We start from the raw sequence: 44,011 nt of genomic DNA on the forward strand, positions 1-44,011 counted from the left end.
GGTTATTATAATAGGTTTCTATACATTTCAACTTCTAAACTTCTTCGTCTTTGGTATTTTTTCTCCACTTAAAAATTTCTCTGCTCCCACATTTTTACCATTGCTCGGACATCCTTCTTTTGGTTTATTAAACACACTACAGCTTGTAATGAAAGACACGGTTGTAACAAGAATCGCTGCTTTAATAAGGTTTTTCATATCGTGTTTTTTATCAAACATATAAACGAATTAATAGCAAAAAAAGATTGCTCAATATCTATAAATTTTCTGGCGGCTGTTCTTGAAACCATGCCGAGTACTTGATATAATTGTTGGCAATACGGTCAATCTCTCCTTTTATCAAGTCTTCACTAATATCTTTTACATTTTTTGCAGGTACTCCGGCAAAAATGCTGCCAGCCTGTACTATGGTTCCTTCAAGCACCACGGCTCCTGCGGCAATAATGGAATTGCTGTGAACAATTGCATTATCCATAACAATTGCTCCCATTCCTATTAAAACATTATCGTGAATCACACAGCCGTGAACCATAGCGTTGTGACCAATAGAGACATTATTTCCAATGATTGTAGGATGTTTTTTATAGGTACAATGAATAATAGCTCCGTCTTGAATATTTACTTTGTTCCCGATGGTAATAAAATGAACGTCACCTCTAACCACACTATTAAACCATACGCTACAGGAATGACCAAAGCTAACATCGCCTACTATAGTGGCATTTTCTGCTACATAACAATCGTCGGGAATATATGGTGTTTTTCCGTTGACAGATTTTATTAACATTGTAAAAATATTAAAATTAGGGAAATTGCAGGACTAATTAATGGCGGGACAATTACACTCATATTTTTCGGGTTTGCAAAATAAATCCATTCCAAAAGTAATCTGATGGAAACCACCTGTGTCAAAATTCACATCACCAGAGAGATTAGAATAAGTATAAGCAAACAAGAAACTCTTATAATTAACCCCTATAACAGGAGTTAAATAAGTTAATTTCTGTGAGGACACACCATTACCACTAAGATACTCAGCGCCATCAAAACTGGTGCGATACGATAATGCAGCCCAAAGTCTACCAAAATCGACACTTTTATAAGCTTTCAAATTAATGTCAATTGATTTTTCTTTGGTTTGATCTACTAATTGAAACATCAATGAAGGTTCCAATAAAATTTTCTCTTTATCGCCAAAAACAAATCCGGCACTCAATAGATATCTTCTTAAATTAGAACTTTCAAATTCAGTATAAATTTTTCTCTTGGATTCAATCACATTCTGAATCGTTCCGTGAACATAAAAATCAAGATAGTTATAAGAAGCACCAATGTCAAGATTAAAATAAGAGGCGTCTTGTACAATAACACCGTTAATAATTGGATCAAAATCACCTGATTGTAAAAACTCAGTTTCGTCTAATTGGCTTTGAAAAAAATCGGCGCTCATACCAAAAGACAGTTGATTCAAACTGATTTCATCACGAGAAAACATTAAATGGTGTGCATAGGTCAATTTTGCTCCTTTTTGAGAATGATACCCGTTTTTGTCATTAAAAAGTATAATTCCCAAACCTGATTTTTCACCTACTCTTCCATTATAGCTCAACGTCTGAAGCGCTGGAGCATCTGTCTGATCAAACCATTGTTTTCTTGCAGTAAGTCGTATTTTATCACAATTGGCAGCTCCAGCCATCGAGGGATGAAGCAAATAATAATTGTCCGATAAATAGTCGGAATACACCGGAATTCCTTGTTGAGAAAAAATGTTTTGAACTATGAAAAATAGAACTATTAAAATCTTATATTTATGATACATCAAAAAGCTATTGTTTTTAGATATTGTGGTAAAGGTATAACTATTTTAAAATAAAGAAATACAATTTAACTTAAAACGTCCTTAAAGTTAATTTATTCTACAAAAAATCAAATATAGTTAATACTAGAAAATATCTTTATTATTTTTGTACAAAATTAAAAAAATTATGTCTAAAATTGTTACCAAAGAAACACAAAATCCAAGTATATTAAAATTTGAATTCGAAGATTTTATAACTCAAAACGAAAGTTTCGAGTTTAAAAATATCGACGAAACCAAGAATTCTCCACTAGCACAGCAATTATTTTACTTGCCCTTTGTAAAAACTGTATATATATCTGGGAATTTTATCGCCATCGAAAAATTCAGCATTGTAGAATGGGAAGATGTAAAAGATGCCGTTGCAGAACAAATCGAAACATTTGTGACCAATGGCGGAATAATTATTACTCCATCTGAAAATAAAACGCAAAAACAACCGATAACCGTTTATGGCGAAACCACTCCAAATCCTGCTGCGTTGAAATTTGTGGTAAGTAGAATGCTGACAAAAAGCCCTGTGGAATTTAAAAATATCGATGAAACAGCTGCTTCGCCATTGGCAAAAGAATTATTCAAATTTTCGTATGTGAAAGAAATTTTTATCGATGAAAATTATATTTCTGTAACCAAATATGAAGTCGCTAATTGGGGTGAAATCACATTAGAACTTAGGACTTTTATCAAACAATATATCGAAAACGGAGGAACTGTTCTTGACGAAAGTGTCATTTTAGCCAAAGCTGAACAAGAAAAAACAAAAACTCTAGAGTTTGATCATTTGGATGTTACTTCACAACAAATCATCAATATCTTGGAGGAATATGTAAAACCAGCCGTACAAGCCGATGGTGGAAATATTGCTTTTGAATCTTATGATGAAAGTGATAAAACAGTAAAAGTTATCCTTCAAGGAGCTTGTAGCGGTTGTCCTTCATCAACATTTACGCTAAAAAGTGGTATCGAAAATATGCTGAAAAGCATGCTTAACGATGACAACATAAAGGTTGAAGCAATAAACGCTTGATTAGAGTGTTCAGTTTTCAGTGATCAGTAATCAGTCATTGCTTTTAAAAACTCTGAACATTAAATCCGAACATTGAAAACTGATCAGTGTTTACAATTAATAAAAAAAGAAAAGCGATTCTCAAAAATGGAAAATCGATCTTTTTTTTGACTCAACTGAATACTAAAAAACTGAACACTGAACACTGAAAATAGATGAATTTACTTTCTCAAGAAAGCAGTCCGTATTTGTTGCAACACGCCAATAATCCTGTGCATTGGAAAGCGTGGAATGCCTATTCATTGGCTGAAGCCAAAGAAAAAAATAGCCTCATTATTATCAGTATTGGATATTCGGCTTGCCATTGGTGTCACGTGATGGAACACGAAAGTTTTGAAGATCAGGAAGTCGCTGATGTTATGAATAAGAGTTTTATCAACATCAAAGTCGATCGCGAAGAACGACCTGATGTCGATGCCGTTTATATGAAAGCTGTTCAGTTAATGACCCGTCGTGGTGGTTGGCCGTTAAATGTGGTTACACTTTCCGACGGAAGACCCATTTGGGGTGGAACCTATTTCAGAAAACAAGATTGGATGGAAACTCTGGGTCAGTTGCAAGAAGTGTATCGTTCTAGTCCTGAAAAAGTGCTAGATTACGCCGAAAAATTGCATCAAGGAATCCAATCAATGAGTTTTATTGACAATAAAAAAGCGGAAACTACTCTAAATCAAGAGGATTTAATTCCTTTAGTCGAAAAATGGAAACGCGATTTTGATTGGGATTTTGGTGGAATGTCCAGAGCTCCAAAGTTTATGATGCCCAATAATTATCATTTTTTGTTGCGTTTTGCTTTCCAAAAAAACGATATGAAATTATTTGATTTTGTGAATCTGACCTTGACCAAAATGGCTTATGGAGGGATTTTTGACACGGTCGATGGCGGATTTTCGCGTTATTCCGTTGATAATAAATGGCACGTTCCTCATTTCGAAAAAATGCTTTACGACAACGGTCAGTTAATTTCCTTATATAGCGATGCCTATAAGTTGACCAAAAATACATTATATAAAGAAGTCATTGAAAAAACACTTTCTTTTATCGAAAGAGAGTTAATGAATTCCGAAGGCGGTTTTTATTGCGCTCTTGATGCTGATAGTTTAAACGCTGAAAATCATCTTGAAGAAGGCGCTTTTTATGTTTGGAAAATTCCAGAATTGAAGACGATAATTGGAGAAGATTTTGATTTGTTCAGTCAAGTATTCAACATCAACACCTTTGGATTGTGGGAAGACGGAAATTATGTCTTGATTCAAAATCAAAGTCTGGAAGGAATAGCACAACGCAATACTATCGAAGTTTCAACACTCGAAGGCAAGAAGAAAATTTGGGAACAAAAACTTTATATCGAAAGAGAAAAACGTTCTAAACCAAGATTGGATGACAAATGTCTAACCTCTTGGAATGCGATTATGCTCAAAGGTTTTGTTGACGCTTACAAAGCTTTGGAAAATGAAAATTATCTCGTTTTAGCCCTTAAAAACGCTGATTTTATCATTAAAAACCTATGGTCGGGTGAAGGGAATTTATTCCATAATTATAAAAATGAGGAAAGTAGCATCAACGGCTATTTGGAAGATTATTGCTTTGTAATTTCTGCCTTTATAAGTTTGTATGAAGTGACTTTTGACGAAAAATGGCTTCACTTCGCCAAACAATTGACAGACTACAGTTTGGAACATTTTTATGACAAAAAATCAGGATTTTTTGCTTTCACTTCCAATCTGGACGAAGCTTTAATCACATCGCATTTTGAAACTGAGGACAATGTGATTCCAGCATCGAATTCGGTGATGGGGAAAAACTTGTTTCAATTGAGTATTTATTTTGAAAACTCCAATTACGAAAAGGTAAGTATTCGAATGCTGCAAAATATAATTCCAATTATTGAATATCCTTCTGCCTATTCCAACTGGATGGATTTGGCTATGAATAATTCAGAACAAAACAAAGAATTGGCGATTTGCGGCGATTCAGCAGTAGAGGATTGCCAAAAAATAAACAGTTTCTACTTTCCAAATGTGGTTTTGGCTGGCACGAAAAAAGTTTCCAATCTTCCTTTTTTGAAAAATCGTTTTACTGAAAATGTAACCCTATTTTATCTTTGCCAAAACAAGACTTGTTCAAGTCCGAGCACTGATTTTAAAGAAATTCTTTCTAATTTAATTTAGAAATCAAAAAATAAATAATTCTTATATTTGCAAATAAACCAATACCTTCTCTTTTTGAGAAGGTTTCTATTCCAAAAAATGACTGTCAGCACACAAAACTTTACCAATTACGTCGAGACTTTTATCAAAATTTTAATTGATTATTCTCCAAAATTGATTTCGGCTTTCGTAATTCTATTCGTTGGGCTTTATGCGATTCGAGTAATCAACAGGCTTATTAGAAAAATTATGGTGAAAAGAGAATTAGATCCCACATTAACGAAGTTTCTTGCCGATATTCTGCTTTGGGTTTTAAGGGTTTTATTGTTTGTTACTTTCATCTCGAAGTTAGGAATCGAAACCTCTTCCTTTGTTGCCGTTCTAGGCGCAATGGGACTTGCCGTTGGTTTATCACTGCAAGGTTCACTTTCTAATTTTGCTGGCGGAATGTTGATTATTGTTTTCAAGCCATTCAAAGTGGGCGATACCATTGAAGCACAAGGTAGCATAGGAACGGTTAGTGAAATTCAAATATTCGTAACTAAATTAATCAATGCCAACAATCAAACTATTTTTATTCCGAATGGTTCCTTGTCCAACGGTATAATTACCAACTATTCGATGCAAGGTTTCAGAAAGGCCGATTTGACCATTTCGATTTCTTATGACACTGACATCAAAAAAGCCAAAGACATCATTACTAAAGTATTAAACAATAACCCAAAAGTGCTAAAAACTCCAGCGGCAGAAGTTTCTGTAAAAAATTTGACAGATAGTTCTATACAACTGGCCGTTAGACCTTGGGCAAATAACGAGGACTTTTGGGGCGTTTACTCCGATACTTTGGAAAACTGTAAACTAGCTTTTGACGCAGCTGGTATTGTGATTCAACCTTTTGTTAAAGAGGCTTCTGCAAAAAATGATTAAATTACTACGAAAAAAAAGGTTTGTCAGCTTTAAAAAAAGTTGAAAAACCACCGGTCTCATAATCTCTTTATCCATTTATCGGGATTTATAGAGGTATGAAAAACGCCTAAAATCCATAATGTGTTTTCTTCTTTTAGAAAACGAAAATGAATTGTAAACGGAAATGTTTTTACTACCGCTATTTGAACATCTTGATACCTAACTTGAATTTTTTCAGGGTTTTCAGCGATGTAATTTATTTTTTCTTTCACCTCTTTCAAAAATCGAAGCCCTAACCCTTTTTGAGCTTGATTGTACCAATTTACAGATTCCAAAACATCTTCTTTGACAAAAATAGCGTACTTAATTTTAGCTCGCATCTTCTACTTCTGTCCAAAATTGCTCTTCATCTAATAACAACTCAGGATTTTGTTTAATGGCTGCTACTCGCTCTAAAACAATATCTTTTTGCCATTGCGGAATCTCATCTTCGACCTCTGAAGGTAAAATAATTACTTCAACACGAGTGGCGGTAAAACCCTCGGGAAGCACAACACTAAAAGAATTGTTTTTTACTTCAATAAATTGTCGGATAGCATTCATAACAAAGGATTTAAATTGAATTGTTAAAAACAAAGATAAACAATTATTTCTTCGAAACCGTCATCAAAAAATCCTTCAAATAATACGGTTCAAAATAAGCGACATCTACAAAGTCGTTTTTTTGGTATTTTTCGAAACTAAGGAAACTCATTTCTTTTGCCGATGGATATTTGATTCCTTCCAAGAAAATAAAGTTTTCCTTAATTAAAACCGGTTTACATTTCTCGGCACAATCACCCACAAAATAAAGTGTTTCTTCTAAATCTTCAAATGATTTTTCGGTAATGATCTCGGCTTGAACAGCTCTTTTCTTTTCGAAATTTGGAGTGAAAATAGCACTGTAGACTTCCATTCTTCTAGCATCAAGCATTGGAATTATCAATCCGCTAGAAACCTTGGCTTGCAAAGCCAAAACCTGCGAAGTATCAATTGCAATTAGCGAAATCCCCAAAGCATAACACAATCCTTTTGCCGCAGAAACACCTATGCGCAATCCTGTATAAGAACCTGGACCTTGACTGACAGCGATTGCAGATAAATCTTTGAAAGTTATGCCAGCTTCTTGGATAATTTCTTCAATAAAAACGTGCAAACGTTCAGCGTGGGAATAGCCTTCTTCGGCAAATTCTTTGCATAGGATTGTTTTTCCGTCTTTTGCCAAAGCAACAGAGCAATTTTTGGTAGCGGTTTCGATGTTGAGAATGTAAGGCAAAAGGTTTGTTGTTTATTGTTTGTTGTTTATTGTTTTTTTCGAAACTTTAAACCTTAAAACTGGATTTACTGAACACTAAAAACTGATTACCTGTCTGCCGACAGGCAGGCTGAACACTATTTCTTCTCTTCCGCTTTATCTGTAGTCACTTTATCACCCGAATTCAAATCTTTTGAAACTGTCGAATATGGTCCAGTGATAACCACATCTCCTTTTTTTAGTCCAGTAAGCACTTCAATATTCGTATCGTCTTGAATTCCAGTTTTAATGATTCGGATTTTGGCCTTATCTCCCACTTTTACAAAAACACACTCCAATTTTTTATCGCTTTTTGGAGCTGCTTTTTTCTCATCTTCGTCTTCTACTTTAAAACCTTTTACAGCTGTAGTATCTGATTTTACTACTACTGAACTAATTGGCACAGACAAAACATTGGCTCTTGTTTTAGTAATAATATCAACAGTTGCGGTCATTCCAGGTCTGAAAGGCGAATAAGTTGCTGGTTTTCCTTCTAATAAATCTTGATACGATTCTTTTAGAATTCTAATTTTTACTTTAAAATTAGTCACTTGATCCGCTGTCAAAGTAGAACTTGCCGAATTAGAAATACTTGTTACAATCCCTTTAAATTGTTTTTTCAAATAAGCATCAACCTCAACGTTAGCCTCGTTACCCACTTTTATTTTTACGATGTCATTTTCATTCACATCGACTTCCACTTCCATATTATTCAAGTTGGCTACACGAAGAATTTCGGTTCCAGCCATTTGTTGGGTTCCCAATACTCTTTCACCCAATTCCACATTAAGGACAGAAATTGTTCCATCGGCTGGCGCATAAATAGTGGTTCTTCCTAGATTATCTTTGGCTTCATTTACTGTTGCCGAAGCACTTTGTACATTGAAATAAGCCGATTGTTTACTAGCTTTGGCCACTTCAAAAGAGGCAACTGTTTTATCCCAATCCGATTTGGAAATAATTCCTTTGTCGAACAAGGTTTTGTTTCTATCGTAATTCGCTTTGGCTTCTTTGAACGAAGCATCGGCTTGGCTCAAATTTGCTTTGGTTCCAGATAAATTAGACAAAGTACGATTGTATCCTGAAGTGTATAAATCAGGATTTATTTTTACTAATAAATCGCCTTTTTTGACCACTTGTCCTTCAATAACATTCAAAGCTATAATTTCGCCTGAAACTTCTGAGGAAATTTTCACTTCAATTTCGGGTTGGATTTTCCCAGTTGCAGAAACGGTTTCAACAATAGTAGTGGTCTTAATATTGGCAATTTCTACCGATTTCCCTTTGTCTTTATTTCCAATAACTTCTGTTTTCGAAAGTACTATTAATACAGCAATTATGGCAACTGCTACTCCTATTAATAAATAAATGGTTTTTTTTGACATGATGAATTAATTTTTTATGATTGGAATTCCAAAATAGAATTCTAGTATTTTAATTTTAAAAATATAATCGTATTTGGTTCTCAAAACTTCGGATTGAGCATTAGAAAGCAGTGTTTGCGACTGATTGAAATCGAAAGAATTCATCATTCCTACTGCATATCTTTCTTTGGCATACTTAAACGCTTCTTCTCTTGCCTCCGCAGCTGTAATTGCTGATTCATAAGCATTCAGACCTCCTTTGGCATCTGTAAAAGCTGTATAAACATTTCTTTGCAAAGTTAATTCTTCTTGTTCAACGGCAATTTTAGATTTCTCTAAATTTACTTTGGAACGTTCTACGTTATTTTTTACTGACCAACCGTTAAAGATGGGGATGGATAATTGTGCGCCAAAGGATTGACCCTTGTTGTCACTAAACTGATTAAAAAATGAAGGAGCTGACTGAGTGCCGATTATTTGTCCCTTGTCATTAAACAATGGCACATCTGCGTAAGAAACACGGCTGTTAAAATTATAAAAACCTTGTAATGTAGGCTGAAAAGCACCTTTAGCAATGGCTACATTTTTTTCTGAAATTTCTAAATTGGTTTTTGCGAGTTTCAATTCGGTTCTTAATTCTTTTGCTTTATCATAAATTGAATTTGGAGTTTGAGACAAGATTTTATTTTCGTCTTTAGCTGAGGTATCATCGGTTACGTCAAAATCATAAAACTCTTTGAGTTGTAATAATTGTGCTAAACTCAATTTTGAAATCAACAAAGCATTTTCGGCAGCCACTACATTTTGATTATTTGCAGCTACTGTTGCTTTTATGTCTAACAAATCGCCTCTTGGCACAGAACCTGCTTTTACTAATTCTTCCGAGCGAAGTAATTGTTTTTCGTTGTTGGCTTTTTGTTCTTGTTGCACTTTCAAATTTTCTTTGCTGAAAAGAACTTGTAAAAAAGCATTGGCAACATTTAGTGCAATATCTTCTTTCATTTTTGTTAACTGATATTTGGCCGCAACAATGGAAAGATTTGATCGGCGGAGCGTGTTTTGATTTTGCATACCTCTATAAATATCAACTCCTACATTTGCACCTGCAGCGGTAAATTGTGTTGTTTGATTCCGCAACAATCCAGTTGTAATATCTTGATTTAATCCAATATTCCAAGAATGGGAAGCATTAGCATTTAGCGAAGGCAAAAAATTTCCTTTTGCGGCTTTTTTATCAATATCGGCAGTTTTGGTGTCTAATTCGACTTGCTTTATGGAAATGTTGTTATCGATAGCATATTTTACACATTCTTCTAAAGTCCATTTTTTTGTTTGAGCCTGAATCGACAGGCTAAACATCACGATGATAACGAGTGAGAAATATTTAATTTTTTTCATATTATTCGAATGAAAGCATAGCAAAGATACTACACTAATTTAACAATTATTTTAAATTCAATTTGTTTTAGGAGAAAAGTCTATTGTTTTGGTTCGTCAGTTTTCAAACCTTGGTTCCAAACTTTAATTTTATCAGTAGATTTAAGTCCGCTTTTTATTTGCACATAAATTCCGTCACTAACGCCTAGAACAATATCTTTTCTTTGAAACTTTTGTTTTCCAGTTTCAATCTCTATGTATGGTTTTTGAGTTTTTTTATCAAATTGAACTAAAGACTCTTTTAAGGCTTGTACTTTATCTGCTTTTTCTAGTATAATCGAAGCATTCGCACTTAATCCAGCTCTGATAAATGTGTTATCCTTATTCGTTAAAGTTGCTTTGATTTCAAATTGAATGGCACCGTTTTCTGCTTTTCCTTTTGGTGCTATGTAAGTCAAAACGGCTTCAAATTTTTTGTTTTCGATGGCTCCAACAGTAATTTCGATAGGCATATTCAATCTAATTTTCCCTACTTCAGACTCGTCTACTTTACCTACAAATATCATCTTTCCGATATCTGCGACACTAGCAATAGTCGTTCCTTCGTTGAAATTATTACTTTCAATCACTTGATTCCCCACTTTCACCGGAACATCTAGCACCATTCCGTTTACAGTTGAACGAATCGTAGTATTGGCATAACTTCCAAGCCCAGAAGTGGTGCCAGTTTTTGCAATATCATAGTCCTGTTTAGAAGCTGCATAATTTTGCTTGGCTTGCTTGTAAGCCACTTGCGCCGCATCAAAGTCATTAGCAGAAATTACGCCTTTGTCGAATAAAGTTTTTTGTCTTTGGTATAATTTCTCTTGATTTTCCAAGTTTATTTTGGCTGTTTGAACTTGGTTTTGAGTGTTACTCAAATTCGACACATTGGCAACCACTTTGATTTTGGCAATCATATCTCCCGCTTTTACAGATTCACCCGCTTTGATATAAACGGATTCAATTATTCCCGAGATATTTGGTTTGATCAATACTTCTTCATCGGGAACTATATTTCCGGTGGCAAGCGTGCTTTTGATAATTGTTTTAATTTCTACTTTATCCGTTTCAAAAACGATAGGCGATTCTTGGTTTTTGGCATACAAATAATACAAAGCCCCGAAAAAAACTATGGCTATAAGAATCAGTACGGTTATGGTCACTCCTTTTTTCATTTTACTGTTTTTAGTCGATTATTATTGATTTTGATTGATTATTTATTCTGTTCGTAATGCGTCTACAGGTTTTACATTTATGGCTGTTTGAGCAGGTATAAATCCTGCCAATAAACCTGATCCTACTAATATTAACAAAGCTATAAAGACTACTGTTAAATCGACACTTGGATTAACAAACATCATTCCTTCTGATGGCATTGTGGCTAATATCATATTTAGTATTCCTAAAATTCCTGTTGCCACAGCAATCCCAAACATTCCTGCTATTATGGTCAGAAAAATAGCTTCTGACAAAATTTGGGTTCTAATGGCGCCAGGTGTTGCCCCTAAGGCTCTTCGGATTCCGATTTCTTTTGTTCGTTCTTTTACAACAATCAACATAATATTTGATATCCCAATAATACCCGATAATAATACTAATGTACCCACAAAATAAGCAATGAATTTAAGCACCATAAATAAATCCTGCACTTTTTTAAATTCTTCGAATAAATCAAAATTACCCACTGCTCTTTCGTCATCGGGATGAATGGTGTGCCTTTCCTTCATAAAAGCTATAATACCGGGCTTCAAAGCGGTTATAGATGCATCATCTTTTGCAGTAAGTGCCATCCAACCTACTCTGTCTCCAAAATTAAAAGCCTGTTGAAAGGTAGTAAACGGAATGAAAATATTTTTTTGTGCAGATTCAGCATTTCCATTATTATTGCCTTTAGATTTGTACACGCCAACCACCATAAAATTTACACCATTAATTTTAATGTATGTTCCTATAACTTCCTCAGTAGTTTTATACAATTCAGCAATAACTCCATTACCGATAATTGTAACTTTACGTCTGGAAAGAATGTCTTGTTGATTGACAAAACGTCCTTTGACGATTTCCATTTGCTCTTGCTTGATCAACTCTGGATAATCTCCGTAAATGGTGTAAGCTCCCGTTTTTGTCCCTCGTATTACATTACTAACTCCATTAAAATCACCCAATTGGTTGCGAGGAGAAACATATAATAAATCAGGGAATTTTTGTTTTAAGGCACCTACATCATTGTTTCTGAATTCGAACTGTCGGTTTTTAGGCAAACCTTTGTAGGCTTTTGAAACACCTTGTGTCCACATAAACATCGTGTTTGTGGCGATTCCGTCAAATCCTTTTTTAACACCATTTTCTAATCCGTTTGAGGCTGCTAATAGTATAACTAATATAAAAATACCCCAGAACACACCAAAAGCAGTTAAAACTGTTCGGAAGGTGTTTGCCGTCAAAGCCTCTAAAATTTCATTCCACTTTTCTCTATCAAACATAATTATTCGTCTCTAAGTGCTACAATAGGTTTAATTTTTGCTGCTCTATAGGCTGGAATAAAGCCTGCCAAAGCTCCTGCAATAACTAAAACAAATACCGTTGAAATCGCCACATTAAAATCTACTTGTGGATTTCTAAAATATTCACTTTCCGCTTGAGGGCCTATTAGCTCAAGTAAAGCTAAGCCGCTTAAAAGACCCATAAATCCTGAAATTGAGGTAATAAATATAGACTCGTGTAAAATCATCCCAATTATTGAAAATGGTGTCGCTCCAAGTGCTTTTCGAATACCTATTTCTTTAGTTCTTTCTTTTACAATAATCATCATAATATTTCCAACTCCAACCACTCCCGCAATGATAGTACAGATCCCTACCCACCAAAAAAACAACCGAATATATAGGTTTAAATCATAAAACTTTTTAGCTTCAACAGTAGAGTTATTGATTCCAATAGCGCTTTCATCATCTGGAGCAATTGAATTTTTTCCTTTTAGCAAAAGTCCTAAATCGGTAGTGAATTTAGTAGCTTCAGCAACGGCCTCTTCGTACGTGTCTTTCTTTTTTAGAGTATAAAACAATACACTCACTTTATCGCCTATTCCATATACTTGCTGAGTAGTTGATAATGGCAAGAAGACCCGTCCTTCCTCTCGTTCTCCTCCTGGATCAGTATAAACACCAACCACTTTAAAATTGATATTGTTAACTGCAATTTTTTCGCCGATAGGATTTTTCCCTTTGAATAAATCCAAATTTAGTTTTTGACCTATTACAGCTACTTTTTCATTATTGATCAAATCATTGGCATTAATAAAACGTCCTTTTATAACTGTGGCATTTTCTATGGCTAAATAATCGGGATTTACGCCACGATATTGATAATTTCCTGCCTCTTTTCCATACACAATATTGGCGCCCCAAGCATTGTAAGTTGCTCCATTTTTATCAAATAAATCGCCATATTTTTGAACTGAAATATCATAATCGCTATTCCGAAATTGAATATTTCTGCCGGGATTCAGTCCTTTGTATGCTTTGGTTGTTGCACCAGACCAAACCTCGATTATACCAGCTGCATCACGTTCAAACTGTTTTTCTATTCCGTTTTGTAGTCCTTTGCCAACGCCAAGAAGAATAACCAAAATAAATATACCTGAAGCCACAGAAAGTCCCGTGAGAAAAGTTCTCAGTTTGTTTTTGGCGATTGCCTCAAATATTTCTTGCCAGCGTTCTACATTAAACATAAGATGAAGCTCTTACTTGTTCTACAAATTTATCGTCGATAATAATTCCATCTTTCAACACTACATTTCTTTTGCACATTGCTGCAATATCAGGTTCGTGAGTTACGATTAAGATGGTTTTTCCTTCGTCATTTATTCCTTGAATCAATTCCATAACTTCATAGGAAGTCAGAGTATCCAAAGCCCCTGTTGGCTCGTCGGCCAGTAATACTTTTGGGTTCGATGCCAAAGCTCTGGCAATAGCCACACGTTGTTTTTGTCCTCCAGAAAGTTCACTGGGTAAATGGTGCGAATGAGATGCCAAACCCACTTTCTCTAAATATCGCATTGCAATTTCATTGCGTTCTTTTCGCTTTAAACCTTGGTAGTACAGAGGCAAAGCCACATTATCTAAGGCACTTTTGTAATTAATCAAGTTGAAAGATTGAAATACAAAACCAAGAAATTGATTTCGATACTTAGAAGCGATTGTTTCATTTAATTTTTTGATAGGCACATTGTCTAAAGTATAAAGTCCCGAATCCGCTTCATCTAATATTCCAAGAATATTCAATAATGTAGATTTTCCAGAACCTGAGGATCCCATAATGGCGACCAACTCACCTTCTTTGATGTTGAAATTGATTCCTTTAAGCACGTGCAATTCAGAACCTCCTACGGAATACGATTTATGTAAGTCTTTAATTTCAATCATTTTAGATAATTTTAAACAAATTTAGAAATGCTGCAAATGTGATTTTAACAAGAAAACGTTAAAGGTTTCATTCTATTTCGATATAAGACATAATTTTTTTAAATATGTTACAGCCTAAGCCTAAAAATATATTTGTTTTGTTAATTTTGTTACATCAAACCAAAAATAAAATGCTAAAGTTTTTTCCCTTTCTATTTGTTATTCTGATTGTTTTCTTGATTTCGAGTTGTTCTACATCCAATAAAATAGCAGCACTAAAACCAGAACCCGATGATGCCAGCCCTTTGGTTTATGAAACAACACCTTCTTTTATTAATTTGCCTATTAGTGTCAAGTTAAAAGATGTAGAAAACCAAACTAATGTACTCTTGAATGGTTTAATTTACGAGGACAACAACATCGAAGACGACAATATCGAAATGAAAATTTGGAAATTGGCTCCAATAACCATCGAAAATGATAAAGAAAGTAATGGTGAAAAAATAAAAACCGTCTTACCTTTAAAAGTTTGGATTAGATATAGAATTGGCACAAAAAAACTGGGCGTTGAATTGTATAATTATAAGGAATTTAACCTCAATGGTGTAGTGACTTTGGTAAGCGATGTGGCTTTGACCAATTGGAAACTCAACACTAAAACCGAGCTAAAATCATTGGATTGGAATGAAAGTCCTACGATGACAGTTTTTGGGAAAAATGTTCCGGTTACCTATCTTATGACACCAGCAATCAAACTTTTTAGGTCCAAAATCGAAAAAAATATTGATGCTGCCATAGAAAAATCGATGGATTTCAAACCTAATGTTTTGGCGGCTTTAGAGAAAATTTGCGTGCCTTTTCAAATGAGTGAAGCATATGAAAGTTGGCTCAGAATTACGCCCATCGAAATATATTCGACCAATGCCATACTCAAAAAAGATACTTTTTTGATGGATATGGGAATGAAATGTACGATGACAACTTTGATTGGAAAACAACCAGAATCAAAATTCGATGCCTCAAAAATTGTACTAAAACCTGTTACAAAAATCCCGAACCAAATCACTGCAAACATTGCTGCAGTTTCCACTTTTGCTGAAGCCTCTAAAATAATGACCAAGAATTTTGCTGGACAGGAATTTGGTTCTGGCAGCAAAAAAGTAAAAGTGCAAAAGGTGGACATTTGGCATAAAAATGACAAAATGGTTATTGCTTTGGATGTTTTGGGAAGCGTGAATGGAACGATTTATTTAACCGGTTTTCCGCAATACAACGAACAAACCAAAGAAGTCTTTTTTGACAAATTGGATTATGTATTAGACACTAAGAATAAATTGCTGCGAACTGCTAACTGGCTTGCTCAAGGATTAGTTTTAAGAAAGATTCAAGAAAGCTGTCGCTATTCTATCGTTCCAAATTTAGAAGAAGGAAAACAAAGTATGGCTGCTTATTTGAAAAATTATTCTCCAATGCCTGGCGTTTTTGTCAACGGAAAAATGGAGGATATTCAGTTCCAAAAAATTCAATTGACTAATAAAGCTATTATTGCTTTCATAAAAGTTAACGGTACTGTGAGTGTGTCTGTAGATGGTTTGAAGTGATTGGGGGAAGTTAGGAGATGGAAGTTATCATTGTAATTGACATTGTCATTGTCATTGCTTTTGGCAATTCCCAATTAAATACAGATAAAATTCAGTTAAAAAATAAAATTAATTGACTGTATTTTTAAATTTTTAAGATTCCTTACATCAAAAAACATAAAATCAAAAAAATGATTCCAAAAACAGCCCTTGTATTGATTACACTATTAGCCCTCTTCTCTTGCTCTAAGGTAGTTCAGCAAAAAGAGGAAACTACAACTTCAGCATCTGAAAATTGGAAAACCGAAGTGGAAAATACCATACAATTATTTGGTCATAGAAATTGGATTGTGGTAGCCGATGGTGCTTATCCCAAACAAAGTAATCCCGCCATCAAAACCATTACTGTTGATGCCAATCAACTGGAAGTGGTGCAATTTGTGAATAAAGTAATCAAAAAATCATCGCACGTTCAAGCCAATATTTTTTTAGACAAAGAAATGGCTTTTGTTGCCGAAAAAGATGCCAAAGGAATTGACAAGTACAGAACCGACCTGAATAAAATACTAGAATCTAAAAAGGTTCAGACAATGTTGCACGAAGATATCATCAAAGAATTAGACAGCTCTGCGAAAGTATTTGATGTGCTTATTATAAAAACCAATTTGACCATTCCGTATACTTCAGTATTTTTTCAATTGGACTGTGGCTATTGGAATGCCGAAGCGGAACAAAATTTAAGAACTAGTTTAAATAGTAAAAAATAATTTAAGCCACATAGAAACATAGAAAAAAGATTGGGATAGCCCAATTGCTTCGCCTGTTCGCTATCACTCGGGTCTTGGGTTCACATAGCTATGTTTTTCTGGAATTAAGTGAAACGACTTGTAAAGTTTACAAAAACTATGTTTCTATGTGGTAAAAAAAAAATAGCTAATCAAATTACCCCAAACGAGTTAAAATACCAACCTAAAATAAAACAATAAAAAGATGAGTGATTCCCTTAATAACAACAATTGCGATCCTAATTCTGGATGTTGTACGCCAAAAGATACTACCACTACACCAGCAGAAGGCGGTATTCTTAGAAGAGATTTTTTGAAAGCTCTGGGATTGGCAACAGGAGGAATTCTAATTGGTTTTCCAGCTTTCGGGATGACAAATTCAAAATACGAATATACTATTCCTGTCGATAAAGGTTTGTCTCCTGAATGGTATAAAAGTTTGTATGAAAGAGGTCAAGCAGAAATTTACAGAGGAAAGGAATTGGCTTACATTGGAATGCCAATTGGAGGAATTGGCACCGGAACCGTCTATCTTGGGGGCGATGGGAAACTATGGTTGTGGGATATTTTTAATGAAACCAAAGAAGGAATCGTTGATAAAGTATACAAAGATTGGCAAGGCAAAAAAGAAATCAAACCCAGAGATGGCGCTAATTTTATTTTCCCCATTGCACCAGAATATCCTTTTGAACAAGGATTTGGAGTAAGAGTAATCCAAAAAGATACAGTTTGGAATAAAAATCTAGACTTTAATGGATTCGGTGATATCCGTTTCAAAGGGCAGTATCCAATGGCAGAAATAAATTATCGCGATGCCAAGTTACCTGTAACTATCGATTTGCAATCATTTTCGCCTTTCGTTCCGCTGGACGTAGCCGCTTCGAGTTATCCTGCAACAATTATGCGTTTCAAAGTCACCAATACCAGCGACCAAAATGCAACTGTCGAACTATCGGGTTGGTTGGAAAATGCAGTGCTGAATAATTCTGAAAACAACCGAGATTTAAAATTGGTCAATAGCATCGAAAAAAAATCGGGAAATACCGTTTTATCTTGTACTTCAAAAACCGATTCCGAGAGTGTCAAAAGACAAGCTGATTATGGAAATATGGCATTAACACTCTACAATTCAGGTAAAAAAAGCAAAGCCGAAGCGGGAACAACTATCGCTAGCAAACTTCTTTTTCCAGAAAACGAGCAAACTACCGCCGAAGCCAATCACGGCGAACAATTAGTCGGTGCGTTGAGCAAAACCGTGAAATTAAAACCTGGAGAATCTGCAGACATAACATTTATAGTAAGTTGGTATTTTCCTAACCTTTTGTTACCCCAAAATAAAAATTCAAAAGGAGAAAATAAAGGACGCTATTACAGCAAACGTTTCGAGAATGCTGCAGCCGTAGCGGCTTATATTGCCAATAATTACGAGGATCTATATACAAAAACCATCGCTTGGCGCAACTGCTTTTATGAAGATGCCACTTTACCGCATTGGTTCTTAAACCGAACTTTTGCCAACACTTCCATTTTAGCAACAGAAACTAGTTTCATACTAGAAGATGGTCGTTTTTGGGGTTGGGAAGGTATTGGATGTTGCTCCGGAACTTGCACACACGTTTGGCATTATGCACAAGCATTGGGTCGAATATTCCCAGATTTAGAAAAAAATTTAAGAGAAAGAACCGATTTTGCTGTAATCGATAATGCCACAGGAGGAATTGATTTTAGAGGGTCGCTGGCCAATAAATTTGCTGCCGACGGACAGGCCGGAATTGTACTTCGCTCTTATCGCGATTACTTACTTTCAGAAAACAATGCTGCTTTTTTAGAAAAAAATTGGGACAAGATAAAACTTTGTTTACAGTATTTAATCAATTTAGATGCCGAGGAAGGTGGCGAAGCGAACGGCACCATTTTTGGCGAACAGCACAACACCTTGGATGCCGAATGGTATGGTAATGTTCCTGTAATTACCTCGTTGTACTTGGCGGCATTGGCGGCTGCGGTAGAAATGGCTGCGGCAATGAAGGATACAATAGCCGAAAAACAATATGCTGCAATACTCGAATCAGGGAAGTTGAACATCGAAAAATTGTTTAACGGTGAGTTCTTTATACAAGTTGAAGATCCAAAACATAAAAACGCCATTGGTATTGGTTCGGGTTGTTATATCGATCAGGTTTTTGGACAGGGTTGGGCCTATCAACTTGGTTTGGGTCGATTGTACAACAAAGAAATGATCAAAAGTTCCTTGGAATCCTTATGGAAATACAATTTTGTTCCCGATATGGGACCGCTGAGAGACAGCATCTCACCCAAAAATAACGGAAGACCTTATGCTCTTGCCGGCGATGCAGGCTTAGTAATGTGTACTTGGCCAAAAGGTGGGAAAAGAGATGATTGGGAAAAGCACTGGCAATTTGGCTATTTCAATGAGGTTATGACCGGTTTCGAACATCAGTTGGCAAGCCATATGATTTGGGAAGATAAGCTAGATTACGGATTTTCGATGGTAAAAGCCATCCACGAACGCTATGGCGCCGCTAAAAGAAATCCGTATAACGAAATAGAATGTAGCGATCACTACTCGAGAGCGATGGCGAGTTACGGTGCTTTCATTGCGGCTTGTGGCTTTACTTACAACGGACCAAAAGGACAATTGGGCTTTGCGCCAAAAGTGAATCCCGAGAATTTCAAAGCCGCTTTTACAGCTACGGAAGGTTGGGGCAGTTTCCAACAAACCCGAACGGCCACTTCTCAAACCAATACTATACAATTGGAATACGGAAAATTAGCCCTCCAACAAATGGAAATAGCCTTACCTATTGGAAAACGAGCCAGCGACATTAAAGTTATGCTAAACAAAAAAACAGTAGAAGCCTCTTTTGCAACTGTAGAAGATAAAACGGTGGTTGTTTTTGCAAATCAAAAAATTACACTAAAAGATAAAATATCAGTTGTAATAAATTATTTGTCTTAAGTCCTGTTGCTTTAAAGCAGTTTGAAGATTAGATTATTATTGTTTACTCTTTTTCCGCATTCGATAAATATAATACCCTATTCCAGCAACAAGAATATACGGAATCACCATCAGATAAACAATACCATCATTTACGGCTTCTGCTTTGGCAGCATTGCCCTCACTCATCAAAGCGGCACGGCACATAGCGCACTGAGCGTTTGAAACTAGAGAAAAGAATAAAGAACAAAGAATAAAGAGCAAAGAATAAAGACCTTTACCTTTCTTTATTTCACTTCCAACTTCTAACTTCCCACTTCTAACTTTAACTAGCATAATAAGGCGAAATCATTAAATAAACTATAACTCCAGTAACGGCAACATACAACCAAATGGGGAATGTGATTTTGGCAATTTTTTTATGCTTATCAAACTTTTCTGCCAAAGCTCGAACATACGTTATCAAAACCAAAGGAATAACCGCAATCGACAAAATGATATGGGATATTAAAATAAAGAAATAAACCATTCTAATAGAACCTTCCCCGCCAAATTTTGTTGAATCCGTAGTCATATGATACGCCACATACATCACCAGAAAAGCTAATGACAGTGCAATTGCCGTAGTCATAAATCGTTGGTGAAGTAGTCTGTTTCCGTTTTTAATCGCCAATACTCCTGCAACCAAAACAACTGCCGTGATTCCGTTTATTGTGGCGTAAATTGGTGGTAGAAACGGAAGTGGTTCTACATCATAGCCAAGGTCTTTTAATTTAACGTTAAAAAGTATAGCAACAACAACCGGAATCAGAATGGAAACGAGTACTATATATTTGCTGAACTTTTTTTCTAATGCATTATTTTCCATATTATTCTTTTAATAAAATTGCAATGTCTTGTTGAATGTCTCTAACTCCGGTTTTTTCCAAACCATCATAATACAAAATCGGATTCCCGTATTTGTCTTTCCGGCAACGAATAATTCCGTTTTTATCAATCAAAGCAAACAATCCCGAATGTTCAAACCCTCCTTTAGCCTTATTATTCTGGCCTGCATAAAGATTGAATCCTTTATTAGACAAATCAAAAATATAGGCTTTATCTCCTGTCAAGAAATTCCAATTAGAAGATTTTACGCCTAATAATTCTCGATGTTCTTTCAAAACTTTAGCGGTGTCGTGTTCGGGATCGATAGTAATAGAGACCATACCGAAATTAGGATTGCCAAAAAAGGTTTTTTCAATTTGCAACATACTTAAATTCATCTTCGGACAAATTGAAGGACAGGTAGCAAAGAAAAATTCTAAAACATACACCTTGCCTTTATAAGTTTCGTTTGTAACCTTAAGGTTATCTTGGTTTACCAAATCAAATTTTGGAGCAGGGCCAATTTTTACCAAACTTCCATTGTCTTGTGATGAATTAGACACTTTGTCCAATCGATCTCCTTTAACAATTTCGTTGTTTTGAAAACGGTCAATAATTTTTGGAACAGCATAAATTCCGAAAACCAAAATAACAATTGAAATCCCGATATATGATTTGTTCTTAAACATTATTTATAAAAATTAAAGTTGTTTTGTGGCATTATGATTTTTCTTTAAAGCCGCACGATATTCATAAAGAATAACTTTGAAATCATCCAGCATTTCGTTGCTCAGATCAGCAAGATGAAAAGTATTGTAGCCTTCTTTATATCCTTTCTTTTCTTTTCTTCCCCGAAGGTTTCTTTCCTTATCAACTATATAGACGTTTGGAGTTCCAAAATCGGCATCCAATTTTCCAACTAATTTTAGCTGATTGTAATAGGTTTTGATTTCATCTGGCGATGTAAAAACAAAATACCATTGACTAACATCAGTAGTTGCGCTTAATGCATCGACAATTTTTTGCACATCCTGTTCGGTTCCCAAAGGGCAAATAACCACAAATTGAAGATCTTTGAAAGTATGATAGCGATCGTAAATTTTGGCATTAAGATTAAAAAAATTACCTCTATTTTTTAAGATGTTAGTTCCTGCAAAACCAAGGATTGTTATTTTACCATCGAGACTAACTTTCTCGTTTTTCAGCGATTTCCAATTTCCAAAATCAGCTATTTTAGGAGTAATAATAGGCAATCTTGTATAACTATTTACTCCTGATGCAAAAAAAAGATAGGCAACAATAGGTAAAACAAAAAGAACGAAGAGAACAATATTTTTTTTCATATGTAGATATTTATTGCTTTTTATCGGTCATATGTAATTCGCATATCTTCATTGGTTTTTGCGACCAACTTTAGGTCATGCTCATTTCATAATTAAAACGAAAGTATACTATGCAAAAATAAAAAAAGGCATCCACCGTGGTGGACACCTTTTTAATAAAATACTATTTTATTAAAAATTCCACTTGATGGTAGAGTTCTTAAAAACCTCGAATATATAATCAGCTTCAGTCAACAGAATAAAAAGCAAATAAGCTACTAAAAAAATTAAAGGCCAGATTACTGCATATCTTAAAGCCGATTTTTCACCTTCCATGTGCATAAAAGCATAAACAATATAATAGGCTTTTACTCCAGTTAATATGATGAAAATCCAGTTTAACAAGTTTAGCCCCAGTAAACTATTGTTATGCAAAATGGCAGGCTTAACAATTCCGAAAATTACCTCAACGATTGTAATTATAGATAATATACCAAAAACTGTCCAAATTCTTTTTGTGTTAGAAACGTGTGCGTGTGACATAATAATTCCTTTTTGTAAATTAAACTAGATAGAAAACTGTGAATACGAAAACCCAAACTAAATCAACAAAGTGCCAATAAAGCCCAACTTTTTCGACCATTTCATAACTTTTTCTTTTCTCATAAGTGCCCAGTAACACATTAAAGAAAATAATAATATTGATAATAACTCCAGAAAATACGTGGAAACCGTGAAAACCTGTAATAAAGAAAAAGAAATCAGCAAATAACTTACTGCCATATTCATTTCTGGTAAGATTTGCCCCTTCTACAACTAACGTAGCATCTTTCAAACGCAATTCTGATTGAGCTCTTGTTAGCACCGTTTTTTTCTTATTAGCATCAATCACTTCAGTTCTTACCAAAATATTTGGATGCGCTTTGAACCCAGCTTGAACTTCGGCAACAGAATAGGAAGGCAAAGTAGGTTCATCCATAAACCATTTCGCTTTATCTCTAGTTAACTGCTCTCTTTCTTCGGGCAAAGTTGCTGCAAAATCAGCTAGAGCAACTCTTTTTCCATCAGTATCAACAAACTGAAGCAAACTTCCACCTTTGGTTTCAATAGCACCATATTCGCCTTTTATAAAATTTTTCCATTCCCATGCTTGTGAACCAACAAATATTAACCCACCAATAATGGTTAAAAACATATAAACAACTACTTTGTCTTTTTTCATCTGGTGTCCAGCATCAACAGCGAGAACCATCGTAACCGATGAAAAAATCAAAACAAAAGTCATAAATGCCACATAATACATTGGCGCTGTAACACCGTGCATGAAAGGAAAGTGAGTAAACACTTCATCGGCTAAAGGCCAAGTCTCAATAAATTTGAATCTGGAAAATCCATAAGCAGCAAGAAATCCTGAAAATGTTAACGCATCTGACAGAATAAAAAACCACATCATTAATTTACCATAATTGGCTCCTAAGGGTTGGCTGCCGCCACCACCCCAAACTTTTTCTCCACTATTCGCAGTTGTAACTGTACTCATAAAATATTTAATTAAAAGTTGTCAAATCTACAATTTTTCTTATTCAAAGAAAAATAAAAATAAAAATAAATAAATCCACAATAAATCTAGAAAGTGCCAGTACATAGCACCTAGTTCAATACCTAAAGTTTCTGTCGAATTATATTTATGTCTCAATTGTTTGAATATGATGATAAAAAGCGCAATCAGTCCGCCAGCAAGGTGCAACAAGTGAACTACAGTAACTATATATAGAAATGTAGTTGTAATTGAACTTTCGGCACCTGTAAAATAATAACCGCTTTCTACAATTTGTCCAAAACCCACAAATTGCAATACCACAAATAAAATCCCTAAGGCTAAAGTAGCCAAAAGAAAAGAAGTTGTCGCTTTTTGATTGTCCTTTTGAATGGCTTTTTTTGCCAAATGGAAAGTGATACTACAGCCAATAATCACTGCTGTACTATAATAAAATGCAGTGGGTAATTGAAAATCCTTCAACCAGTCGGCTCTGGATTTACTTACCACAAAAGCACTAGTTAGCCCAGCAAACATCATAATCATACTAATCATGGCAAACAATAACAACAATTTGTATGATCTTGCTGTTCTTGATTTCTGCTCTTCGGCGGTCATTGTCGTTGTCATAGCTATCTTAAAATTTTATCAAATATATAAATTAACTGCAATAAAGTAATATAAGCAACACTCACCAGCATTAAAGTTCTCGCGGCTTTGGGAGTTCTTGATTTATATAATTTCACCCCGTAAAAAAGCATCCAAAGTCCTAGCAAAAATACCAAAACTGTTGCTACTGGCGAAATAAATAATTGCCCTGTATAACCCAAAGAAGGCAAAAGCGAAGCTACAATTAACCAAGCGGTATACAATAATATTTGCAGAGCTGTTGCATTATCTTTTTTTCCTGTTGGCAACATGAAGAAACCTGCTTTTTCATAATCTTCGAATAAAAACCAACCTATTGCCCAAAAGTGAGGAAACTGCCAAAAAAACTGAATCAAAAATAAAGTACCTGCTTCAATACCAAAATTGCCCGTAGCAGCAACCCAACCCAACATAAACGGAATTGCTCCAGGAATCGCTCCAACAAAAACCGACAAAGGAGTAACTGTTTTTAAAGGTGTATACATACTTGTATATAAAACTATAGAAATCGCACCAAACATTGCTGTTTTTGGATTGATGGTATATAGTAAAATAATCCCGATAAGGGTAAGAATACTAGCAATAACCAACGCGAGATTCGGCGACATTCTTCCGGCTGGAACAGGACGATTCTTGGTTCGGTCCATCAAGGCGTCAAGGTCTTTTTCGATGACTTGATTATAGGCATTCGATGCGCCTACCATACAATAACCGCCAATAACCAGTTTTAACAAAATCATCCAATCTAACGAGAAAATATCAGAAACACCCAACAAAAAACCAGCGACTGATGAAAAAACAACACTAATAGCCAAACCCGCTTTAGTGATTGCTTTGAAATCAATATAAATGGATTTAATGGAAATAGATGTGGTATTCAAAGTTTGATTGCTTTATTTTAAAACTTTGGCAAAAGTAGTTTATCAAAAGGGAATAGACAAAAAACAATTCATAAAAAACTGATTTTAATAATTCCTCATTATAACCCTTCCAGAAATTAAATTACTCACGGTCAGAATCGTATTTCCTGCATAGTTATAATGAATTAATTTTACGAAACTCAATCATTTTATCTAAAAAACTTGCAGATATAGGATATTCCCTTTTTTTTAATTCGTCATAAGCAATTAGCACTGAATTTGAATTATATTCCCTCCAAAAGAAAATCACGTAACTCAAATCTAAACTAGATATTTTGTCCAAGGATTCCTTTTCAATTGTTTTAACTGTAATCATAGTTTTATGATTATTTGTTACCAAAAATTTACTACACTAAATAAATAACGCAAATGGCGCCAAAACCTATAGCAACTAATTTAGAGTCGACAATAAATTAATGGTTGAAAAACTGATTGTTCCATTTGCTCAAGTTGTTAATATACAGCAAACTTAGATTCTATAAAAATCACTTCCTTACGGTTTTCCTCATTTTGGCAGTTTTTTTTTAAAATAAAAAAACCACAACTTTAGAGTTTGTGGTTAGATGAAAAATTGAAAAGATGGTATTTATATTTAAAAATTAAATTTATTTCTCATAAATCTAATGCTAAAAATTGAAACCAATAATCCAACAAAAAAAGTAAAAATAAGGTTAAAAATTGTATTTTCAGATTCTACTGCGTCACAGCTACTTCTTTCAAAAAACAATAAATAATTCAATTTGGTATTTTTGGATACATCATCAAATGAAAATATTCACATATTTTATTGTTTGCAAAAAAAATAAAAGAAATTACAATAGTTGTAAATAAGAACGCAAACATTTTTCGGTGAATTGATTTCATTTCACTAATAATCAAAATACCAATTAAACACATCCGAACGAATGCCTAAAGAAAACCAAGTTGTACTTTCGTTAAATACTGTTGCTGTGTTTTGATTTGGGTTGAAGTTTCTATAAATAAAACTACCGAAAAGTTTCAAATTAGTCATTGGGTTAACCAAATATCCAGCTTGTAAATCGGTGATAAAAATGTTAGTTTTATTTCCTTGCCCTACTTTCACGCCAGAATTATACGGTCTGTCGTCATCGTAATCTCTGTAAATATTTCCTCCAAAATTTGAATTGGTACCTGAATTAGCAAAATCAAATCCCCTTGTTCCAATGGTTATTTTTGCATCGGCATAAAATCTTCCTTTGTGATACCTCGCAATAGCTAAAAGTTCTTCAAAATTTCCTCCCCAAGGATGCCCCATGTTTTGATTGTTGTGTCCGTAATTGGTAATCGGTGTACTATGCGAATACACATACGGACGGACGTGATTAAATTCTAATTGCAACAATAAATTATTAACTTTAAAAGCATTGAAATATTTCACACCCATCTGGTACGCAAATTTATTTTTCCAACTATTGGATTCATTTTTAATTTCTCCCAACGAAAACTCATCTAACAAAAATTGTCCATAAAGACTAACGTTGTTGCTCCATTTGTACTTAGAACTAAAACCCAAAACTGCATTCCCAGTTCGAGCCGATGAAGCAAACTCAACGGAGCGATAAAAAATAATGGGGTTTACAAAGTGCATATCAAAACCTCTATTGTTGGTATCTGTCCAAATTACAGATTCAAAAAGCCCTAGATTTAATCGATTAGAAATATTCCAACTCAAATAATGGTTCGCCATATATTTGGTCGAATAGGTTCTTTCGAGAGTTGCTTCGGGACGCACATCTTTGAGCCACATATAGGTATTTGTGTATTTTACTTTCCAGAAATTAGTGTTTATTTTAAAATAAGGATACGGACTTGCTCCGTCACTTTCGAATAAAGAACGGTAACCGTCACCTATAAAATTTCTACCATAACCCAATTGTAAATCGATGAATTTAGATGGAGCAAAAGTCAAATTGGCATCGGCCGATGGAATATCATACGCATCTGTCTTAAAATCTTTAGCAATTCCAATTCCTGGAATAATAGCTGGATTTCCGCCAGCAGGTTTTATGGAATTGGCATATCGATTGTAATAATCAGCAAAACGGCCTTGACTTTCATAAATGGTTGTTGTGAAATTTAATGTAGATCCCAAACCTCCACTCAAATTTATTCCACGTGTATTTATAAAAGTGTTCACTTGCTTATTACCTGATGCTTTACCTACTTGTAAATCGATAATCGGATTTAAGACAAACCAATAGTCCTCACCTTGGATTTCGACCAAGTTCTCATTCCATAACTTTCTTGCCCACCATCCAGAAGCTTTTTTCTTTATCTTTTCGTTTTCAGCAGCAAGATTGTAATATTTAGCAACTTCTACATAAGTATAAGGTTTTGAAGCCGTATGATTATTAGCTCCAACTTGATTCAATGCGCCATCAAAACGGGCATAAAAACTGTGCGAAAAAGGAACGTTCAAATGGCTTTCAAACTGTGGATTATTGAATTTTTTATAGACAATGCTATCTAATTCTGTGAGTTTTTTAGGAATTACTTTTATGGTCTCGGCTACAACAACGGCTACAGAATCTAGTTGTTCTGTACTTTTCAAAGGTATTGCAATGGTGATGTTGTATTGAGAAAAAGTGGGATTTCCGTTGTAGGTTGCGGGTTTACTATTTGGAAATTTTGCAAAAACTCTTTTCGCCTCAACTATCAGCGCCTCATCGACAGCGTTGACATAAATCGCTTTGAACGCACCGTTTTTATCAACTTCAAAAAGTACTTTTACATTGCCTGTAAAATTATTTTGAACCAAATTTTCAGGAACTACAAAATTTTTGTAAACGAAATCCTGAACTTCATTGTAAAAACATTTTTCTAATGCTGCGGATTGCAAATTTTCACATTTGGGGAAAATAGGAAATTGCTCGGGAGAAAAATTAGTGCTTTTACTCTTCTCGTCTTGAGCAAAAGTCACAAAATTAATAAGAGATAAAAGTAATGTCAGGAATCCTTTTTTCATAGTATTGTATTGATTTTAGTAACCTTCTGTTTTTTGTCCGTGAGCAATGGCTTTTGCACCAGAAGTGCCAATTCGTTTTACGCCTAAACGAATCATTTCAAGTGCTTCTTCATAAGTTCTCACCCCACCAGCAGCTTTTACAGGAAGCGGATTGGCATTTTCGAGCATTATAATAATGGCTGGAACAGTTGCCCCGTTTGGCAAATTATCCTCTGTTTTATAAAAACCTGTTGACGATTTTACAAAAACCGAAGCATAATTTTCTTCCTTAAAATTAGTAATAATAAGGTTTTTTATCAATACGGACAGTTGAATTATTTGCTTTTCACTCAGTGCTGCTACTTCAATAATCCATTTTACGACTTTGTTATTTGCCAAGCCCAATTGGGTACAATTTAAAATTTCTTCTTTGACCAAATCCACATTTCCGGCTTTGAAAGCTTCGTAATTGCAAACAAAGTCTAAATCATCAGCTCCATCTTGAATCGCTTGAGCTGCTTCGAAAAGTTTGGCTTCTAAACCTGCTTTTCCTTCTGGAAAATCAATTACTGTACCTATTTGAACCACTGAATTAGCATCTGTAATCATTTTGCTTGCTAAGGAAACCATATCAGGACGAATCATAATAAGTTTGAAATTCTCCTCGATAGCTTCTTGAATAAATTCTTTAACAATAATTGTATTTTCAGCTTCGCTTAGTCCTGCTTGTGCGGGAGTTTTTAAATAAGTTGAATCTAAATATTGCTTAATATTCATTTGTTTTGAGTGTAATTTTGTGAATTAAATTTTATCTATAATTCGGTTATAGGCATTCAACAAAATGATTGTGGTGACAGCAAAACTTGCTCCCAATAGATTCGACAAAACATCAAAAATATCTGCAATTCTTGTTGTTGTAAAATATTGTTGCATCAGCTCGATTAAAATCCCAAAAATAAAGGAGAATACAAATGCCAAGGCTAAAGGTTTAAAATTACTAGCATTATCTAATTTCTTTTTTAAATACAAAAACCAGAGTGTTGTAAATACAAAATGAAGAACAACGTGAATAACTTTGTCTATATATAGTATATTTATTACTGGCAAATTATTTGCGTTGTCAAGACAAAGAAACAAGATTACTCCAGTCCAGAATAAAGCTGCCGTTAAAAATAAATTTTTACGCACCAATCAATACTTTGTAGGATTCACTTGAAAGCAAGGAGTCAATTTCGGTAGGATTTGCGATTTTCACTTTTATCATCCAACCTGCGCCATAAGGATCTTCATTTACACTTTCGGGCTTGCTTTCAAGTGCGTCATTAAACTCGATAATTTCGCCAGCAAGAGGAAGAAATAAATCCGAAACTGTTTTTACGGCTTCAACGGTTCCAAAAACCTCGTCTTTATCGAGAGTTTGGTCTAAAGTTTCTACCTCAACATATACAATATCGCCTAATTCTTTTTGTGCAAAATGAGTAATTCCTATTGTTGCAATAGCACCTTCAATGCTAACCCATTCGTGATCTTTGGTGTATTTTAAATTTTCTGGTATGTTCATTATGATTTTAGATTTTAGATTTTAGATTTTGTCATTGTTAATGACAAGACCTTTCAATGTGTTTTTATGGATGCAAATGTAACCATCTTCTATTCAAAAATTATTGCAATTTAAAAAAATTAATTTCCGAAATTATATCGCAGTGTAAACCCAGATCGAACATTTGTCAAAGGAAAAGAAGTTGATACAACTGCTTGCGAAAAAGCATGATCGTAATAGAAAATCGCAGTCAGATTTTTACTAAAGGAATAATCGGCAGTCAACTTCAATGACCAAATGTCTTGTCCACCTGCTAATTGATTGTTGTCATAATCTAAATATCTGACAATCGTTTTATTGTTACGATACGAAAAATCAGCTTTTAAAATAACATCACTCTTTATAATTCCAGTCGCATTATCGGCAAGTCTCGACGAAAAAACTACATCTTTTATGCGATAACCCATTCCTACTACATATTCTGTTCCTTTGACTTCAGTCAACAAATTATTGTCAAAACTCATCGATAATGCGCGGTCTCTTTTGATTTCAGTTAAGATTTTTAGCGAGCTTTTCAATTCAAAATCCATTCGAACAAGTGGATTAAACTGCTCTACTAAATTGACATTAGACATAATGGTTTTGTTGTAGAAATTGCCACTTAAATCTACTCCATTCGGATTTTTGTCGTATTCGAAATTCGATCTAAAAGCATTTATGGTGTAAGAAGCCCTATAATTTTGTTGCAAAGAGAACCGTTTGAAATTCTTTTTGAAGAAATCGTAACGCATCAAACCGTTGTACTTGATAGACCAGTTTGGTACTGGAAAACTTTTAAAAATCCCCGTAGAAACAGTTGAAGCACTCTCGCCAGAATAGGCTGCTAAAAAAGCAGGTAATAAAACCGCCTGATTGTTTTTTCCGAAGCCTTTTGGGAATCCATCGTTTGAAAGGGTTATTCGCCTTTCTGGATTGTTAGGATTTGCTAAATTATCAATTGGTACTCCAGAGTTTTCAGCAGGAAGTGTACTAGCGTCATATCTTGGAATTGTAGTTCCATATTGCACGGCAGCTAATCGATCCGCCACCAGAAGTCTATTGTTTCTAAAGTCATCAAAAACAGCCGATGTGTTTTCGTCACTCGCAGAAAAAGAAGTTTTGATTAAAATGGTCGAAATAGAAAACATACCATAATTGTATGGCGATCGTGGGTTATAATCCAAAACCCCATCATTATTTTGGCTATCCGAAACATCATATTGTTCTGAAAAATTTTTAGAATACGATCGGTCTAATGATAAATCTATTTTTAAATCAGGTAACAAATCGATATTGACCGTTGACTTAAATACCTCGTTGGTAACTTGAGTGTAATTTTGATTAAACTCTTGATATGAAGTAAGCCAACCATTCTTGGCCGATTCATATCTCACATCGTCTTGACTTCCAAAAAGAAATCCGATTGTCGGTTTTGAACTTCCAAAGAATCCAATTCCTGGCGTATATCCCGGCAAAACTGTACCGCTGCTTTTAGTGTAATTGGCTTGAATGGTTTTTACACTGGTTACTATTCCTATTATACCATTCATAAAAGTGTTTGTTTTGGGTGCCAAAACTTTGGTATTAACAATTTTTTCGCCTGGTTTTGGAGCTGCGGCTTTAGGCTTAGCTTTATTTTGGTCACTTTTTGTAAGTCCGATATACTTATAAAACAAATCCATATTCATATTGGCATTTAAATTATGTGAAATGGCATTTTGAATTGTATTTCCTAAATTAAAAGAATTTCCATTATCATCAACATAATTAGATAAAGCTACTGATGCACGTTGCCAACTATAATCACCTGTATAGGAATAATTTGCTTTTATAAAACTAAATACAGGTATCTTGTCTAGCGGAATTTCATAATTCATCACCAATTGTTGCATGTGTTGATTGGCTTGTCCCACATCCAAATACGTATCCCAAATGGTTAAATCATCAATTGGAACATTATCGGAATTCAAATAGTTTTTGACAATATTATTGGACGAGGCAGTGTAATTAAATTTCAGGTTTTTAGTCAAATTATAATTGAATCCATAATTGTAATTGAACGCATAATTTCTGCGATATAATGGATCTAATCCAATTCCTTCAACATCCACTTGCCTGAACTGTTGGCGGTTGTATTGTCTTAGAATATTAGTGCTAAAATTGATATTCGTAGGTAAATAATTGAAATTGAAATCGCTCAAGGCTTTCCAGTAGGAACTTTTTTTTGTAAATTTTGATTTCTTGAACGGCTCGATTGGTTTAGGCTGAAAGCTAAAAGCATAATCAATTGCAGTACTAGATTCTTGATTGGTAAATTGTTCGATTTCATAATCATGGCGTTCTACTTCATTAAAAGACTGAGAAAACGTAAAATTTTCCACATCATAAATCCGCTGCTTTTGTTCAGCACCTCTATCTTTTCTTACTCCAATAAAATTGATGCTTTTTCTTTTGGTATAATCAATTGCTCTATTTTTGATATTATCCCTTTGGGCTTTATCGGTTGTGTTGTCTAACAATTGTTTTAAAATGATGTCGGCATTGAATGGGTCATACTCTGGAGTAATAGTTTCTTCTCCGATAGAATAATTAAACGGAATATTGATTTTCCATTTCGGCGGTAATAACTTCCCTAAACTTAAATTGGTAACAATATTGTATTGTTGAGTATCTTCACGGTTTCTATCGTTTGGCCCTTGTTCTATCCCTCCAAACCCAATAGTGCTTTTTCTTCCTGAAGCCGAAATAGTTGCAAAGTCAGCAAGATTAGTATCCACATTCAATACCGCTGCCATACCTGAACTATTATCCATATCGGCAACACGAAGCTCGTTGAACCAAACTTCCCCTTTTAAGTCTAGACGTTCATAATTTTTTACGCCTAACATTAAAGTCCGAACCAGACCAAAATTAGGATTTCCTTTTATACCTAATTTTAATTTGTTAGTTTTTCCCGATAATGAAGGGTCAAGTTCATCTTCGTTTTGATAGTAGATTCCGTCAGCTGGCAAAGTACTTGGGTCAATACTCATCGCTTGAATTTTTAGCTTTGTCAATAATGACAGTGCCAAATCGATTTCGTTTTCGGCAGGCCAAACGGATTCTGAACTTAAAGCAGCACAATTTACTCCCACTGAAGAAGCGGGTTGCGTTATTTTTAATGGTATTTCGATTTGATAAAAATTCTGAGTAAAGTCATTTCCAAAACGGATAAAGCCTGTCATTTGATTATCCTCAAGAGTAATTTCGTTTGGTAAAGATTCAGCGTGCAAAAACATTTTTAACTTATTGAACTGTCGCATATCAACACTCACGTTTTTAAACACCGCTCTAGAATCTTGGGGTTCTAATCCTTCGCCTGAAACTCTAAGTGACAGTGACTGCTCATTTTGATTGATAACGGTATTACCGCTATACAATTGTTCTCGTTGCACTCCAGGCGGAATGATATAATTTATAGGGCATCTATCATTATTTTCTTGAAGATTTACTGCTAATACATCAAGTGTTGTGTTGTCATCATTTGGATTAGCGTCACTTGGATCTAATGTATTTGTATATCTTCTCCAATCACCTCGAACTAAATCTAAAGCACCAAAACGAACAGTAACAGCATCGCTGAAACCGGTCATAAATAGTCTCATAAAACGAATGGATCTAAAATCGGATATATTTCCTATAGTATTTTCAGGTTGAGCAACAGGGATTTTAAACTGAATCCATCGTGCATCAGTCACTTCCCCATTGTCCATTGTAATTTGAGTGTTTCTAATATCGGTAATATAATTTTGCCCTACGGTCATATTGGGTTTCATATCAACACTATATTCGTAATAGGCATTAATGGTGTTCATTGTATTATCCCTGTTGATGTCCTCTACATCTGGTTCAGCAGTTGCTGCTCGATTAGCATCGTTTATATCAACTGCAGAGTTGCCTTCCACACCGTTATAATCTCGATATCGATCCACAATTCCTCCTTTTACATTTAAATAATACTTATAATCATCTGCTGCAGGATCGGGTTCTGAAGCATAATTGGCATAAATAGCAGCTTCTTTAGACCCTGGCAAACCGTCCAAACCTAAATCTTGATTGGTTCGATTTGCGGCATTGACATCAAAGGCGTAAATTAAGGACTGTGAGGCTGGAACATCTCCCCAAATGGGTTGCGGGTTTACTTTTACTTGATCTGGACCTAATCCGTTTTCATATTGTTTTCGTCCATCTTTCAAAATGTCTTCGGATATTTCTCCTAAATTAAAATAAATTTTCCCTGTATTGACCTTTGGAATTTCGCCTACACCAACATACGGATCTAAAACCCAAAACTGAATATATTCTACATTTCCTTGTTCGAAATTGGTTGAATTCAAAGAACGCATAATTCCTCCAAAATTATCCTTAGGATTGGCGCCAACATTCAAAGCATTATTGTACATCCCTCTTTCCACTGGATAATAAGTCAAATCTAAAGTATTTACCACTTGCGATTGTCCTTGAGCAATATCTGTTAGCGGATATAATTCTTGGCTAAAAATTCTTCTAGTGATATTTGAAGACAAATCATCATTTGAAATTCCCGCAGGCTTAGAAGTAAAAAAAACAGGGTCGATGGTGTACCAAGATAATTTAGCTCGTTTGAAACCGTAACTCAAATCATTGGCATTGGCATTAAAATCATAAAGACTTTCACTGTCATTAAGAGGGGTTGATGACAATTTCCAAGCAAATGGAGAACGCATATCAATGGTAGATTGCGAACCCTCAAAATCATCTACATAAATGGTTGATTCCCCCTGAAAACTATTTCCCTTAGGATTATCTGGTTTCAAAAATGCAACTTCTCCTCTCACTGAAAGATTAGAAGGAGCATCGGTATCCATATTGGGTAATTTGTTTACTAATCGGGTGAAAAACGGAACTTCTGTTGAATAATTGCCGTTGAAACCAAACATACTATTGTTTACAGCTTCTTGTCCAAAACTAGATTTTTGGGTAAATGGTCTTTCACTTAATTTTAAGAAAGTGGCGCCCAATAAAAATTTATCCGAAATTTGATGTTCTACATAAATACCAAAAAAACGTTTGGTTTGTTGACCAAAGATGGAATTGTTTTCTAATGAAACGCTAATTGGCGTATTAGAGGCTTGCAGTGATGGATCCAAAATTTGAACTCTTCCCAATTGGTAATTGACACTATAATCGATGCCTTCAACCAAAACTCTTCCGCCAGCTGTCACTATTACAGAACCTCTCGGCACATTGAAAGCTCCAATAGGAATTCCATCACCACCTGTAGATTTGTATTTTCCTCTTAACAAGAATTTGTTTTTATCGCTGTCTTGCAAGGCTCCAGCTTGTGTATTAGCATACATACTTCGGAACACGTATTTCTTTTGATTCGCATTATACGTGCCAGCGTCCTTATAATTTTCTCCAGTCCCATTAGACAATTTTGAGAATAAAAGTTCTCCAAAAGGCTCTTTATTGGTAAATATAATTCGACCGTTTTGTGTATCAATAGTTAATCCTTGCATAAAATCGAAGAAACCATCTCCACCAGCTTGTGGATCGTTGTTGAAATTCAATTTGTCTAAATTAAAGACTTTAAGTAAAGGTGTTTCGGCCACTTCATTTCCTTGTGTTGGATTTGCTGGAAAACTACTTCCTGCTACTGGCGTGATATAATTTATGGGCGAAGGATCAGTATAAAGAATATTGAATCTAAAATTTTCTTGTTTTAATTGATATGCTCCGGGAATTTGATAAATATTTTTCATCATCAAGTTCCAAACAGGATTTTTAACATTAGTCAAATTACTTTTCAACATTTTCAAAATCAAACTCTGCGAAATAATGGCTTGATCGGCAGGTGTGGTTCCGGTAACCACCGTTGCATCAACCCCGTCATTTCCAAATTCCCCTACTTGATACACTTGGTCTCCAATGGTGTATTGATAGGCAACAGCAAGAACTTCGTCATTGGCAAGACGTTGCTGCAAGGAAATGTATCCCAATTGTGGATTAAAGGTGTATTCGTTCGCCATTAATTTTCTAGCATTTTCTAACTTAGAATAATCTGCTCCTTCATTTACAGTAGCATTAAAACCAGAGCCTGACGTAGCAATTTCACGAATATTGTTATTTAACAAACTAGCTGCTAGACCAATTCGTTCTGGATCATACTTATTATTCTTGTTGTCTGACGGATAGGGCTTTTTCAAAGGAACTGGTTGATCTGTAAAAAAATCTGGAGGAATAGGGTTTACGACTACTACCTCATTCTGTCCTCCAGGGATTGGCACACCAGTATTGTCTATTATCTCGCCTTCGCCTAAATCTTGAATTGCAATGATATTCCTTAGATTATTATTGGTGGTAGTAACTCTATTTTGTCTATTGGTCACCCAAATTTCCAACCTAGTTATTTGAACTCTACTATTGATAAATGGATACTTTTCTAAGGCTCTATCGTAATTGTTTCTAAAGTATTGCGAAAGGAAAAAATGTCTGTCATTGTCATAATCCAAAGCAAACATTTCAAAGTCTTGAACTGTTCCGCCACCTTCAGCAACAACAGTTTTGGTCTCCGATTTTTGTTCTGAGAAAACACCTGTTATACTTGTTTTTCCAAACTGCAGTTTAGTTTTCACCCCAAACAAACTTTGTGCTCCTTTTATCAAAGCACTATTCGACGGCATACTTACGTTACCAACCTCTATTTTTTGAATAATATCGTCTTCGGTCGGTGTATATTCAAGCTTAATTAGATTTTGAAAGGCAAAAGTGGACTGCGTATCATAATTGACATTTGCATTCAGTCGGGTTCCTACTTTACCCATCAAACTCATACTAATTCTTTGATTAAAATCGAAAGCAAGTACCGATCTATTTCTCGGGGAAAAGGCGGGATTGTCTTGTTTTGTGTAGCGTATCCCTAAATCCATTTCGATAGATCCAGTTGGTTTTATATCGATCGTATTACTTCCGAAAATAGTTTCAAAAAGCCCTGATTTTATGTAATAGCGCGGTAATAAATCTTTTTTAGCCAAACTATCACCACCTTTTTTTCCATCTATAGCATCTAGTTTATCTTTAAAATAGTTGCGCATCGATTCTTTTCTTACCCTATCTTCAAATTCTTTTGGAGATAAAATAGAAGGATAGTTTGCCGGGAAATCGCCAATAGTTTTAGACAAGATATACATTCCCGTAGTTGGGTCAAAGGAATACGCGTTGACAATACTTTTTGGATCTTTAAGATTGATTTTTCCGGTTGAAAATCCCGGCGGAATTGTATCTTGAGTTACCGGATTTACTTGAGCACGCGATACAAAACCACAAAATAAAATCAGTATAAGCACACCTATTTTATGCACGTATGGTCTCTTTTGTAAATACTGTAATTTCAACTTTTATAAGTTTTTTAAAGCCTGCTTGATGATAGATTCAACTGAACTTTCTGGGGCATCTTTAATTATTTTTTCTACAACTCGTTCCGAAGTTTTCCGCACAAAACCCAAAACCTCCAAAGCAGATAACGCTTCATCTCTATTTGTATTGCTTTGTGACATCGAAACTTCGTCTAAATCATATAATTTTAGTACTTTGTCTTTTAAATCTAGTATTACTCTTTGAGCAGTTTTACTGCCAATTCCTTTAATGGATTGAATCGTAATTACATCGCCTGAGGCAATTGCATTTGTAATTTGCTTGGGGTCTAATGAAGATAGCATTGTTCTAGCAATACTTGCACCAATTCCAGAAACCGACAATAATAATTTGAAGATTTCTCTTTCTGATTTTTCTACAAAACCAAATAAAGTATGGGAGTCTTCCTTAATTTGAAGATAGGTAAAAAGTTTAACAAAATCAGTAGCTGGAAGTAACGAGTAGGTATGCAACGAAATATTGACATCATATCCTACGCCACCACAATCAATTACTACTTGAGTTGGTGTTTTTTCTACTAATTTCCCTTGCAAATGCGCTATCATACTATATTATAAAAGTGTCCAAATATACCAAAACTCACCCAAATTTTTGCCAACTTTAACTAAGTCCTGCTTTTAAGTAATAAATATTTTACTTTTTACTTTTTTTCTTTTCTAGTTCTTGAGCATCGATTACCGCAACTGCGGCCATATTTACCATTTCTTCTACACTAGCGCCCAATTGAAAGATGTGTACCGGTTTTCCCATTCCTAACATTATTGGCCCGATGGAATCAACTTGATTTAATTCTTTTAAAAGCTTATACGTAATATTGGCAGATTCTAGATTTGGAAAAATCAAGGTGTTAACTTTCTTGCCCGCTAGTTTAGAAAATGGGAATTTAGCTTTCAACATTTCAGGATTTAAAGCAAAATCAGCTTGAATTTCACCATCAATAATCATTTCAGGATGATGTTTGTGTAAGTATTCGACGGCTTCTCTTACTTTAGTTGCGCTATGATTTGTAGAAGACCCAAAGTTAGAAAAAGAGATCATTGCAATGACAGGAACCACACCAAATAATTTCGCCACATTAGCGGTCATGATGGCAATTTTGGCAAGTTCTTCAGCAGTTGGATTAATATTAATTGCTGTATCAGACAAAAACATTGGGCCACGACTGGTTATCATTAAGTTTGTTGTGGCTACTAGCGAAACACCTGGCGCTTTTTCAATAAGTTGTAACATCGGTTTTACTACAGAGGGATAACTTCGTGAATATCCACTGACCAAAGCATCTGCTTCTCCTTCATTGACCATCATAGCTGCAAAATAATTTCTTTCTCGCATTAGATTTTGTGCGTCAAATAACGAAATCCCTCTGCGTCTTCTGGTTTCCCAGTAGGCCTTGGCAAATTTATTTTTTCTGGCAACTTCCTCTGGCATTTTTGGATCAATAATTGGAACATCGGCATCAAAACCTAGTTCGTTTTTTAATTCTAAAATAACATCTTTTTTTCCTAACAAAATAGGAAATCCAATGCCCTCTTCATAAACCACTTGAGCTGCTTTCAGCACATCGATATGATCTGCTTCGGCAAAAACAATTTTTTTAGGGTCGGTTTTAGCTCTATTAATTAGCATTCGAACCATTTTGTTATCACTTCCCATACGTTCGAAAAGCTCTTCTTCATATTTTTTCCAATCGTGAATTGGATGCTGAGCCACACCTGAGTCCATTGCAGCTTTCGCCACTGCTGGTGCAACGACAGCGATCAATCGAGGATCAAAAGGAGATGGAATAATATAATCACGACCAAAAGTCAATTTTGTGGCGCCATAAGCAATATTTACTTGCTCCGGAACCGTCTCTTTGGCTAAAGCAGCGAGAGCATAAACAGCTGCCATTTTCATTTCTTCATTTATTTTTGTTGCTCGTACATCTAGTGCTCCTCTAAAAATATAAGGAAATCCAAGAACGTTATTCACTTGATTAGGATGGTCTGAGCGACCTGTTGCCATAATGACATCTTTTCGGGTGGAAATAGCAAGATTATAGGCAATTTCTGGATTCGGATTTGCCATTGCAAAAACGATGGGGTTATCTGCCATTCCTAACAACATTTGTGGCGTCACGATATCTCCCGAAGACAAACCTAGAAAAATATCTGAACCAACCACGGCTTCTTCAAGGCTCATTGGTTTTTTATCTGTTGCATATTGTAATTGCATTTCCGATAAGGTTGGGTTATCCTTTGTTAAAACTCCCTTGCTATTAAACATCAGAATATTTTCGACCTTTAGCCCCAGTAAAACATACATATTGGCACAAGCCAAAGCAGCTGATCCAGCTCCAGAAACCACCATTTTTAAGTCTTCAGTTTTTTTACCCGCTAATTCTACTGCGTTTATTAGCGCTGCCGACGAGATAATTGCTGTTCCGTGCTGATCGTCATGCATTACTGGAATATTCAATTCTTCGACTAATCTTCTTTCTATTTCGAAAGACTCTGGTGCTTTTATATCTTCAAGATTGATTCCCCCAAAAGTGGGTGCAATGTTTTTTACAGTTTGAATGAATTCTTCCACATCTTTAGTCCCAACTTCAATATCGAATACATCGATTCCTGCAAAGATTTTGAACAACAATCCTTTTCCTTCCATTACTGGTTTAGACGCTTCAGGCCCAATATCTCCCAGTCCTAAAACTGCAGTTCCATTAGATATTACCGCAACAAGATTGCCTTTTGAAGTGTATTTATATACATTGTTAATGTCCTTGGCAATTTCTAAACAAGGTTCGGCAACTCCAGGTGAATAAGCTAAAGAAAGGTCTCTTTGGGTTGCATGTTTCTTTGTTGGAACGACCTGAATCTTTCCAGGTTGTGGTTTTGCGTGATATAATAATGCTTCTAATCGTTTGCTATTCTTATCCATTTTATACAATTTATTTCAGTAACAAAGATAACAACTTGAATCAAATAGACGACTTTTGAACATTCATTTTTCATCCGTATTTTTCTGCTAAAAAAACAGCCGCAAATTTTGCGGCTGTTTTTCTATTCTGTGTCATGTAGTTACGATTGCGTGCCACTAATATAAGAATCTAAATGCTGAATCGTTTCTTTTTGTATGTCAATAATGGATTTTACGACATCTCCAATAGAAATAATTCCTACAATTGTTTCATGGTCTAAAACCGGTAAGTGTCTAATTTTTTTGGTGTACATCAATTCCATACAATAGTCTAAGTTATCACTAGGTTTTACAGTTATAACCTGGCTTGCCATAATTTCTTCTACCAATGTTTCTTTCGACGATTTATCTTTCAAAACGATTTTCCGAGCATAATCTCTTTCAGATAAAATTCCTTTCAAAATCGTATCTTCTACTACTAAAATAGCTCCAATATTTTTCTCGCTCATACTAACTAATGCTTCATATACTGTGATTGACGGCAGTACTGAATACACTTCTTTCCCCTTTACCGCTAATATTTGATTTACTGTCATAATAGAATAAATTAATTTGAAGCTAAAATTAGGAAAAAAAATGAATTAACCAACATCCAATTCAAATATTTAAAAACAAAACCATTGAGGATGAATACTTTTCTTGTAAAAACAGCTGCTTTACAAAGGTTTATCAATCCAATCTATACTAATTGCTGTTGCAAAATGGGGTAAAGTTTGGACTTTTCCACAAACGATTTAAAAAAATCTACTTCTTCACAAATCGTCCAAATCGGCGACCAACTTTCAGGATATAAATCCCTGAAGACAATGCGCTAACATTAATAACGGTAGCGCTTAGTTTTTCAGAGCGCATTTGTCTGCCACTTAAATCATAAATACTGACCGCAGCATCTTCCAATCCAGTTCCATCGAAGCTTAGTTCATGGCGCACCGGATTAGGATAAACAGTCAAAAGGTTCAATGGGTTATAAGTATATATCGGATTAGAAAGCGTCGAAAACTCAAAACTAGCACTTACCGGTAAATGATCCGAAGTTGTGTTGCGATAATCAATGATGTTTTCTGTTACGGCTATCTCTTGAGCAGTACTGTTCAAAACATAATTTCCAGACAGTTCATTGGTGAACATAATATTATCAATCAACGGACCATTCGAATAGGCATTATTCAAATACTGTGTAGTACCCGTATAATTCAATGTGTCGTCTATAAAGTTTTTATAAGGCGAATCCGTACAACTGCAAACAGCACTCGAAGTTCCAATAAGGTAATCATTGTAGTCGCCAATCAAAAGTAGGTTTTTGGTGCTATAGTTACTGCCGTCAAGAATGGTTTTCAATGCCTGCGAAGCACCCAATCTGCGAGTGTAATTCATCGGATCCTGAGTGTTTTCAGCCTTCGCATGGATGTTTATAATAGTTAAAGGCACCAAGTTACTGCCTGCAACAAGGTTTAGGTTGAACACCGCAGGATACCTGCCACTCGACCAGTTGTAATAATACGAATTGCCTTGCGCCGCATTACCACTGCTTAACAGACTCGAATTCACGTACTGCACTTTTGCTTTTTTATAAATAATAGCTTGTCTTTGGATACAGTTGAAAGCCTCTATATATTTACCTTCCCAAACGTCATTACCCATACTATTTACAAGCTCCTCGATAGTCAAGGTATTAGCAACTTCCTGAATACAATAAACATCCGAGTTCATCGCCAGCATGGCCGCCGCCACATTGCTAAGCTGCAAGTTTTCATCGGTAGGGCCAAAAGTGGTGCAACCCAACCATTCGGTATTCCAAGTGGTGATTTTAAAACCAGCCGTATTCGAGTTTACCGGACTATCAGCCGTAACCTTTACATTTTTCAGTTCCCAAGTCGCGCTTTGGCTTGCACTACTCTGATAGCGAAAAGCAATTCGAGAGGTGGCCGACTTAGCTGCTTCTGGAATACTAACATCCCCCGATGCAACATACATCCATCCCACAGTAATATCTTGGTTAAAGCCCGTCAATTCTATCCAAGTCGTTGTAACAGGATCACCAGTATAGTTCGCTGTTGCAAAAACTTTATACCAACCTTCGGCAACACCCACATTCACAAACGGAGTGCTACCACGCGCATGGCTAAATGTAAGCTTGGTATTGGTGGTTTGCGCCAAATTCATAGCCGGACTAACCAACCAATCTTCGTTTTCGTAATTTAATCCAGCCGAATACCCACTACAAACTGCACCATAGCTAGAACTAAAAGTCCAATTTTGTGTGCCAATAACACTAACGGGCGTAAACAAATTATAACTAGCTTGGGTAAGCATCGTCTGGTCAAAAATAGTGATTTGTGCACGTGATTCGTATGTGCCAAACACAAAAAGCACAAGCAAAAGAGTATGCCTGATAAAATTATTCATAAGTGTGGGTATGGTAAAGATGAGCCTCTCAGAATTGCCAAAAGAAGTAGTAAGCATATTATTTGTTGGACAAACATACAAATTAAAAACAAAAGCAGCAACCCTATTAAAAGCAAATAGACAAAACAGAAATTACCCAAATCCCCCACTCGATGCAGACTCATTACATCTACAAAACTCTAAATGGAATCGATTGTCCTGCGCAAATGCACCGACTTTGCTCCTAGTAACACGATCAAACCTAAAATTATTTTCTATCCATAATTATTGTATTTCCATAAAAAAATTTGGCTTCAAAACAGCAAAAATCGTAGGGATTTTAGTCTTATCATAGCTATCAGGTTTTAAAGTAAAAAACAATTTTAAATCTAAAAACTAAATGCTTTTGTAGAAATGAATCAAATTTTGTAAAAGATGAATTATTTTTTGTTTTTCATAATAATTTTTTTAATTAAACCGTAAAAAATTACAAAAGATATTCACACGGACTGAAAAGATATTCACACCGACTGAAATTTTTCTACTACGGACTTAAAATCTGCTATTACGGAGACGAAATTTGCTGTTAAAAACAAAAAGAATATTAATACAAAGTGAAAAATTATTTCATTTAAGAGAAAATTTTATAGTAAATAGTCAAAATCTGAATGTAAATAGTTGGAAAATATATATTTACTAAAAAAATTGCAAGAGTTTTGGATCGATGATGACAAACTGATGGAAGAATAAATTTGTAGGAATTAGGTTTTAAGTTTTTTTTATACATTTGGGAAGTAAAACAAAATAAAAACAAGCGTATAACATACCTGTTTGGAATAAACAATGGTTATTTTAAGCGCGTATAAAGTAATTAGCCTTCAGTCTAGTGGAACGCAGAAAAAGCGAAAACATAATTATGAAAATAAGATTTTTAATTTTCCTTTTAGTAGTTTATGGTTGTGAAACTATAACAAAAAAAAGTGTTTCGAAAAACTCAGAAATAGAAAAGCCAGCGCAGAAGAAAATCGAAACCGAAAATAGAAAGTTTTTTGTTGGAGATTTTGATAACGATAAAGTTAATGACACTGCATTTGTAAATTATAAATGGAATATTGATACAGATGAAATTGAGTGTGGAAATTATAATTGTGATATAAATATTGAATTTAAAAAAACCATTCCAAAAATAAGCTTTTCACAAAGTTTAGGAATTGTTGTTGCGAAAACTGAAGATGTTAATAATGACAACGCAAATGAAATAATAGTTTTTTCTCGAACAAATGAAGGTATGTGGAATAACATTTCCGTTTGGTCTTTTAAAAACAAAAAATGGAAAGAGATTGGAAAAGCTAAGGCTTTCATAGGTAATGACAATGATTCTGAAAACCGAGTAATTAAAGAAAAAGGGAAATATTATTTAGTCATTCCTTAAAAATGAATTAACAATTTGATTGTTAATAACTTGTGATTAAATTCAGTTGAAAACAGTACTTTTAAATCGCCAAAAAGTGTATATTTCGGTATAAAAAAGTGGCAATATGTTAGGCAAAAT

37 protein-coding genes are annotated in these 44,011 nt (G+C 34.9%); 7 read left to right on the plus strand and 30 right to left on the minus strand.

Annotated elements, in window-relative coordinates:
* Window positions 1–27 precede the first annotated feature (27 nt).
* Genes RMO83_RS16120 through RMO83_RS16130 form a run of 3 tightly spaced genes read right to left on the minus strand, consistent with a single transcriptional unit; the run spans window position 28 to window position 1,819 of the window.
* Window positions 28–198 carry a hypothetical protein gene (locus RMO83_RS16120; RefSeq protein ID WP_310560725.1) on the minus strand — a complete coding sequence of 57 codons (171 nt, stop codon included), beginning with the start codon at window positions 196–198 and terminating at the stop codon, window positions 28–30.
* A gap of 58 nt (window positions 199–256) precedes the next feature.
* Complete coding sequence (locus RMO83_RS16125; RefSeq protein WP_310560726.1) at window positions 257–787, minus strand: gamma carbonic anhydrase family protein; 531 nt, start codon at window positions 785–787, stop codon at window positions 257–259.
* 33 nt (window positions 788–820) lie between these two features.
* Window positions 821–1,819 (minus strand): type IX secretion system membrane protein PorP/SprF, encoded by a 999-nt coding sequence (locus tag RMO83_RS16130; RefSeq protein WP_310560727.1) that lies wholly within the window; start codon window positions 1,817–1,819, stop codon window positions 821–823.
* Window positions 1,820–1,985: 166 nt separating this feature from the next.
* On the opposite strand from RMO83_RS16130, the gene RMO83_RS16135 reads away from it, so the two are divergent.
* The 3 genes from RMO83_RS16135 to RMO83_RS16145 all read left to right on the plus strand — a co-directional run bounded on the left by RMO83_RS16135 (window position 1,986) and on the right by RMO83_RS16145 (window position 6,001).
* Window positions 1,986–2,885: a NifU family protein gene (locus RMO83_RS16135; RefSeq protein ID WP_310560728.1), complete on the plus strand. Its 900-nt coding sequence runs from the start codon at window positions 1,986–1,988 to the stop codon at window positions 2,883–2,885.
* A 194-nt stretch (window positions 2,886–3,079) separates the two neighbouring features.
* Complete coding sequence (locus RMO83_RS16140) at window positions 3,080–5,095, plus strand: thioredoxin domain-containing protein (protein ID WP_310560729.1); 2,016 nt, start codon at window positions 3,080–3,082, stop codon at window positions 5,093–5,095.
* A 78-nt stretch (window positions 5,096–5,173) separates the two neighbouring features.
* Entirely contained in the window at window positions 5,174–6,001 is an 828-nt protein-coding gene (locus tag RMO83_RS16145; RefSeq protein ID WP_310560730.1) for a mechanosensitive ion channel domain-containing protein, read from the plus strand.
* A gap of 56 nt (window positions 6,002–6,057) precedes the next feature.
* Here the strand turns inward: RMO83_RS16145 and RMO83_RS16150 are convergent, their stop codons facing one another.
* The 9 genes from RMO83_RS16150 to RMO83_RS16190 form a co-directional block, all read right to left on the minus strand.
* The gene (locus RMO83_RS16150; RefSeq protein WP_310560731.1) at window positions 6,058–6,360 is read right to left on the minus strand and encodes a type II toxin-antitoxin system RelE/ParE family toxin; all 303 of its coding nucleotides are present in this window, start codon (window positions 6,358–6,360) and stop codon (window positions 6,058–6,060) included.
* Window positions 6,350–6,583, minus strand: coding sequence for a hypothetical protein (locus RMO83_RS16155; protein WP_310560732.1), 234 nt, complete (start codon window positions 6,581–6,583; stop codon window positions 6,350–6,352). Before RMO83_RS16155 ends, RMO83_RS16150 begins: the two co-directional genes overlap by 11 nt.
* A 43-nt stretch (window positions 6,584–6,626) precedes the next feature.
* Window positions 6,627–7,295 carry a tRNA (adenosine(37)-N6)-threonylcarbamoyltransferase complex dimerization subunit type 1 TsaB gene (tsaB, locus tag RMO83_RS16160; RefSeq protein ID WP_310560733.1) on the minus strand — a complete coding sequence of 223 codons (669 nt, stop codon included), beginning with the start codon at window positions 7,293–7,295 and terminating at the stop codon, window positions 6,627–6,629.
* A 116-nt stretch (window positions 7,296–7,411) separates the two neighbouring features.
* On the minus strand, window positions 7,412–8,698 hold the full coding sequence (locus RMO83_RS16165) for an efflux RND transporter periplasmic adaptor subunit (RefSeq protein ID WP_310560734.1): 1,287 nt from the start codon (window positions 8,696–8,698) through the stop codon (window positions 7,412–7,414).
* Between the two features lie 6 nt (window positions 8,699–8,704).
* Window positions 8,705–10,075: a TolC family protein gene (locus RMO83_RS16170; RefSeq protein ID WP_310560735.1), complete on the minus strand. Its 1,371-nt coding sequence runs from the start codon at window positions 10,073–10,075 to the stop codon at window positions 8,705–8,707.
* 80 nt (window positions 10,076–10,155) lie between these two features.
* Complete coding sequence (locus RMO83_RS16175) at window positions 10,156–11,271, minus strand: efflux RND transporter periplasmic adaptor subunit (RefSeq protein ID WP_310560736.1); 1,116 nt, start codon at window positions 11,269–11,271, stop codon at window positions 10,156–10,158.
* A gap of 42 nt (window positions 11,272–11,313) precedes the next feature.
* Complete coding sequence (locus RMO83_RS16180; protein ID WP_310560737.1) at window positions 11,314–12,579, minus strand: ABC transporter permease; 1,266 nt, start codon at window positions 12,577–12,579, stop codon at window positions 11,314–11,316.
* A 2-nt stretch (window positions 12,580–12,581) separates the two neighbouring features.
* Window positions 12,582–13,826 (minus strand): ABC transporter permease, encoded by a 1,245-nt coding sequence (locus RMO83_RS16185; protein WP_310560738.1) that lies wholly within the window; start codon window positions 13,824–13,826, stop codon window positions 12,582–12,584.
* Window positions 13,819–14,520: an ABC transporter ATP-binding protein gene (locus tag RMO83_RS16190; RefSeq protein ID WP_310560739.1), complete on the minus strand. Its 702-nt coding sequence runs from the start codon at window positions 14,518–14,520 to the stop codon at window positions 13,819–13,821. Before RMO83_RS16190 ends, RMO83_RS16185 begins: the two co-directional genes overlap by 8 nt.
* 170 nt (window positions 14,521–14,690) lie before the next feature.
* On the opposite strand from RMO83_RS16190, the gene RMO83_RS16195 reads away from it, so the two are divergent.
* From RMO83_RS16195 to RMO83_RS16205, 3 genes are all read left to right on the plus strand, one after another.
* Window positions 14,691–16,100, plus strand: a complete 1,410-nt coding sequence (locus RMO83_RS16195; protein ID WP_310560740.1) for a DUF4403 family protein — start codon at window positions 14,691–14,693, stop codon at window positions 16,098–16,100.
* A 170-nt stretch (window positions 16,101–16,270) separates the two neighbouring features.
* The gene (locus tag RMO83_RS16200) at window positions 16,271–16,846 is read left to right on the plus strand and encodes an RbsD/FucU domain-containing protein (RefSeq protein WP_310560741.1); all 576 of its coding nucleotides are present in this window, start codon (window positions 16,271–16,273) and stop codon (window positions 16,844–16,846) included.
* Between the two features lie 223 nt (window positions 16,847–17,069).
* Window positions 17,070–19,844 carry a GH116 family glycosyl-hydrolase gene (locus RMO83_RS16205; protein WP_310560742.1) on the plus strand — a complete coding sequence of 925 codons (2,775 nt, stop codon included), beginning with the start codon at window positions 17,070–17,072 and terminating at the stop codon, window positions 19,842–19,844.
* Between the two features lie 36 nt (window positions 19,845–19,880).
* Here RMO83_RS16205 and RMO83_RS16210 read toward each other — a convergent pair whose 3' ends face one another.
* The 18 genes from RMO83_RS16210 to RMO83_RS16295 all read right to left on the minus strand — a co-directional run bounded on the left by RMO83_RS16210 (window position 19,881) and on the right by RMO83_RS16295 (window position 42,480).
* Window positions 19,881–20,030 (minus strand): hypothetical protein, encoded by a 150-nt coding sequence (locus tag RMO83_RS16210; RefSeq protein WP_310560743.1) that lies wholly within the window; start codon window positions 20,028–20,030, stop codon window positions 19,881–19,883.
* Window positions 20,031–20,148: 118 nt separating this feature from the next.
* Complete coding sequence (locus RMO83_RS16215; RefSeq protein ID WP_310560744.1) at window positions 20,149–20,691, minus strand: DUF420 domain-containing protein; 543 nt, start codon at window positions 20,689–20,691, stop codon at window positions 20,149–20,151.
* A 1-nt stretch (window position 20,692) separates the two neighbouring features.
* Complete coding sequence (locus RMO83_RS16220; protein ID WP_310560745.1) at window positions 20,693–21,379, minus strand: SCO family protein; 687 nt, start codon at window positions 21,377–21,379, stop codon at window positions 20,693–20,695.
* A gap of 12 nt (window positions 21,380–21,391) precedes the next feature.
* Window positions 21,392–22,033, minus strand: coding sequence for a hypothetical protein (locus RMO83_RS16225; RefSeq protein WP_310560746.1), 642 nt, complete (start codon window positions 22,031–22,033; stop codon window positions 21,392–21,394).
* A gap of 171 nt (window positions 22,034–22,204) precedes the next feature.
* The gene (locus RMO83_RS16230; protein ID WP_310560747.1) at window positions 22,205–22,555 is read right to left on the minus strand and encodes a cytochrome C oxidase subunit IV family protein; all 351 of its coding nucleotides are present in this window, start codon (window positions 22,553–22,555) and stop codon (window positions 22,205–22,207) included.
* A 19-nt stretch (window positions 22,556–22,574) separates the two neighbouring features.
* Window positions 22,575–23,552 (minus strand): cytochrome c oxidase subunit 3, encoded by a 978-nt coding sequence (locus RMO83_RS16235; protein ID WP_310560748.1) that lies wholly within the window; start codon window positions 23,550–23,552, stop codon window positions 22,575–22,577.
* A 39-nt stretch (window positions 23,553–23,591) separates the two neighbouring features.
* Window positions 23,592–24,179 carry a cytochrome c oxidase subunit 3 gene (locus tag RMO83_RS16240; protein ID WP_310560749.1) on the minus strand — a complete coding sequence of 196 codons (588 nt, stop codon included), beginning with the start codon at window positions 24,177–24,179 and terminating at the stop codon, window positions 23,592–23,594.
* 2 nt (window positions 24,180–24,181) lie between these two features.
* A complete protein-coding gene (gene cyoE / locus RMO83_RS16245) occupies window positions 24,182–25,078 on the minus strand; it encodes a heme o synthase (protein WP_310560750.1) in 897 nt (298 codons plus the stop codon).
* A 154-nt stretch (window positions 25,079–25,232) separates the two neighbouring features.
* Complete coding sequence (locus RMO83_RS16250; RefSeq protein WP_310560751.1) at window positions 25,233–25,433, minus strand: hypothetical protein; 201 nt, start codon at window positions 25,431–25,433, stop codon at window positions 25,233–25,235.
* A gap of 552 nt (window positions 25,434–25,985) precedes the next feature.
* Window positions 25,986–28,103: a gliding motility protein RemB gene (locus RMO83_RS16255; protein ID WP_310560752.1), complete on the minus strand. Its 2,118-nt coding sequence runs from the start codon at window positions 28,101–28,103 to the stop codon at window positions 25,986–25,988.
* 15 nt (window positions 28,104–28,118) lie between these two features.
* Window positions 28,119–28,859, minus strand: a complete 741-nt coding sequence (gene deoC / locus RMO83_RS16260; protein WP_310560753.1) for a deoxyribose-phosphate aldolase — start codon at window positions 28,857–28,859, stop codon at window positions 28,119–28,121.
* Between the two features lie 24 nt (window positions 28,860–28,883).
* Window positions 28,884–29,270, minus strand: coding sequence for a VanZ family protein (locus RMO83_RS16265; RefSeq protein WP_310560754.1), 387 nt, complete (start codon window positions 29,268–29,270; stop codon window positions 28,884–28,886).
* Entirely contained in the window at window positions 29,263–29,643 is a 381-nt protein-coding gene (gene gcvH / locus RMO83_RS16270; protein ID WP_310560755.1) for a glycine cleavage system protein GcvH, read from the minus strand. Before gcvH ends, RMO83_RS16265 begins: the two co-directional genes overlap by 8 nt.
* A 119-nt stretch (window positions 29,644–29,762) precedes the next feature.
* Window positions 29,763–37,043, minus strand: coding sequence for a cell surface protein SprA (gene sprA, locus RMO83_RS16275; protein ID WP_310560761.1), 7,281 nt, complete (start codon window positions 37,041–37,043; stop codon window positions 29,763–29,765).
* A 36-nt stretch (window positions 37,044–37,079) separates the two neighbouring features.
* On the minus strand, window positions 37,080–37,661 hold the full coding sequence (ruvA, locus tag RMO83_RS16280) for a Holliday junction branch migration protein RuvA (protein ID WP_310560756.1): 582 nt from the start codon (window positions 37,659–37,661) through the stop codon (window positions 37,080–37,082).
* 88 nt (window positions 37,662–37,749) lie between these two features.
* The gene (locus RMO83_RS16285; RefSeq protein WP_310560757.1) at window positions 37,750–40,035 is read right to left on the minus strand and encodes an NADP-dependent malic enzyme; all 2,286 of its coding nucleotides are present in this window, start codon (window positions 40,033–40,035) and stop codon (window positions 37,750–37,752) included.
* 140 nt (window positions 40,036–40,175) lie between these two features.
* Window positions 40,176–40,610, minus strand: coding sequence for a CBS domain-containing protein (locus tag RMO83_RS16290; RefSeq protein WP_310560758.1), 435 nt, complete (start codon window positions 40,608–40,610; stop codon window positions 40,176–40,178).
* Window positions 40,611–40,818: 208 nt separating this feature from the next.
* Window positions 40,819–42,480 (minus strand): T9SS-dependent choice-of-anchor J family protein, encoded by a 1,662-nt coding sequence (locus RMO83_RS16295; protein WP_310560759.1) that lies wholly within the window; start codon window positions 42,478–42,480, stop codon window positions 40,819–40,821.
* 895 nt (window positions 42,481–43,375) lie between these two features.
* Here RMO83_RS16295 and RMO83_RS16300 point away from each other — a divergent pair.
* Window positions 43,376–43,891, plus strand: coding sequence for a hypothetical protein (locus RMO83_RS16300; RefSeq protein ID WP_310560760.1), 516 nt, complete (start codon window positions 43,376–43,378; stop codon window positions 43,889–43,891).
* Window positions 43,892–44,011 lie beyond the last annotated feature (120 nt).

This window comes from Flavobacterium sp. (genome assembly GCF_031423415.1).
GTDB lineage: Bacteria > Bacteroidota > Bacteroidia > Flavobacteriales > Flavobacteriaceae > Flavobacterium.

Excerpts from the sequence above, each read along its gene's own strand:
- RMO83_RS16290 (WP_310560758.1), bottom strand. The coding sequence starts at position 40,610 with ATGACAGTAAATCAAATATTAGCGGTAAAGGGGAAAGAAGTGTATTCA.
- RMO83_RS16250 (WP_310560751.1), bottom strand. The coding sequence starts at position 25,433 with ATGATTACAGTTAAAACAATTGAAAAGGAATCCTTGGACAAAATATCT.
- RMO83_RS16235 (WP_310560748.1), bottom strand. The coding sequence starts at position 23,552 with ATGAGTACAGTTACAACTGCGAATAGTGGAGAAAAAGTTTGGGGTGGT.
- RMO83_RS16220 (WP_310560745.1), bottom strand. The coding sequence starts at position 21,379 with ATGTTTAAGAACAAATCATATATCGGGATTTCAATTGTTATTTTGGTT.
- RMO83_RS16170 (WP_310560735.1), bottom strand. The coding sequence starts at position 10,075 with ATGAAAAAAATTAAATATTTCTCACTCGTTATCATCGTGATGTTTAGC.
- RMO83_RS16175 (WP_310560736.1), bottom strand. The coding sequence starts at position 11,271 with ATGAAAAAAGGAGTGACCATAACCGTACTGATTCTTATAGCCATAGTT.
- RMO83_RS16230 (WP_310560747.1), bottom strand. The coding sequence starts at position 22,555 with ATGTCACACGCACACGTTTCTAACACAAAAAGAATTTGGACAGTTTTT.
- RMO83_RS16205 (WP_310560742.1), top strand. The coding sequence starts at position 17,070 with ATGAGTGATTCCCTTAATAACAACAATTGCGATCCTAATTCTGGATGT.
- RMO83_RS16150 (WP_310560731.1), bottom strand. The coding sequence starts at position 6,360 with ATGCGAGCTAAAATTAAGTACGCTATTTTTGTCAAAGAAGATGTTTTG.
- RMO83_RS16195 (WP_310560740.1), top strand. The coding sequence starts at position 14,691 with ATGCTAAAGTTTTTTCCCTTTCTATTTGTTATTCTGATTGTTTTCTTG.
- RMO83_RS16240 (WP_310560749.1), bottom strand. The coding sequence starts at position 24,179 with ATGACAACGACAATGACCGCCGAAGAGCAGAAATCAAGAACAGCAAGA.
- RMO83_RS16185 (WP_310560738.1), bottom strand. The coding sequence starts at position 13,826 with ATGTTTAATGTAGAACGCTGGCAAGAAATATTTGAGGCAATCGCCAAA.
- RMO83_RS16200 (WP_310560741.1), top strand. The coding sequence starts at position 16,271 with ATGATTCCAAAAACAGCCCTTGTATTGATTACACTATTAGCCCTCTTC.
- RMO83_RS16215 (WP_310560744.1), bottom strand. The coding sequence starts at position 20,691 with ATGGAAAATAATGCATTAGAAAAAAAGTTCAGCAAATATATAGTACTC.
- RMO83_RS16125 (WP_310560726.1), bottom strand. The coding sequence starts at position 787 with ATGTTAATAAAATCTGTCAACGGAAAAACACCATATATTCCCGACGAT.
- RMO83_RS16255 (WP_310560752.1), bottom strand. The coding sequence starts at position 28,103 with ATGAAAAAAGGATTCCTGACATTACTTTTATCTCTTATTAATTTTGTG.
- RMO83_RS16225 (WP_310560746.1), bottom strand. The coding sequence starts at position 22,033 with ATGAAAAAAAATATTGTTCTCTTCGTTCTTTTTGTTTTACCTATTGTT.
- RMO83_RS16285 (WP_310560757.1), bottom strand. The coding sequence starts at position 40,035 with ATGGATAAGAATAGCAAACGATTAGAAGCATTATTATATCACGCAAAA.
- RMO83_RS16190 (WP_310560739.1), bottom strand. The coding sequence starts at position 14,520 with ATGATTGAAATTAAAGACTTACATAAATCGTATTCCGTAGGAGGTTCT.
- RMO83_RS16210 (WP_310560743.1), bottom strand. The coding sequence starts at position 20,030 with ATGTGCCGTGCCGCTTTGATGAGTGAGGGCAATGCTGCCAAAGCAGAA.
- RMO83_RS16165 (WP_310560734.1), bottom strand. The coding sequence starts at position 8,698 with ATGTCAAAAAAAACCATTTATTTATTAATAGGAGTAGCAGTTGCCATA.
- ruvA (WP_310560756.1), bottom strand. The coding sequence starts at position 37,661 with ATGATAGCGCATTTGCAAGGGAAATTAGTAGAAAAAACACCAACTCAA.
- RMO83_RS16135 (WP_310560728.1), top strand. The coding sequence starts at position 1,986 with ATGTCTAAAATTGTTACCAAAGAAACACAAAATCCAAGTATATTAAAA.
- RMO83_RS16120 (WP_310560725.1), bottom strand. The coding sequence starts at position 198 with ATGAAAAACCTTATTAAAGCAGCGATTCTTGTTACAACCGTGTCTTTC.
- RMO83_RS16130 (WP_310560727.1), bottom strand. The coding sequence starts at position 1,819 with ATGTATCATAAATATAAGATTTTAATAGTTCTATTTTTCATAGTTCAA.
- gcvH (WP_310560755.1), bottom strand. The coding sequence starts at position 29,643 with ATGAACATACCAGAAAATTTAAAATACACCAAAGATCACGAATGGGTT.
- RMO83_RS16155 (WP_310560732.1), bottom strand. The coding sequence starts at position 6,583 with ATGAATGCTATCCGACAATTTATTGAAGTAAAAAACAATTCTTTTAGT.
- RMO83_RS16180 (WP_310560737.1), bottom strand. The coding sequence starts at position 12,579 with ATGTTTGATAGAGAAAAGTGGAATGAAATTTTAGAGGCTTTGACGGCA.
- deoC (WP_310560753.1), bottom strand. The coding sequence starts at position 28,859 with ATGAATATTAAGCAATATTTAGATTCAACTTATTTAAAAACTCCCGCA.
- RMO83_RS16300 (WP_310560760.1), top strand. The coding sequence starts at position 43,376 with ATGAAAATAAGATTTTTAATTTTCCTTTTAGTAGTTTATGGTTGTGAA.
- RMO83_RS16295 (WP_310560759.1), bottom strand. The coding sequence starts at position 42,480 with ATGAATAATTTTATCAGGCATACTCTTTTGCTTGTGCTTTTTGTGTTT.
- RMO83_RS16145 (WP_310560730.1), top strand. The coding sequence starts at position 5,174 with ATGACTGTCAGCACACAAAACTTTACCAATTACGTCGAGACTTTTATC.
- RMO83_RS16140 (WP_310560729.1), top strand. The coding sequence starts at position 3,080 with ATGAATTTACTTTCTCAAGAAAGCAGTCCGTATTTGTTGCAACACGCC.